The organism is Duganella alba, from assembly GCF_009674495.1.
GTDB classification, from domain to species: Bacteria; Pseudomonadota; Gammaproteobacteria; order Burkholderiales; family Burkholderiaceae_D; genus Rugamonas; species Rugamonas alba.
In genome coordinates, this window is sequence record NZ_WKJN01000031.1 from 1 (window position 1) to 57,671 (window position 57,671).

General features: G+C 65.1%; 47 protein-coding genes and 1 tRNA gene (1 of these 48 running past the window's edge). 15 read left to right on the forward strand and 33 right to left on the reverse strand.

All coding sequences use genetic code 11. The features are described from left to right. From GJ695_RS23680 to GJ695_RS23695, 4 genes are all read right to left on the reverse strand, one after another. On the reverse strand, positions 1-872 hold an 872-nt coding region (locus GJ695_RS23680), incomplete at its 3' end, for an EpsD family peptidyl-prolyl cis-trans isomerase (protein WP_154369158.1). A gap of 228 nt (positions 873-1,100) precedes the next feature. Then, positions 1,101-2,483, reverse strand: coding sequence for an undecaprenyl-phosphate glucose phosphotransferase (locus GJ695_RS23685; RefSeq protein ID WP_154369160.1), 1,383 nt, complete (start codon positions 2,481-2,483; stop codon positions 1,101-1,103). A 6-nt stretch (positions 2,484-2,489) separates the two neighbouring features. Then, positions 2,490-3,713: an XrtB/PEP-CTERM-associated polysaccharide biosynthesis outer membrane protein EpsL gene (gene epsL / locus GJ695_RS23690; RefSeq protein WP_154369162.1), complete on the reverse strand. Its 1,224-nt coding sequence runs from the start codon at positions 3,711-3,713 to the stop codon at positions 2,490-2,492. 195 nt (positions 3,714-3,908) lie between these two features. After that, positions 3,909-5,819, reverse strand: coding sequence for an ATP-binding cassette domain-containing protein (locus tag GJ695_RS23695; RefSeq protein ID WP_154369164.1), 1,911 nt, complete (start codon positions 5,817-5,819; stop codon positions 3,909-3,911). Positions 5,820-6,018: 199 nt separating this feature from the next. Here GJ695_RS23695 and GJ695_RS23700 point away from each other — a divergent pair, with 199 nt between their 5' ends. The 3 genes from GJ695_RS23700 (at position 6,019) to GJ695_RS23710 (ending at position 9,283) form a co-directional block, all read left to right on the forward strand. Further along, positions 6,019-7,080: an acyltransferase family protein gene (locus GJ695_RS23700; RefSeq protein WP_154369166.1), complete on the forward strand. Its 1,062-nt coding sequence runs from the start codon at positions 6,019-6,021 to the stop codon at positions 7,078-7,080. 50 nt (positions 7,081-7,130) lie between these two features. Further along, positions 7,131-7,205, forward strand: a tRNA-Arg gene (locus GJ695_RS23705). A gap of 140 nt (positions 7,206-7,345) precedes the next feature. Continuing rightward, the gene (locus GJ695_RS23710) at positions 7,346-9,283 is read left to right on the forward strand and encodes an acyltransferase family protein (protein WP_154369168.1); all 1,938 of its coding nucleotides are present in this window, start codon (positions 7,346-7,348) and stop codon (positions 9,281-9,283) included. Between the two features lie 22 nt (positions 9,284-9,305). Here the strand turns inward: GJ695_RS23710 and GJ695_RS23715 are convergent, their stop codons facing one another. Next, positions 9,306-11,384: an acyltransferase family protein gene (locus GJ695_RS23715; protein WP_166455314.1), complete on the reverse strand. Its 2,079-nt coding sequence runs from the start codon at positions 11,382-11,384 to the stop codon at positions 9,306-9,308. A gap of 292 nt (positions 11,385-11,676) precedes the next feature. On the opposite strand from GJ695_RS23715, the gene GJ695_RS23720 reads away from it, so the two are divergent. Next, complete coding sequence (locus tag GJ695_RS23720; RefSeq protein ID WP_154369172.1) at positions 11,677-13,593, forward strand: acyltransferase family protein; 1,917 nt, start codon at positions 11,677-11,679, stop codon at positions 13,591-13,593. Between the two features lie 44 nt (positions 13,594-13,637). Next, positions 13,638-15,713, forward strand: a complete 2,076-nt coding sequence (locus GJ695_RS23725) for an acyltransferase family protein (RefSeq protein WP_166455315.1) — start codon at positions 13,638-13,640, stop codon at positions 15,711-15,713. On the opposite strand, the gene GJ695_RS23730 is transcribed toward GJ695_RS23725, so the two are convergent. From GJ695_RS23730 to GJ695_RS23810, 17 genes are all read right to left on the reverse strand, one after another. Beyond that, positions 15,714-16,421: a PEP-CTERM sorting domain-containing protein gene (locus tag GJ695_RS23730; RefSeq protein ID WP_166455316.1), complete on the reverse strand. Its 708-nt coding sequence runs from the start codon at positions 16,419-16,421 to the stop codon at positions 15,714-15,716. A 75-nt stretch (positions 16,422-16,496) separates the two neighbouring features. Next, entirely contained in the window at positions 16,497-16,886 is a 390-nt protein-coding gene (locus GJ695_RS23735; RefSeq protein ID WP_154369255.1) for a RidA family protein, read from the reverse strand. Further along, complete coding sequence (locus GJ695_RS23740) at positions 16,886-18,046, reverse strand: acyl-CoA dehydrogenase family protein (protein ID WP_154369175.1); 1,161 nt, start codon at positions 18,044-18,046, stop codon at positions 16,886-16,888. Before GJ695_RS23740 ends, GJ695_RS23735 begins: the two co-directional genes overlap by 1 nt. Further along, positions 18,046-18,900 (reverse strand): enoyl-CoA hydratase family protein, encoded by an 855-nt coding sequence (locus tag GJ695_RS23745; protein ID WP_154369176.1) that lies wholly within the window; start codon positions 18,898-18,900, stop codon positions 18,046-18,048. The genes GJ695_RS23740 and GJ695_RS23745 overlap by 1 nt, the downstream gene beginning before the upstream one ends. Further along, positions 18,897-19,379 carry a MarR family winged helix-turn-helix transcriptional regulator gene (locus GJ695_RS23750; protein WP_154369177.1) on the reverse strand — a complete coding sequence of 161 codons (483 nt, stop codon included), beginning with the start codon at positions 19,377-19,379 and terminating at the stop codon, positions 18,897-18,899. The genes GJ695_RS23745 and GJ695_RS23750 overlap by 4 nt, the downstream gene beginning before the upstream one ends. Next, positions 19,369-21,705, reverse strand: coding sequence for a bifunctional salicylyl-CoA 5-hydroxylase/oxidoreductase (locus tag GJ695_RS23755; RefSeq protein WP_154369179.1), 2,337 nt, complete (start codon positions 21,703-21,705; stop codon positions 19,369-19,371). The genes GJ695_RS23750 and GJ695_RS23755 overlap by 11 nt, the downstream gene beginning before the upstream one ends. A gap of 1 nt (position 21,706) precedes the next feature. After that, positions 21,707-23,311: an AMP-binding protein gene (locus tag GJ695_RS23760; RefSeq protein WP_154369181.1), complete on the reverse strand. Its 1,605-nt coding sequence runs from the start codon at positions 23,309-23,311 to the stop codon at positions 21,707-21,709. 91 nt (positions 23,312-23,402) lie between these two features. Then, complete coding sequence (locus GJ695_RS23765) at positions 23,403-24,116, reverse strand: response regulator (RefSeq protein ID WP_154369183.1); 714 nt, start codon at positions 24,114-24,116, stop codon at positions 23,403-23,405. A gap of 79 nt (positions 24,117-24,195) precedes the next feature. Further along, complete coding sequence (locus GJ695_RS23770) at positions 24,196-29,136, reverse strand: two-component regulator propeller domain-containing protein (RefSeq protein ID WP_154369185.1); 4,941 nt, start codon at positions 29,134-29,136, stop codon at positions 24,196-24,198. Positions 29,137-29,139: 3 nt separating this feature from the next. Further along, entirely contained in the window at positions 29,140-30,315 is a 1,176-nt protein-coding gene (locus tag GJ695_RS23775) for a patatin-like phospholipase family protein (protein ID WP_154369187.1), read from the reverse strand. Positions 30,316-30,345: 30 nt separating this feature from the next. Next, complete coding sequence (locus GJ695_RS23780; RefSeq protein WP_154369189.1) at positions 30,346-31,011, reverse strand: HAD family hydrolase; 666 nt, start codon at positions 31,009-31,011, stop codon at positions 30,346-30,348. 1 nt (position 31,012) lies between these two features. Continuing rightward, on the reverse strand, positions 31,013-31,996 hold the full coding sequence (locus GJ695_RS23785) for a UbiA family prenyltransferase (protein ID WP_154369191.1): 984 nt from the start codon (positions 31,994-31,996) through the stop codon (positions 31,013-31,015). Positions 31,997-32,008: 12 nt separating this feature from the next. Beyond that, a complete protein-coding gene (locus GJ695_RS23790) occupies positions 32,009-33,595 on the reverse strand; it encodes an ArnT family glycosyltransferase (protein ID WP_154369193.1) in 1,587 nt (528 codons plus the stop codon). 93 nt (positions 33,596-33,688) lie between these two features. Beyond that, positions 33,689-35,479 carry a gamma-glutamyltransferase gene (gene ggt, locus GJ695_RS23795; protein ID WP_154369195.1) on the reverse strand — a complete coding sequence of 597 codons (1,791 nt, stop codon included), beginning with the start codon at positions 35,477-35,479 and terminating at the stop codon, positions 33,689-33,691. Between the two features lie 91 nt (positions 35,480-35,570). Next, on the reverse strand, positions 35,571-36,329 hold the full coding sequence (locus GJ695_RS23800) for an SDR family NAD(P)-dependent oxidoreductase (protein WP_154369197.1): 759 nt from the start codon (positions 36,327-36,329) through the stop codon (positions 35,571-35,573). 14 nt (positions 36,330-36,343) lie between these two features. Beyond that, a complete protein-coding gene (locus GJ695_RS23805; RefSeq protein ID WP_154369199.1) occupies positions 36,344-37,312 on the reverse strand; it encodes a sterol desaturase family protein in 969 nt (322 codons plus the stop codon). A gap of 46 nt (positions 37,313-37,358) precedes the next feature. After that, on the reverse strand, positions 37,359-38,129 hold the full coding sequence (locus GJ695_RS23810) for a PEPxxWA-CTERM sorting domain-containing protein (RefSeq protein WP_154369201.1): 771 nt from the start codon (positions 38,127-38,129) through the stop codon (positions 37,359-37,361). Between the two features lie 221 nt (positions 38,130-38,350). Between GJ695_RS23810 and GJ695_RS23815 the strand changes: the two genes are divergently transcribed. Next, entirely contained in the window at positions 38,351-38,815 is a 465-nt protein-coding gene (locus tag GJ695_RS23815; RefSeq protein WP_154369203.1) for an OsmC family protein, read from the forward strand. Here GJ695_RS23815 and GJ695_RS23820 read toward each other — a convergent pair. The 8 genes from GJ695_RS23820 to GJ695_RS23855 all read right to left on the reverse strand — a co-directional run bounded on the left by GJ695_RS23820 (position 38,799) and on the right by GJ695_RS23855 (position 45,357). Beyond that, the gene (locus GJ695_RS23820; protein WP_154369205.1) at positions 38,799-39,224 is read right to left on the reverse strand and encodes a hypothetical protein; all 426 of its coding nucleotides are present in this window, start codon (positions 39,222-39,224) and stop codon (positions 38,799-38,801) included. The two genes, GJ695_RS23815 and GJ695_RS23820, sit on opposite strands and share 17 nt — an antisense overlap. A 71-nt stretch (positions 39,225-39,295) precedes the next feature. After that, positions 39,296-41,350, reverse strand: a complete 2,055-nt coding sequence (locus tag GJ695_RS23825) for a sodium-translocating pyrophosphatase (protein ID WP_154369207.1) — start codon at positions 41,348-41,350, stop codon at positions 39,296-39,298. A 129-nt stretch (positions 41,351-41,479) separates the two neighbouring features. Continuing rightward, positions 41,480-42,136, reverse strand: coding sequence for an adenylate kinase (adk, locus tag GJ695_RS23830; protein ID WP_154369209.1), 657 nt, complete (start codon positions 42,134-42,136; stop codon positions 41,480-41,482). Positions 42,137-42,313: 177 nt separating this feature from the next. Continuing rightward, positions 42,314-43,060 (reverse strand): 3-deoxy-manno-octulosonate cytidylyltransferase, encoded by a 747-nt coding sequence (kdsB, locus tag GJ695_RS23835; protein WP_166455317.1) that lies wholly within the window; start codon positions 43,058-43,060, stop codon positions 42,314-42,316. A gap of 3 nt (positions 43,061-43,063) precedes the next feature. Continuing rightward, positions 43,064-43,240, reverse strand: a complete 177-nt coding sequence (locus tag GJ695_RS23840; protein WP_008446346.1) for a Trm112 family protein — start codon at positions 43,238-43,240, stop codon at positions 43,064-43,066. Then, positions 43,221-44,321, reverse strand: coding sequence for a tetraacyldisaccharide 4'-kinase (gene lpxK, locus GJ695_RS23845; RefSeq protein WP_166455318.1), 1,101 nt, complete (start codon positions 44,319-44,321; stop codon positions 43,221-43,223). The genes GJ695_RS23840 and lpxK overlap by 20 nt, the downstream gene beginning before the upstream one ends. After that, on the reverse strand, positions 44,308-44,742 hold the full coding sequence (locus tag GJ695_RS23850) for an ExbD/TolR family protein (protein ID WP_154359555.1): 435 nt from the start codon (positions 44,740-44,742) through the stop codon (positions 44,308-44,310). Before GJ695_RS23850 ends, lpxK begins: the two co-directional genes overlap by 14 nt. Positions 44,743-44,751: 9 nt before the next feature. Further along, a complete protein-coding gene (locus GJ695_RS23855) occupies positions 44,752-45,357 on the reverse strand; it encodes a MotA/TolQ/ExbB proton channel family protein (RefSeq protein WP_154369211.1) in 606 nt (201 codons plus the stop codon). Positions 45,358-46,446: 1,089 nt separating this feature from the next. Between GJ695_RS23855 and xseA the strand changes: the two genes are divergently transcribed. Then, positions 46,447-47,838 (forward strand): exodeoxyribonuclease VII large subunit, encoded by a 1,392-nt coding sequence (gene xseA / locus GJ695_RS23860; protein WP_154369213.1) that lies wholly within the window; start codon positions 46,447-46,449, stop codon positions 47,836-47,838. Positions 47,839-47,870: 32 nt separating this feature from the next. On the opposite strand, the gene glk is transcribed toward xseA, so the two are convergent. Further along, on the reverse strand, positions 47,871-48,863 hold the full coding sequence (gene glk / locus GJ695_RS23865) for a glucokinase (RefSeq protein ID WP_154369215.1): 993 nt from the start codon (positions 48,861-48,863) through the stop codon (positions 47,871-47,873). Positions 48,864-49,111: 248 nt separating this feature from the next. On the opposite strand from glk, the gene GJ695_RS23870 reads away from it, so the two are divergent. The 3 genes from GJ695_RS23870 to mgrA all read left to right on the forward strand — a co-directional run bounded on the left by GJ695_RS23870 (position 49,112) and on the right by mgrA (position 51,908). After that, the gene (locus GJ695_RS23870) at positions 49,112-50,092 is read left to right on the forward strand and encodes a LacI family DNA-binding transcriptional regulator (RefSeq protein ID WP_154369217.1); all 981 of its coding nucleotides are present in this window, start codon (positions 49,112-49,114) and stop codon (positions 50,090-50,092) included. A gap of 123 nt (positions 50,093-50,215) precedes the next feature. Further along, positions 50,216-50,794 (forward strand): superoxide dismutase [Fe], encoded by a 579-nt coding sequence (gene sodB / locus GJ695_RS23875; RefSeq protein ID WP_154369219.1) that lies wholly within the window; start codon positions 50,216-50,218, stop codon positions 50,792-50,794. Positions 50,795-50,867: 73 nt separating this feature from the next. Continuing rightward, positions 50,868-51,908, forward strand: coding sequence for an L-glyceraldehyde 3-phosphate reductase (gene mgrA, locus GJ695_RS23880; RefSeq protein ID WP_154369221.1), 1,041 nt, complete (start codon positions 50,868-50,870; stop codon positions 51,906-51,908). Between the two features lies 1 nt (position 51,909). On the opposite strand, the gene GJ695_RS23885 is transcribed toward mgrA, so the two are convergent. Next, positions 51,910-52,392, reverse strand: coding sequence for a hypothetical protein (locus GJ695_RS23885; RefSeq protein ID WP_154369222.1), 483 nt, complete (start codon positions 52,390-52,392; stop codon positions 51,910-51,912). Between the two features lie 100 nt (positions 52,393-52,492). On the opposite strand from GJ695_RS23885, the gene GJ695_RS23890 reads away from it, so the two are divergent. Then, a complete protein-coding gene (locus tag GJ695_RS23890) occupies positions 52,493-53,395 on the forward strand; it encodes a LysR family transcriptional regulator (protein ID WP_154369224.1) in 903 nt (300 codons plus the stop codon). 6 nt (positions 53,396-53,401) lie between these two features. Here the strand turns inward: GJ695_RS23890 and GJ695_RS30270 are convergent, their stop codons facing one another. Then, a complete protein-coding gene (locus GJ695_RS30270) occupies positions 53,402-53,755 on the reverse strand; it encodes a hypothetical protein (RefSeq protein WP_229260623.1) in 354 nt (117 codons plus the stop codon). Positions 53,756-53,910: 155 nt separating this feature from the next. On the opposite strand from GJ695_RS30270, the gene GJ695_RS23900 reads away from it, so the two are divergent. The 4 genes in view from GJ695_RS23900 to GJ695_RS23915 are tightly spaced (at most 51 nt apart) and all read left to right on the forward strand, a layout consistent with a single transcriptional unit that may run on beyond the window. Beyond that, positions 53,911-54,168: a DUF4148 domain-containing protein gene (locus GJ695_RS23900; RefSeq protein WP_154369226.1), complete on the forward strand. Its 258-nt coding sequence runs from the start codon at positions 53,911-53,913 to the stop codon at positions 54,166-54,168. Between the two features lie 9 nt (positions 54,169-54,177). After that, positions 54,178-55,614 (forward strand): efflux transporter outer membrane subunit, encoded by a 1,437-nt coding sequence (locus tag GJ695_RS23905; RefSeq protein ID WP_371866595.1) that lies wholly within the window; start codon positions 54,178-54,180, stop codon positions 55,612-55,614. Positions 55,615-55,665: 51 nt separating this feature from the next. Beyond that, entirely contained in the window at positions 55,666-56,163 is a 498-nt protein-coding gene (locus tag GJ695_RS23910) for a MarR family winged helix-turn-helix transcriptional regulator (protein WP_154369228.1), read from the forward strand. Between the two features lie 9 nt (positions 56,164-56,172). Continuing rightward, on the forward strand, positions 56,173-57,671 hold the 5' portion of the coding sequence (locus GJ695_RS23915; RefSeq protein ID WP_154369230.1) for an FUSC family protein. Its footprint extends 640 nt past the window's final position; the window shows 1,499 of its 2,139 coding nt (coding positions 1-1,499); its start codon is at positions 56,173-56,175; its stop codon lies beyond the right edge, outside the window.

Genomic DNA, 57,671 nt, shown 5'->3' on the forward strand with positions numbered 1-57,671 from the left:
GGCGCCGCGGCCGGGGCGGACGCCGGAGCGGCCGCCTTGTTCAGGTACTCGATCTTGGCGGCCGCGCGCAGGCGCTGCACCTCGGCGGCGGCCGCTTCCTTGTTCTTGGTGCCGAACAGGTACTGCTCGATTTGCGGCGTGGCCACCTCCAGCGTCACCGGCGCCTCCTTGGTCTCGACCACGGTGGCCAGCACGCTGCGGCTGCCCTCCTTCACCAGGAACAGTTGGCCCGGCTTCATCGCCAGCAGCCGCGACGACAGCTCCGGCGGCAGGTCCGAGGAGCTGCGCTGGATCTGGTTGCGGCTGAACTTGACCTTGTGCGCGTCCAGGTAGGCCGCCACCTCTTCCAGCGACTTGGCGTTGTCGATCACGCCCTTGACCGCGTCGTCGATATCGCTGCCGTTGATGATCAGCTGGCGCATGTCGAAAATCTTACGCTGCGCAAAGAACACCGGGTGCTCGCTGTAATAGGCGGCCACCTCGGCCGGGGTCGGCTTGGTCACGGCGCCGACCTTCTTCTGCATATAGGCCTGGGCGATCAGCAGCGCCTTGGCGCGTTCGATGGCGCGCACCACCTGCGGGTCGCGGTCGACCTTTTCCTTGACCGCCTCGTTGATCACCAGCTGGCGATCCACCAGGTTTTCCAGCAACTGCTTGGTGACCGCCGGCTGCTGCGCCTGTTCGGCGCTGACGCCGGAGCGCTGCAATTCCTCGTTCAGCTGCAGCGCGGTGATTTCCTCGCCGTTCACGCTGGCCAGCGCCTGGCCGCTCTTGGCGCCCTTGTCGCCGCCGCAGGCGGCCAGGGTGGACGCCAGCGCCACGGCGGCGCACAGCAGGCGCAGGGGACGGGCCGATGATTCCGAATGATTCAAGATGTTTCCTCAAGTAGTGGTCGCCGAGGACGACTGATATCACGCAAACCATAGCAACCAGTGCAACGGTTAGTACATAAATGTTAAGAGTATGCTGTGCGCTCCGATGAAAGTCAATATCGCGCCGCACCCAGCCGACCCCGCATGCTGCACCTGCACATTTCTTTGATTGTAAATTAACTTCCCGCACCCGGGCTGCACGATACGCCGCCCCGCGCGGCGGCCGCGTCAGTGGGCGTTCTCGCGCTTGGCCACCACCTGCGCGGTGCGCACGATGATCCACAAATCGAGCCAGATCGACCAATTGCGAAGATAATCCAGATCGTACTGAATGCGCGCTTCCATTTTGTCGAGCGTCTCGGTTTCGCCACGCAGGCCGTTGACCTGGGCCCAGCCGGTGATGCCCGGCTTGACCTTGTGGCGCAGCATATAGCCCTTGATCAGCTTGCGGTACTGCTCGTTGTGCGCCACCGCGTGCGGCCGCGGGCCGACGATGCTCATGCGTCCCTGCAGCACATTGATGAATTGCGGCAACTCGTCGAGCGAGCTGCGGCGCAGGAAGCCGCCGATGCGGGTCACGCGCTGGTCGTTCTTCTTGGCCTGCACCACCTTGGCGCCGTCCTCGGCCACCGTCATCGAGCGGAATTTGTAGACGATGATTTCCTCGCCGTACAGGCCGTAGCGGCGCTGGCGGAAGATCACCGGTCCCGGCGAGGTCAGCTTGACGGCCAGCGCGATGCACAGCATCAGCGGCGTCAGCATCAGCTGGATCAGCGCCGCCAGCACGATGTCGCTGGCGCGCTTGAGCAGGCTGTTAAAGCCGGTGAACGGCGATTCGCAGATGGCGATCACCGGCATGCCGCCGACGTTGTCGAAGCGCGCCTGCACCAGGTCGAACACATAGATATCGGGCAGGAAGTAGACCGAGGCGGTGGTGTCCTGCAGCTCGTCGAGCAGCTTGCGGATGCGCGGCTGCGCCGAGATCGGCTGGCTGATGAAGATCATCTTGATGCGGTGCTCGCGCACATAGGCGGCGATGTCGTCCATGCGCCCCAGCGGCGGTGCGCGCATGCCTTCCGGCTGGCGGTCGGCGCCGCGGTCGTCGAAATAGCCGTGCACCTGCATGAACATATTCGGGTTGCGCTCGATGGTGCGGGCGAAGCGCAGGCTGACGTCGTTGGCGCCGACGATCACCACCGAGCGCACCTCGGCCTCGCCGTGGTCGAACAGCGCGGCCTTGCGCGCCAGCACGTGGCTGCCGATCAGCACGAACGGCGTGGCGACAAACCAGGTGATGATCACGGCCGGATCGAAGCTGCCGACCAGGCCGCTGGCGCGGCCCAGGCAGGCCAGGATCGCCACCGTCACCGCCCAGCCGACAAACACGTCGCGGCCATAGGCCAGCATGCGGCCGCTGCGCCAGGCATTGTAGGGATCGATCCGTTCATAGACCAGGGTCGAGATCAGGAACACCAGCGTCATCAGGATCAGCGAATGGCCGGCGAACGGCACGCCGTAGGCGGCGGTGCACAGATACAGCATGCCCATGATGATGAGCGGGTCCAGCACGCGCTGGAAGAAGGAGATCAGGGGTATATCGTTGACGGTCATCTGGTATTAGAACTGCGCGGTGACGTTGAATGAAACGCCGTTGGCCTTGTAGCTGTTGGTGCCGGCCGCACGGCTGCCGGTGCGGCGGTCGTGGCTCGCACTCAGCGCCAGCAGGATGCTCGGGTAGATCGCATAGTTGACGCCGGCCTGCAGGCTGCGCGTGGAATCGTCCAGGCCGCCCTCGGACAGCACCCCCGGCAGCGCGGTGAACTTGCGCTTCTCGGTCTTGGCCAGCGCGGTGGCGCTGATCTTGGCGGTGGCCTGGTAGCTGGCCTCGACGCTGGCGCCGCGGTTCAGCGCACTGTTGATCAGGCTGCCCTCGACCGCCGCGAACTCGCGCCACACCTTGGTGGTGGTCTTGATCTTGCCGGTCGGGATCCAGTACAGCACGGCGCGGCCGTTGGCGCCCTCCTCGTCGCGGATGGTAAACACCGCGTGCGTGCGGCGCACCTTGCCGCCGAGGAACTGCAGCTGGGTGCTGCCGCTGACATACCAGTAGATATTGGCCTTCAGTTCGTCCTGGTCGTAGCCGTTGTCGAGCAGGATCGAGGCAAAGCCCTGGCGGTCGGTGTAGGTGCCCTTCAGCTTGCGCGCCACCAGGCCGATGCGGCTGCTGGTGCCGGCGATGTAGTCGACGCCGACCTCGCCCGCGTCCTCGATGCGGTTGTTATATTTCTGCGAATCGAGCTCGTAGGTGTACTTGTCGCGCGACCAGGCGCCGTGCACCTGCCAGGTCGGATGGAAGTTCCAGGCGCCGTCGACGAACTCGCGGCGCGCCACGCGCAGGTTGCGCTCTTCCGAGTGGAAGTCGGCGAACGGCGCCAGCGTCTGCGCATAGGTGCCGCCGAGATGGCCCTGCAAATGGTTGCCCAGGTGCCATTCCAGCGTGGCCTCGGCGTTCTTGCCCGTGTAGTCGAGCTGGTTGAAGCGGTCGAACGCGACCTTGCTGGCGCTGACGCGCCCGGTCAGGATCTGGCGCCCGAACGGCCGTTCGAGGCTCAGGCCGACTTCGGTGCTCTTGTAGGTGTCGCCCTGCTCGCCGCCGACGTCGGCGCTCTGGCGCAGCAGGTTGTCGTCGTGGTTGATCGACGCCAGGATATACGGATGGATGGTGTCGCTGATCTGGGCTTGCGCCGGCAGCGCTGCGGCGGCCGCCAGCGCCAGCGCCACGGCGCGGCACAGCGGGGAAAGGCGGGTCGGTGGTGGGGTCTTGTCGGTAGTGTTTAGCATGTGTTCACGTGAATACGGGCTGATCCGTCCAGTGGGTGGCTTGTCGCTGGATGTTTCCTGTTGACAATCCATCAATGGCAATAATTAACAATATTACCAGCAACTCTACGCGCGCGTCGCAATTATCGACGTCCCGTGACGGCGGTGCCTCACCGCCGTCACGGAATTTACCGGCTTTTACCTATTGCAATGCAACTAGGCCTTGGCGCGGGCCTCGATGGCTTCCCATTTTTCGAGCGCCGCCAGCAATTCCTCCTCGATCGCCGCCACCCGCGCATGCAGGCGCTTGGCCTCGGCCGGGGTATTCTTGTAGAAATCGGGGTGCGACAAGGTCACGCTCAAGGCCGCCTGCTCGTCCTCCAGCGCCGCGATCAGCTTCGGCAATTCCTCCAGTTCCCGTTGCTCTTTATAACTGAGTTTTTTTGCTTTCGCAATATTTTGCTGCGACGCAGCAGGCGCCGCCGCGGCGGCCGCGGCCGGCTTGGCGGCGCTTTTGGCGGCCGCCGCGCTGGCGTCGCGCACGCGCTCCCAGTCGCTGTAGCCGCCGACGAATTCGCGCCAGTGGCCGGCGCCTTCGGCCACGATCACCTGGGTCACCACATTGTCCAGGAAGGTACGGTCGTGACTGACCAGAAACACGGTGCCGGTGTAGTCTTCCAACAACTCCTCGAGCAGTTCCAGCGTGTCGATGTCGAGGTCGTTGGTCGGCTCATCGAGCACCAGGCAGTTGGCCGGCTTGGCGAACAGGCGCGCCAGCAGCAGGCGGTTGCGCTCGCCGCCGGACAGCGACTTGACCGGCGAGCGCGCGCGCTCGGGCGAGAACAGGAAATCGTTCAGGTAGCTCATCGAGTGCTTGCGCTGGCCGTTGACCTCGACCCAGTCGCTGCCCGGCGAAATCGTCTCGACCAGGCTGGCTTCCTCGTTGAGCTGGGTGCGCATCTGGTCGAAGTACGCCACCTGCAGCTTGGTGCCGAGCTTAGCCACGCCGCTGTCCGGCGCCAGTTCGCCCAGGATCATTTTTAGCATGGTGGTCTTGCCGGCGCCGTTGGCGCCGATCAGGCCGACCTTGTCGCCGCGCAGGATGGTGCCGGTGAAATTGCTGACGATGGCGCGCCCGCCGTAGCTCTTGCTAATGTTCTCCAGCTCGGCGACGATCTTGCCGGAACGCTCGCCGGTCGATACCTCGAGCTTGACCTGGCCCTGCTGGTCGCGGCGCGCGGCGCGCTGCAGGCGCAGCGCCTCCAGCCGGCGCACGCGGCCCTCGTCGCGCACGCGGCGCGCCTTGACGCCCTTGCGGATCCAGATTTCCTCCTGCGCCAGCACCTTGTCGAACTTGGCGTTTTCCACTTCCTCGTTTTCCAGCAGCTCGGCCTTGCGCCCCTGGTAGGTGGTGAAGTTGCCCGGGAACGACAGCAGGCGGCCACGGTCGAGCTCGATGATGCGGGTGGCGACGTTGTCGAGGAAGGAGCGGTCGTGGGTAATGAACAACACGCTGCCCTTGAAATCGCGCAGCAAGCCCTCCAGCCACATGATCGAGGTGAAGTCCAGGTGGTTGGTCGGCTCGTCGAGCAGCAGCACGTCCGGCGCCGACACCAGCGCGCGCGCCAGCGCCACCCGCTTCTGCATGCCGCCCGAGAGTTCCTTCATCAGCAGCGTGCCCGGCAGGTTCAGCTTGTCGAGCACGGTTTCCACCTTGTTGGCCAGGTTCCAGCCGTCGGCCGCGTCGAGCTGCACCTGGATATCGTGCATGCGCGCCATCACGGCGTCGTCGTCGCCCTGGCCGAACTGGCCGGTCAGCGCCTCGTACTCCTTGGCCAGCGCCGGCAGTTCGCCGAGGCCGGAGGCCACCGCGTCGTGCACCGACATCTCCGGCTCGAACACCGGCTCCTGCTCGACGTAGACGATGTGCAGGTTTTGCTGCATCACCAGCAGGCCGTCGTCCAGCTTGAAGCGGCCGGAAATGATTTTCAGCAGCGACGACTTGCCGGTGCCGTTGCGGCCGATCAGGCCGACGCGCTCGCCCATCTCCAGCGAGAATTCAGCGTGATCGAGAAGGGCAACGTGGCCGAAGGCCAGTTGCGCGGAAGAGAGAGAAATGACGGCCATGTGTTTTGGAAAGATGTGCGATCACGCCCCGGCGTTGCAGGCACGCGATATCGGTAAAGGGAAAGCAGGCATTGTACCGGCAGTCGACGCTTCCCGGCGAAATTCCGGCGGCGGCGCGCTGCCGCAGCGCATATTGTGCGCCGAAGCATTATGCTAACATCATCACTTTAACAGGATCACAACCGGGGCCCGGCCGACCATGCAGAGAAATAACACCATCGATATCGCCAAGGGCATCGGTATCCTCCTCGTCGCGCTGGGCCATAACTGGGTCATCAGCCGCGCCAATGGCCTGGCGTACCGCATGATTTACTCCTTCCACATGCCGTTGTTCTTTCTGCTGGCCGGGGTCTTCCTGAATCCGGCGCAGCGCCTGCCCGGTTTCATCAGCAGCAAGGCGGATGCCCTGTTAAAACCCTATGCGCTGGTATTGATCACCCTCGGCTGCCTGCGCGCCGCCACCCACAGCGCCGCCCCCCTGCCCTATTTTGCCGGTATTGCCTACGGCGTCGGCTCGACATTGGAATGGGTGCAGATGTGGTTCCTGCCCAACCTGTTCGTGACGCTGCTGTTCGCCTGGGGCGTCTTGCGCCTGCTCGGCGACGGCCACCAGTCACGCGCCACGCTGGCAGTCCTGGCCGGCGCACTGCTGCTGCTCGGCGCCGTCAGCATCCACGCCTTTGACGCCATTGTGCCGGCCGACCATCCATCGCTGGCACCGGTGTTCGGCGAGCGGCCGCCGATCCAGGGTCTGCCGTTCAGCCTTGACCTGCTGCCGCTCGGCGCCGGTTTTCTGTTGATCGGCTACCTGCTGCGCCAGCATGTGCGGCAACTGCGCTTCCAGCCGCTGTGGGCGCTGGCGGCCTTGCTGGTATTTATCGCCAGCCACCTGACGTTCAGCGGTGTGACCGACCTCAATCTGCGCCAATACGGCCACTGGCTGATCACCCCGATTCAGGCGTTGAGCGGGATTTACCTGGTGCTGTCGCTGGCGGCGCTGTGCGACCGCGCCGCAGCGCCGGCGCGGGTGCTGGCCTACCTGGGCCAGGCCAGCCTGTTCATCCTGATCTTCCACGCCTTTATTCAATGGGTCGCGTTCGACAAGCTGAGCAAGCGCCTGCACGTGGATAACTATCTGGCGGCGGCGCTGTCGTTCGTCATTTGCCTGGCCTGTTCGCTGGCCGCCTATGAAGCCTGCCGCCGGATTGCGCTGCTGTCGCTGCTGATGCTGCGCCTGCCCAAACGCGGCGCCGCCAGCTAATCTTGTCACACCGGCCGGGAGGTCGGCTATAATTGCCCGCGCCGTGCGTCCTCCCCGTAGCACAATGGATAGTGCACATGCCTCCTAAGCGTGGGATACTGGTTCGATTCCAGTCGGGGGGACCATCCGCCACGCCGCGCCACCCGCCCCTTTGCCGCCCCACCTGCCTGATGCTGTCAGTTTGCAACTGCACAGCTGCTTTATTGCGCCGCAATAAAGTAGAATTGGTTATAATTAATGTTATGTTTTTATCACGCCCAAGGCCATGATGACCGCCCCACACCTCCATTCCGCCACAAAATACCGCGCTGACATCGATGGCCTGCGCGCCCTGGCCGTGCTGCCGGTGGTGCTGTTCCACATCGGCGTGCCCGGCTTCTTCGGCGGCTTCGTGGGCGTCGACGTGTTCTTCGTCATTTCCGGCTACCTGATCACCGGCATCATCGCGCGCGAGCTGGCGGCCGGCCAGTTCTCCATCGTCGAGTTCTATCGCCGCCGCGTGGTGCGGATCTTTCCGGCGCTGTTTGCCATGCTGGCGGTGGTCTCGCTGCTGGCCGTCGCCACCATGCTGCCGTCGGAGCTGGTGCGCTACGGCAAGGCGCTGGCGGCCACGTCCGGCTTCGCCTCGAATTTCGTGTTTTACCAGGAAAGCGGCTATTTCGCGCCGGACGGCCACACCAAGGCCTTGCTGCACACCTGGTCGCTGGCGGTCGAGGAACAGTTTTACCTGTTCTGGCCGCTGATCCTGGCCGGCCTGCACGCGCGCGGCGCCAACAGCATCCGCTGGATCGCCGCCGCCCTGACCGCCGCCTCGTTCGCGCTGGCCATCTGGCTGCTGGGGGTCGATCCGTCGGCGGCGTTTTTCCTGATCCCGACCCGCGCCTGGGAACTGATGGTCGGCGCCCTGATCGCCGTCATGCCCCTGCTGCCGGCGCGCCACCGGCTGCTGCGCGAGGTGCTGGCCGCCGGCGGCATCCTCGGGATCCTGGCCGCCGTCAAGTTCTACAACGCCGGCGTGCCCTTCCCCGGCCCGGCGGCGCTGCTGCCGATCCTCAGCGCGGCCGCCATCATCGTGGCCGGCGGCAGCGGCAGCTCGCTGGGCGGGCGCCTGCTGTCCTGGCGCCCGGTGGTCTTCATCGGCAAGATTTCATTCTCGCTCTACCTGTGGCACTGGCCGGTGATCGTGTTCGCCCAGGTCGGCCTGCTGCTGGACCACAGCTGGCCGGTGCGCAGCGCCGAATTCCTGCTGTCGCTGCTGCTGGGCTACCTGTCGTGGCGTTATATCGAACAGCCGACCCGGCTGGGCGCGGTACGCTTCAGCTCGCCGCGCATCCTCGGCGGCGCCGTGGCGGCGATGGCGCTGTCGGTGCTGGTCGGCGCGGTGGCCATCGTCAGCCAGGGCCTGCCGCAGCGCTACGACGCGCAGCAGCTGGCGCTGGCGCGTTACGAAGACTACGACGGCGACAAGGAATACCGCGGCGGCAGCTGCTTCGTGGTCGGCGACCAGCCCTACGACGCGCGATGCCTGGCCCGGCCCGCCGGCCAGCCGACCCTGTTGCTGCTGGGCGACAGCCATGCGGCGCACCTGTGGCCGGGACTGGCCCGGCAGCACGGCGGCTACAGCGTGCTGCAGGCCACCCACACCGGCTGCCGCCCGCTGCTGCCGGCCGGCGGCGGCAAGCTGCCGGCCTGCGAGCAATTCGCCCGGCGCATGTTGACCGACTGGCTGCCGCAGCATCCGGTCGACGTGGTGGTGCTGGCGGGACGCTGGGAAGCGCGCGACCTGGCCCAGCTGCCGGCCACCATCGCCGCCGCGCGCCGCCATGCCAGACAGGTGATCGTGGTCGGCCCGATCCCGCAATACGCCGCCGCGCTGCCGCGCTTCCTGGTCAAGGAAGCCGGCCACGACGCCGGCGCCGCCGAACGCGGCCTGGTGCGCGCGCCGTTCGCGCTCGATCCGCAGATGCGCGCGCTGGCCAGCGCCGCCGGCGCCAGCTACGTGTCGCTGATCGACGGCCTGTGCCAGGGCGGCCATTGCCGCACGCTGGCCGCGCCCGGCGTGCCGCTGCAGTTCGACTACGGCCATTTGACCCGCGACGGTTCGGCGGTGGTGGCCACCCTGCTGATGCAGGCGGTGCAGCCGGCCGCCGCGCCGCAGGCCCAGCGCAGCGCGCAGGCGGGCCCGGCCGAAGCAGGCAATTAAGCGCGGCGGATCGCGCCAGCGGTCACGGCTTGACGCCGGTGATGCTCTCCACCAGCAGGTGCTTGGCCACGTAGTCGGAGCCGGCCGGCGTCAGGTGGTGCTGATCGTAGCCGATCAGGCCATCGCGCAGATTGTCGCCGACGTAGGTGGTGCAACCGTCCTGCTTGCACAGCAGGTCAATCATGCTGACGAAGGTCACGCCCGGTCCGTAGCGGAAGTTCTGGCGCAGCCGGGCGTCGTCCTGCAGCACCTGCTGATCGACGCCGACCAGGGTGCGGCGCGGCACATCCGGCCACAGCTTGCGGGCCACCAGGCCCGGCAGGTTGGCGGTCCACTGCGGGCTGCTGCCCACGAAGATCACCTTGCCCACGCCGAGCGCCTTGAGTTTGTCGGCGATCAGGTTCATGTTCGGCACCGTGTGCTGCGCCAGGAACGACACCACCACCACGTCCGGCTTGGTTTCGGCCAGCGTCTTGAGCGCGAACCAGTTGGAACGCAGGCAATAATTTTCATGGGTCGGCGCCAGCACGTTGACGCGCGGCTCGCAGCCGGAGGTGCCCACCTGCAGGATCTGCCACTCCGGCGGCAGGTTCACCTGCAGGCCGTGATACAGCTGCTGCGCCAGCGAATCGCCCCAGACAAACACCGCTTTCGGCTTGGCCGGATCGCGCGTGTAGCAGGCCGGCGCGATCGCCTCCAGCGGCGCCCGGGTCTCGATGCCCTTGCGCAGGCTGAGCAGATCGTAGAAGTTGCACTCGTCGCGGTATTTCTCGTGCAGGCCGACCAGGTCGTAGTAATGGAAACCCGGCACGGTGTTCTCGAAATACGCGGCAAATTCCTGCGCCCCGACGCCGGCCAGCCCCGGCCGGGCGCCGGCAAAGCCGTTGCTGAGGAAGGCGCCCAGGCCGAACGCGCCGGCCAGCGCCACGCCGCCCAGCAGCGCGGCGGTCTTGTGGCGCCGCTCGCGGCCGAAGCGCAGCGGCGACTCGATCAGCTTATAGGTCAGCCAGGCCAGCAGCACCGACAGCAGCAGCAGGCCGGCGCGGGTCAGGCGGCCCGGCGTCTGCCCTTCCAAGATGCGGGCGAAGGCCAGCAGCGGCCAGTGCCACAGGTACAGCGGGAAGCTGATGACGCCGAACCAGCGCAGCACCGGATTGCCGAGAATCCAGCGGTTGAACAGCGCCTGCGGGCCGGCCGCGATCAGCGCGGCGGCGCCGCCCACCGGCAGCCAGGCCCACCAGCCGGGGAAGGCGCGGTACTTATTCAGCAGCAGCAGGCCGGCCGCCAGCATGACCACGCCGGCCAGCGCGCACGCGTTGGCCACGGCGCGGTGGGCGCGGCTCCGGGGATCCGGATACAGCACCGCCGCGTAGCTCTGCCGGCCCAGCATGGCGTAGGCCAGCAGCGAGCCGACCAGCAGTTCCCAGAAACGCGTTTGCGGCGCATAGAACGTCACCGTCGGGTCGCTGTGCACCCAGGCCAGGTTCCACACGAAGGACAGCGCGATCACGCCCAGCGTCACCAGCGGCAGGTTCCAGCGGCGGCGCGCGGCCACCCACAGCGCCAGCGGCCAGAAGAAATAGAATTGCTCTTCGATGCCCAGCGACCACAGGTGCAGCAGCGGCTTGCTGTCGGCCATCACGTCGAAATAATTGCTCTCGGCCAGCAGCACCAGGTTGGCGACAAAGCCGGCGCCGCCCAGCACATGCTTGCCGAGCTGCTGGTATTCGCCGTCATACAGCGTGAACCAGCCCGCCACCAGGCAGGACAGCAGCACCACCAGCAACGCCGGGAAGATGCGCTTGACGCGGCGCGCGTAAAACTCGACAAAGCTGAACACGTTCTGGCGCAGGCCGTTGATGATGATGGTCGAGATCAGGAAGCCGGAGATGACAAAAAAGATGTCGACCCCGATGAAGCCGCCCTTGAGGATGTTGGGAAAGCCGTGGAACACCAGCACCGACAACACCGCCACCGCGCGCAGGCCGTCGATGTCGGGCCGGTATTTCGGATGGGTCGAGACCTGGGCCTGCCGGGCCGCTTCGGCCTGGGTTTTCTCCTGCGGCAAGACATCGGTTTCCTCGGGAGAGAACGCAGGCATGGAAGTAGTCATAGTAGCGGGTCGGGTGAGTGGATATTGCCTTGGATCAATTAGGCGCGGCGCCGTGCCGGACGGGGCGGCGGCGCGCGCAAGATAGCAAATTTTACACCAAAGATTGTGCCGTACAGTATAAACTTCCGCATTGCAGCAAAAACTGTCGCACGGACCGCCGGGCTGGCCGGATCGTCAACTCAATTGACTGACAAACAACCTTTTCATTTGCCAAAAACAGACCGCGACAGGCATAATCGGTGTTGTTTCCAATGCAAATTTTCACAGACAGGACCACGGCATGAACTTCAGGCAGGACATCAATGGGTTGAGGGCAATCGCGGTCCTGGCAGTGATCCTGTTCCATTTCAACCCGGCCTGGCTGCCGGGCGGTTTCGCCGGCGTCGACGTGTTCTTCGTCATCTCGGGCTACCTGATGACGTCGATCATCTACCGCGGCCTGAGCAACGACAATCTCAGCGTCCTGCAGTTTTACCTGGCGCGCGGCCGCCGCATCATTCCGGCGCTGCTGGCGCCGTGCCTGCTGCTGCTGGTGCTCGGCTGGTTCGTGTTCCTGCCGCTGGACTACGCGGCGCTCGGCAAGCACGTCGCCGCCAGCGTCAGCTTCGTCTCCAACATGGTGTACTGGAAGGAGTCGAGCTACTTTGCCGCCGGCGCCCACGAAAAATGGCTGCTGCACACCTGGTCGCTGTCGGTCGAATGGCAGTTCTACCTGCTCTACCCGCTGTGCCTGCTGGTGCTGAAGCGCTGGTTCGGCTTGAAGTCGCTGCGCTGGCTGCTGCTGGCCGGCAGCGTGCTGGGCTATGGCCTGGCCTGCTACGCGTCGAGCCGCTCGCCCGACGCCGCCTTCTTCCTGCTGCCGACCCGCGCCTGGGAAATGATGGCCGGCGGCCTGGCGCTGCTGTTCCCACTGCCGCTGACGGCGCTGCGCGCGCGCGCCCTCGAAGCGCTGGGCGCGCTGCTGATCGTCGGCGGCTATGTGCTGCTGTCGGAAAACAATCTGTGGCCCGGCTACCTCGGCCTGGTGCCGGTGGCCGGCGCCACGCTGCTCATCGCCGCCAACCGCCAGGACTCGTGGCTGACCAATAACCCGCTGTGCCAGTGGCTCGGCGATATCTCGTATTCGCTGTACATCTGGCACTGGCCGGTGGTGGTGATGCTGGCCTACCGCGGCGTGCTGACCGAGTTGCGCTACCAGTTGCTGGGCATCGCGCTGTCGCTGGTGTGCGCGCAACTGTCGTACCGCCTGATCGAGCAGCGCGTGCGCCGGAAAACCCGGCCGGCCTGGTCGCGCGCCTGGTTCGGCGGCGCCGCCACCTTGTGCGGCCTCGGGCTGGCGGTGATCGCCACCCACGGCGTGGTCTCGCCGCTGCGCTCGATCAGCATGTCCGACCGCGCCCGCTTCCTGGCCGAGTATGCCGAGAAAAAAGACCAGTTGCGCATCACCCACTGGATCGACCAGTGCAACGTGACCGACGCCCTGACCTACCACGGCAACACCAATATTGAGCCGCACTGCATCACCCGCGCCGGCGACGGCGGCGTGTTCCTGTGGGGCGACTCGCACGCCGAAGCGCTGTCCTACGGCCTGCGCCACGCGCTGCCGGCCGGCACGCCGTTCTACCAGGTGACCGCGTCCGGCTGCCGCCCCAGCATCCTCGACGATACCAAGCTCAAGGGGTATGCCAAGGTGGCCTGCGAACGCGCCAACCAGCTGGCGCTGCAAAGCGTGGCGGCGATCCGGCCCGCCGTGGTGGTGGTGGCGCAACAGAAGGACCACGAGAAAAAAGACTGGGACGCGCTGGCGCTCAAGCTGCGCCAGGCCGGCGCGCGCCAGGTGGTGCTGGTCGGGCCGGTGCCGCAATGGCAGCCGTCGCTGCCGACGGTGGTGGCCAACCGCCACTGGGATGACCATGCGGCCGCCATCGTCGACAGCGCGCTGGACCAGCAAATCATGCGCACCAACAGCCTGATGCGGCAGAACCCTCCCGGCGCCAACCTGACGTTCGTGTCGCTGATCGACACCCTGTGCAAGGGAGAGGCCTGCGAAGCGCGGGTGCCGCCGAGCGGCGACCTGCTGCTGGTCGACTACGGCCACCTGTCGGCCGCCGGTTCGCTGTACGTGGTCAAGACGCTGGTGCTGCCGCAACTGCACCTGCACCCGGCAGACGCCACGCTGGCTGGCAACCATCCATGAAGGCCGGCGCCATGCCACCCCAAGCAACCTCTTCTGAATTGAACATGTCCCAGTCCGCCACCGCAGCACCGACCGCGCCCGCCGCGCATATGGCTTACCGTCCCGACATCGACGGCCTGCGCACGCTGGCCGTGCTGCCGGTGGTCCTGTTCCACGCCGGCTTCACAGCGCTGTCCGGCGGCTTTGTCGGGGTCGACGTCTTCTTCGTCATTTCCGGCTTTTTGATCACCTCCATCATCGCCGCCGACATCGACAAGCAGCGCTTCTCGATTGTCGATTTCTACGAGCGCCGCATCCGCCGCATCTTCCCGGCGCTGTTTGCGATGCTGACGGTGGCGCTGGTGTTTGCCGGCCTGATGTTCATCCCGGCCGACTTCCGCCAGTTCGGCAAGAGCTTTATCTCGTCCTCGCTGTTCTTCTCCAACCTGATGTTCTGGAGCGAAGGCGGCTATTTCGACTTCGACGCCGAGCTCAAGCCGCTGCTGCACACCTGGTCGCTGTCGGTCGAGGAACAGTTCTACATCTTCTTCCCGCCGCTGCTGTACCTGCTGAAGACCCGCGTGCGGCGCTGGCGCGCATGCATCGTCGGCCTGTTCCTGGCCTCGCTGGCGGCTGCCGCCTGGATGGCCTACCGCGACCACGACACCGCCTTCTACGTGCCGCTGTACCGCGTGTGGGAACTGCTGACCGGTTCCATCATCGCGCTGGCGATCCTGCCGCCGGCCGCCGCCACCCCGCGCCGCGGCCGCGAACTGCTGGCCGCCGCCGGCATCGTCATGATCCTCGGCGCCAGCCTGTTCTACACCAGCAGCGTGGTGTTCCCCGGCCTGTCGGCGCTGCTGCCGTGCCTGGGCGCCGGCCTGCTGATCTACTATGGCCGCGACACCGCCGCCGGCCGCCTGCTGGGCAGCGCGCCGCTGGTCGGCATCGGCAAGATCTCGTATTCGCTGTACCTGTGGCACTGGCCGGTGATCGTGTTCTACCGCTACTGGCTGGGGCGCGCCTTCACGCTGCCCGAGCAGGTGCTGGTGATCGGCCTGTCCTTCTTGCTGGCCTGGCTGTCCTACCGCTACATCGAAACGCCGTTTCGCCTGCGCCGCGCCGGCGGCCCGCGCAAGGTGCTGTTCGCGCAGGGCGCGGTGGCGACCATGCTGACGGTCGGCATCGGCGGCCTGATCTACCTGGCCAACGGCGTGCCGCAGCGCATGCCGGACAATGTGCTGCGCCTGGCCAGCTCGGCCAATGACATCAACCCGATGCGCCAGCAATGCGACCGCCGCAGCGTGCCGCAGGTGCAGCAGGGCGACGTCTGCAGTATCGGCCCGGACAACGTGGCGCCAAGCTTCGCCGTGATGGGCGACAGCTTCGGCGACGCCTTCATGCCGGGCGTGGCCGCGCTGGCCGAGGAACGCGGCCAGCGCGGCCTGGTGCTGACCGCCTCCGGCTGCCTGGCGATGCTGGACGTGGTGGACGCCAGCAGCAAGCGCGTCAGCAACTGCAAGGCCTTCATCCAGGCCAGCATCGACCTGATCAAGCACACCCCGTCGATCCAGCGCGTGCTGCTGATTGGCCGCTGGCCGAGCGCGGCCGAGGGGCGCCGCTTCGGCGCCTTCATGGCCGACGGCATGTTCATCACCGATGACCAGTCCACCAGCGTCGGCTACGAGGAAAACAAGCGCGTCTTCACCCGCCGCTGGGAAGCGACGATCGCGGCGCTGAATCCGCGCCAGGTGTACATCGCCGCCTACATTCCCGAGCAGCGCATCCATGTGCCGCGCGAACTGGCGCTGTGCACCTACTTCGGCCATCCGTGCCCGGCCGGTGTGTCGCGCAGCGACTTCGAACAGCGCCAGGCCTACGTGCGGCAAGTGTTTGAGAGCCTGGAGCGCGCCCATAAGGCGCAAATCCTGGATGTGGGAAGCAAGCTGTGTGGCAAGGAATTCTGCCCGCTGTATGCGCAGCACACGTCCTTGTACGTGGATGACAATCACATCAGCCGCTCGGCGGCGCTGATGCTGCGGGAAGTGTTGGCGCCGGCGGTGGCGCCGGCCGCCCCCGGCGCGCAGGCGGCGCCGGTCCATCTGGCCGAGGGTCAGGCGGCGCCGGCGGCCCGCCGGTAATCAGCGCGGCCGCGAACGGCGCCGCACCAGCGCCAGGCTGGCCATGCCCAGCAACATCAGGGTGTAGCTGGCCGGCTCCGGCACAGCGGCAGCGTAGTTCTCGGCGCGCAGGAAACCGTTGAAGGTGACCGTCAACGGCGTCGCGCGGTTATTGGTGACGTCAATATCCAGCACGCTGGACAAGGTGCCGTTGTGCGAGGGATTCATCCAGCTGGACGTGGAGTAAGTCTGCGCCAGGCTGCCATCGGTGTCGAGCGTCTCGAAACGGAAGGCCACGCCGAGATCGATGCGCTGCGCCGCGGACTGCTGGGTAATCGACAGCGTGTACGGCACCGAATACACGAAGTGCTGGCCCGGCGCCAGTTCAAAGGTCGTGGTGACCTGCTGGAAGGCGCTGCTGACCACGCCATTGTAAGCCTCGGCGCCTATCAGGCCGGCCTGGGTGTAGCCCTTGGCTGCGGCGCTGGCGGCGGCCGTCAGATCGGGGCCGTTGTTGCTCAGCGTCTGACCGGCGCCGCCGGCCTGGGCCGAGGCCTGGCTCAGGTAAGTCCAACCGCTGAAATTGCTGGTGTCGCTGATCAGCCGATTGGTCAGGGCCGCCAGGTCGAACGAGGCCGTTCCCGTGCTGCCCGTCGCGGCAACTGCCGCGCCGCTGACGAGGAACAGCGCGGCACTGCCACCGGCAATCAAACAATTCCTGAAATACATTCCAATCTCCTGATAGTTTCTATGCAATTGCATAAACATAACATATATGACAATGTGCGAGGTACACATTTTGTATCAGGATATGACGGCCGTGACCTCGATCTCCACCTTGGCGCGCGGCTCCACCAGCGCCGCCACCTGCACCGCCGTCATGGCCGGATAGTGGGCGCCGATGATCGCGCGGTAGGCCACGCCGATGTCCTTGTAGGCGGCCTGGTATTCGTCCTTGTCCACCACGTACCAGGTCATGCGCGCGATGTGTTCCGGCCCGGCTCCGGCCTCCTTCAGCACGGCGACGATGTTGAGCAGCGCCTGCCGCACCTGGCCGGCGAAATCGTCGGTGTGGAACACGCCGTCGCCGTCCCAGCCGATCATGCCGCTGACAAACACCAGGCGGCCGCTGGCGGCCACGCCGTTCGAATAGCCGCGCGGGCGCGCCCAGCCTGGCGGTTGCAAGATCTCCATCATGTCTCCTTCAGCAGTTCGCGTGCGATGATCAGTTGCTGCACTTCGGTCGCGCCTTCGTAGATGCGCAGCGCGCGGATTTCGCGGTACAGCGTCTCGACCACCTGGCCGCTGACCACGCCCAGGCCGCCGAACATCTGCAGCGCGGCGTCGATTACCTGCTGCGCCGTTTCGGTGGCGTGCAGCTTGGCCATCGCCGCCTCCTTGGTGACCTTGCGCCCTTGGTCGCGTTGCCAGGCGGCGCGATAAGTCAGCAGCGCCGAAGTGTCGATGCCGGTCGCCATGTCGGCCAGCCTGGCCTGCGTCAGCTGGAAGTCGGCCAGCACCTGGCCGAACATCTGGCGCTGCGTGGCGCGCTGCATCGCCTCCTCCAGCGCGCGCCGCGCGAAGCCCAGCGCCGCCGCCGCCACCGAGGTACGGAACACATCCAGCGTCGCCATCGCCACCTTGAAGCCCTGCCCCGCCTCGCCCAGCCGCTTGCCGGCCGGGACGCGGCAATCGGTGAATTGCAGGCGCGCCAGCGGATGCGGCGCGATGACCTGGATACGCTCGGTGATCACCAGGCCCGGCGCATCGGCATCGACGATGAAGGCGCTGATGCCGCGCGCGCCGGGCTGCTCGCCGGTGCGCGCAAACACCACGTAGAAGTCGGCGATGCCGCCGTTGGAAATCCAGGTCTTCTCGCCATTGAGCACGTAATCGTCGCCGTCGCGCACCGCCGCGCACTGCATGGCGGCGACGTCGGAACCGGCCTGCGGCTCGGACAGCGCGAACGCCGCTATCGCCTCGCCGCGCGCCACGCGCGGCAGGTACGCGGCGCGGTTGTCATCGCTGCCGAACAGGCTGATGGCGCCGGAACCCAGTCCCTGCATGGCGAACGCAAAGTCGGCCAGGCCGTTGTGGCGCGCCAGCGTTTCGCGGATCAGGCAGATGGCGCGCGTGTCGATGCTGTCGCCGGCGCCGCCGTATGCGGTGCCGCCGATGGCGTGGCGCAGCCAGCCGCCCTCGCCGAGCTGGCGCACCAGCTGGCGGCAGGCCGCGTCCACATCCTGTGCATGGCCATGCGCGATGTGCTGCGCGACCCATGCGTCCAGCGCCTGTTCCAGCGCGGCGTGTCGCGGTTCAAAGAATGGCCAGGCCAGATAATCCTTGTCGCTCATCAGTCGCCCTCGAATTGTGGTTTTTGCTTGGCCACGAAGGCGTGATACGCGCGATGGAAATCGTTGGTGGCCATGCAGATGGCCTGCGCCTGCGCTTCCGCCTCGATGGCTTGGTCCACGCCCATATTCCATTCCTGTTGCAGCATTTTCTTGGTCATGCCGTGCGCGAAGGTCGGGCCGTCGGCCAGTCCCTGCGCGAAGCCGCGCGCGGCGGCCAGCAAGGCCTCCGGTTCCTGCACGCTGTTGAAGAAGCCCCAGCGCTCGGCCTCCGCGCCGGACATCGAACGTCCGGTGTACAGCAGCTCCGCCGCGCGTCCCTGTCCGATCACGCGCGGCAGCAGCGCGCAGGCGCCCATGTCGGCGCCGGCCAGGCCAACGCGCGTGAACAGGAACGCGGTCTTGCTGCGCGCCGTGCCGAGGCGGATGTCGGACGCCAGCGCGAGAATGGCGCCGGCGCCGGCGCACACGCCGTCCACCGCCGCGATGATCGGTTGCGGACAGTGGCGCATGGCTTTCACCAGGTCGCCCGTCATGCGCGTGAAGGCCAGCATGCCGGGCATATCCAGCCTGGTCAGCGGGCCGATGATGTCGTGCACGTCGCCGCCGGAGCAGAAGTTTTCGCCCGCGCCGGTGAGCACCACGGCTTTCACATCGTCCGCATACGCCAGCGCGCGAAACAGGTCGCGCAGCTCGGCGTAGGATTCGAACGTCAGCGGATTTTTGCGCTCGGGACGGTCCAGCGTCAGCGTGGCGACGCCATCGCTCACTTCGAACAGGAAGTGGCTGGCCTGGTAGCCCGCCAGCGACGTGCGGTTGCCGGGCAGCTGTTGCGGTTCGCCGGGTAGGTATCTCATGGAGCGGTCCTCAGTTTCTGCTTCATGTCGGACAGCAGTTCCAGCAGCTGCGCCTTGTCGGCGCCGGGAATATCCTGCAGCATTTCGGTCAGCCAGCCTTCGTGCACCGCCGCCATGGTGGCGAAGGCCTTGCGGCCCGCCGGCGTGAGCTTGACGCTGTAGGCGCGGCCGTCCTTGGGATCCGGCACGCGCACCACCAGCTTTTCCAGCTCCAGCTGGTCGGTGATGCCGGTGACGTTGCCGCCCGTGACCATCATGCGCTTGGACAGCTCGCCCATGCGCAAGCCTTGCGGGTAGCGCTCCAACTGCGCCATCAGATCGAAGCGCGGCAGCGTGATGCCGAAGGTGGCGCGCAGGCGGCTGCGGATTTCGTTCTCGATCTTGACGGTGCACGACAGCATCCGCAGCCACAGCTTGAGCGACTGGTGGTGGTCGTTCGTCAGCCGGCTGGCGAGATCCAGTTGTTCTTCATCTTCCATAATTTCTTTCCATTTGTTGTTTGCCCGCCAGGTACTGCTTTGGCCACGCGATGGTTTTGTAGCCGATACGCGCCGCTTCCGTCAGCGTCCACGCCGGATTGGCCAGGTGTGGACGCCCCACCGCGCACAGGTCCGCGCGGCCGGCGGCGATGATGCTGTTGGCGTGGTCCGCTTCGTAGATCGATCCCACGGCGATGGCGCCGATGCCGGCTTCGTTGCGGACGCGGTCCGCAAACGGTGTCTGGAACATGCGGCCATACACCGGTTTTTCCTTTTTGCTGACCTGCCCCGACGAGCAGTCGATCATGTCCGCGCCGGCGGCCTTGAACAGGCGCGCGATCCGCACCGCGTCATCCGGCGTGATGCCGCCTTCCACCCAGTCGTGCGCGGAGATGCGCACGCTCATCGGCTTGTGCGCCGGCCATGCCGCGCGCATTGCCGCGAACACGCGCAGCGGATAGCGGCAACGGTTTTCAAGACTGCCGCCATAGTCGTCGTCGCGCTGGTTGGTCAGCGGCGAGATGAAGGACGACAGCAGGTAGCCGTGCGCGCAATGCAGTTCCAGCCAGTCGAAGCCTGCTGCGTCGGCGGCCAGCGTGGCGCGCACAAAGTCGGCCTGGATGCGGTCCATGTCGTCCGCCGTCGCTTCGCGCGCGGTTTGCGAGACGCCATGCAGGTACTGCTGCGGCGATGCGGAGACCAGCGGCCAGTTGTCCTTCTCCAGCGGCCGGTCGATGCCGTCCCACATGGCGCGCGTGGAGCCTTTGGCGCCGGCATGGCCCAGTTGCACGGCAATCGCCGCATCCGTGTTCTGATGGACGAAGTCGACGATGCGCTTCCAGGCCTGCGTGTGCTCCGGAGCGTACATGCCGGGACAGAACGGCGTGATGCGCGCATCGGCGGAGACGCAGGTCATTTCGGCGAACACCAGCGCGGCGCCGCCCAGCGCGCGCGCGCCGAGATGCGCAAGGTGGTAGTCGCCGACCACGCCGTCCACCGCACTGTACTGCGCCATCGGCGACACCAGGATGCGGTTTTTCAGCGTCAGGCCGCGCACCTGGTATGGCGTGAACATGGGCGGCACCGTCGGCGGCGAGGCGCCGGCGGCAGCGGCTGGTTTGGCGCCCGCTGCGACGGCCGCGGGCGACGGCTGTCCGGTCTGTGCGGCGGCGCGCTGCGCGAACCAGCTCTCGTAGTCAGACACATAGGCCGGGTCGCGCAGGCGCAGGTTTTCGTGCGACAGGCGCTGGCTGCGCGTCAGCATCGAGTAGGCAAACTGCGGCACTTCCATCGCCGTGTAGCGTTCGACGTTTTCGAACCACTCCATCGAATTGCGGGCGGCGTTTTGCAGCTTGAGTACTTCCACCGCGCGCGCCGACTTGTAGGCTTCCAGCGCGGCGACCAGCTCCGGCTGCGCGGCAAAGCAGCGCGCCAGTTCGATGGCGTCTTCCAGCGCCAGCTTGGTGCCGGAACCGATGGAGTAATGCGCGGTGTGCGCGGCATCGCCCATCAGCACCACCGGCACCGCGCCGTTCCAGTGCACCCAGCGTCCACAGACGATGCGCGGAAACTTGATCCACATGGCCGAGCCGCGCAAGTGCGAGGCGTTCGACATCAGCTTGTGGCCGTCCAGCTGGTCGGCAAACAGGCGCTCGCAGAAGGCGATGGACTCTTCCTGGCTCATCTCCTCCAGCCCCGCCGCGCGCCACACCTCCTCGGGCGTTTCGACGATGAAGGTGGAGGTGTCGGCATCATACTGGTAGATGTGCGCCTGGAACCAGCCGAACTCCGTCTGCTTGAACGCGAAGGTGAAGGCGTCAAACTTCTTGCGTGTGCCCAGCCACACAAAGCGGCAATGACGCTGCTCGATCTGCGGCTGATAGCTGTCCGCATAACGTGTGCGAATCCGGCTGTTCAAGCCATCGGAGGCGATGACCAGGTCGGCCTCGTACTGCCGTTCGTCCGTCACGTCGGTTTCGAACACCAGCGACACGCCCAACTCCTCGCAACGATGCTGCAGGATGTTCAGCAGGTGCTTGCGGCCGATGCCGCAGAAGCCATGACCGCCGGACGTCACCTTCTCGCCCTTGAAGAAGACATCGATATCGTTCCAGTGGTTGAACGACGCCTCGATGGCTTGCGCGGTCTGCGGGTCGGCTTCGGCCAGGTTGCCCAGCGTCTGGTCGGAAAACACCACGCCCCAGCCGAAGGTGTCGTAGGGACGGTTGCGCTCCACCACCGTGATCTGGTGCGCGGGATTCTGCTTCTTCATCAGCAGTGCGAAGTACAAGCCTGCGGGACCGCCGCCTATGCATACAATCTTCATGTCATTCATCGCGCAGTTTGAAGCGTTGCAGCTTGCCGGTTTCGGTGCGCGGCAAGGCCTTGAGGAATTTGATCGAACGCGGATATTTGTACGGCGCGATCTGCTCCTTCACAAACTCCTGCAACTGCGCCGTCAGCGCCGGCGACTCGGCAAAGCCGGCGCGCAGCACCACGTGCGCTTCGACGATCTGCCCGCGCTCCTCGTCCGCCCTGCCGATCACGCCGCATTCGGCCACGGCGGGATGGCGCAGCAGCACGTCCTCCACTTCCGGCCCGGCGATGTTGTAGCCGGCCGAGATGATCATGTCGTCGGTGCGCGAGCGGTAGTAGAAGTAGCCGTCCGCATCCATCTCGTAGGCGTCGCCGGTCAGGTTCCAGCCGTTGAGCACATAGTCCTGCTGTCGCTCGTCGGCCAGGTAGCGGCAACCGGTCGGGCCTTTCACGGCCAGCCGCCCGATCACGCCCGCGCCGACCGGATTGCCCTGATGATCGAGGATGCAGGCCTGGTAGCCCGGCACCGGCTTGCCGGTCGCGCCGGGCCGCACCTTGTCGCCGGCGGCGGAGATGAAGATGTGCAGCAGCTCCGTTGCACCGATGCCGTCGATCATGGTCAGGCCGGTCGCCTGGCGCCAGCTTTCGCGCGTGGCCAGCGGCAGCGCTTCGCCGGCCGACACGCTTTTCGTCAGGCTGGAGAGGTCGAACCGGTCCGCCAGCACCGCCATCTGGCGATAAAACGTGGGTGCGGTAAAACACACCGTGGCGCGCTGCGTCTCTATCGCTTTCAGCAGAGTTTCCGGCGTCAGCTTTTCCAGCAGCACGGCCGTGGCGCCCACGCGCAGGGGAAACAGCAGCAGTCCGCCCAGGCCGAAGGTGAACGCCAGCGGCGGCGTGCCGATGAAGATGTCGCTGCGCTGCGATTGCAGCACCGAGCGCGGGAAGCAATCGCAGATCACCATCACGTCGCGATGGAAATGCATGGTGCCCTTGGGGACGCCGGTGGTGCCGGAGGTGAAGCTGATCAGGCACACGTCGTCGGCCGATGTGTCGACCGCGTCGAAGTGCGCGGATTGATCCGCCATCTGCGCCTGCAGCGCATCGAACGTCAGGCTGTTGGCGCGGGCGGCGGCGGGCAGTTCGGCCGCCGCCAGTTCGGCGCACAGGCTGTCCGCGCACAGCACCGCGTTCACCTGCGCCTTGTTGGCGATGGCGCCCAGTTCGCGCGCGCGCAGCAGCGGCATGGTCGGCACGGCGATCAGGCCGGCCTTGAACACCGCCAGGATGCAGGCCGCCATCAGCGGGCTGTTGGCGCCGCGCAGCAGCACGCGATTGCCGGTCTCCAGCCGCATGGGGCCGCGCAGCACGTTGGCGATGCGGTCGACCTGCTGCCGCAACTGGGCGTAGGTCCATTCTTCCTGCGCGCCGCGGATGGCGATGCGTTCGGGATGGGCGCGCGCGCCGTCATCCAGCAGCAGCGCCGCGCAGTTGAGGCGCGGCGGATACTGAAGTTCGGGGAGGTCGAAGCGCAATTCCGGCCACCATTCCGCCGGCGGCAGATGGTCGCGCGCGAAATGATCGGTGTAGGCGCTGGCTGCGAGGGCTTGGTTCATGATCGTCCTGAAGTCGGAAGTCGATAGGTATCCACTGCATCGCAGATACTTTAAGCCTAAACTATTCCGACATCAAGTGGTATACATGGTATCAGCCGCCGTCCTGGCGGACCAGGCCCGCCTGGTGGATCACGGCGCGCACCACATCCGCCAGCACGGCCTGCACTTCCTCGTTCGACAGGCGGTCCGCTGCGAAGCTCTTCAGCGCCGCCGCCGCGCCGTGCAGGCCCAGCGTGACGCAGCCGGCGTGCAGGCGCTCGATGCGCACCCGCGCATCCTGCTGATCGCCCTTGGCCAGCACCGCTTCCAGATCGGTGGCGGCGGCCGTCAGCTGGTTCTGGAAACCGCTGAGGTAGACCAGCAGCCGCTCGGCGTTGATGCCCAGGCGGCGCAAGGTATCGGCCGGCGCTTCGGCCAGATGTTCGTAGCCGCTGGCCGCCTGGTCGAGGAAACCCACCAGGTGCACGCGCACCTGCTCCGCCTGGAACGGCTTGACGATATAGCCGGCGGCGCCGGCCTTGGTGGCTTCCTGCACGGTGTCCTTGTCGTTGGCCGAGGTGACCAGCACGAACGGCATGCTGTTCAACTCCGCATGCGCTTTCACCCGCTGCAGCAGTTCGATGCCCGACAGGCGCGGCATGCGCAGGTCGCAGAAGCAGATGGCCGGCCGCAGACCATCCTCCAACTGCTGCCAGGCGTCGGCGCCGTCCTCCGCTTCGACGATGTCGAAACTGCCGCAACTGTCGATCAGGTGCATCAACACCATTCGTGAGACGACATCATCGTCCACTACCAGAACTTTCATGTGGCTCCCTATGTCGTGTAGTAACGATATTACATCAAACACCGATTCTTGCAACGTCCAGGACAGAGAAAGATACACCTTACAGCGTGCTAGTTGCGCGTGCCCTTTCCAGCAGGCGGCGCAGCAGCGGCATGGCCGATTCCACCTGCGCCCAGTTGCCGTGATCCGCCTCCAGTTCGAGGTCGCCGCACAGCGCCTGCAGCTCCTGTTCCTCCAGGTAGCCGGCGCTGCCCTTCATGCCGTGCAGCAGGCGACTGGCGGTCTCGCTGTCGCGCTCCACCAGGGCCTGTTCCAGGTCCGCCAGCCGCAGCGGCGCGTCCTGATGGAAGGCGCTGCGCAGCCGCGCTTTCAGGTCGCTGGCGCCGCCGCTGTGCTGCGTCAGGCGCGAGGTCTCCAGCGCGGCCGGCGCCACGCCGAACATCGAATCGAGTTCCGGCGTGCCGGCGGCCGGATTGCGGCGCGGCTGCATGCGCGGCAACTGGAAGCCGCGCTGCAACTGACGCTCAATCGCGCGGCTTAACTGAAAGTGCAATTTATCCTCGTCGATCGGCTTGGTGAGGAAATCGTCCATGCCGGAGGCCAGGTAGCGGCTGCGGTCTTCCTCGCTGGCGTTGGCGGTCAGCGCGATGATCATCAGTTCCTGGTCGCGCACCGGCGCGAATTCCGGGCCGCCGGAACGGATCAGCCGCGTGGCGCTGGCGCCGTCCATTTCCGGCATGCGGCCGTCCATCAGTATCAGGTCGTAGCGCGTCAGCGAGCAGGCCTTGACCGCCAGCGCGCCGTTGGCCGCGATGTCCACCTTGTGGCCCAGGTCTTCCAGCATCATGCGGATGATGATCTGGTTGGTCGGGAAGTCTTCCGCGCACAGCACCTTCAACTGATGGCTGTGCGGCTCGCGCGGCACCTGCGGCACCAGCGGCGGCGCCACGCCGTTCGGCAGCGGCAGTTCGAACAGGAAGGTGCTGCCCTCGCCCGGCGTGCTGACGGCGTTGATGCTGCCACCCATCAGCTCCACCAGCTGGCGGCAGATCGCCAGTCCCAGACCGGTGCCGCCGTAGCGCCGCGTGGTCGAGGCGTCGGCCTGTTCGAACTGCTGGAACAGGCGCGGGATCGCATCGGCTTCGATGCCGATGCCGGTGTCGGAAACGCTGAAGCGGATGCGATTGTCGCCGCCATCATCGTTCGCGTCATCCGGCACGCGTTCGACGCGCATCGTCACCATCCCCTCGCGGGTGAACTTGAAGGCGTTGCCGACCAGGTTGACCAGCACCTGCCGCAAGCGGGTCGGATCGCCCACCACGAACTGCGGCAGGCCGTCGTCGAACTCCATGCGGAAGCCGACGCTGTGCGCGGCCGCCTGTTCTTCAAAGAGGCTGACCACATTCTCCACCGCCGACGACAGCGAGAAATCGATGTTCTCGATGGTCAGCTTGCCCGCTTCGATCTTGGAGAAGTCCAGCAGGTCGTTGATGATGGACAGCAGCGACTGCGCATTGGCCTGGCCACGCAGGATCTGCTCGCGCGTGCCCTCCGCCAGGCTGGCGTCGCGCAGCGCGAAGCCCAGCATGCCGATCACGCCGGCCAGCGGCGTGCGCATCTCGTGGCTCATATTGGCCAGGAATTCGGACTTCTGGCGCGTGGCGTCTTCCGCCTTCTTCTTGGCGTAGCGCAGGCGCTCCTCGTTGTCCTGCAAGGCGCGGTTGGCCAGCGCCAGCTCCTCGGTATGCAGCCGCACCTGGCGTTCCTGCGCCATCAGCTGGTCGCGCGTGTGGCGCAGTGTTTGCAGCGTTTCTTCCAGCTGCTGGTAGGCGCGCGCGTTTTCCAGGCCGGCGGCGGCGTGGGACGCCAGCGTTTGCAGCATGTCCATGTGGATGCGCTGGTAGCTGTTGCGCTCCGTGCTCTGCACGCTGAGCAGGCCGACCACCTTGTCGCCGACGATCAGCGGCGCGTACATCATCGAGTTCGCCGCCTCCGAACTCACGCCATCCTCGCGCACGCACGGCGCCAGCGACGCCAGGCCGGATTCGTCCATGTAGTCGCGGTACTCTTTCTGGAAGTCGTTGATGAAGATCGGCTTGCGCTGGGTCAGGCACCACACGGCCAGCTGGTTCGGCTGGTCGAGCCGGCGCTGATACGGCAAGGTGCGCACGCCGCCCTCGATGGCGAACGGGAAGTCGATCACGCCCAGTTCCTCGCGCACGAAACCGATGCCGAAGATCTGCGCGTTCATCAGGTGATTGACGTGGCGGTACAGCGTCTGCATGGTGGTTTCCATGTCCAGCGAGGCGCTCATCTCGCGTCCCAGCTCGCTCAGCACGGAGATATTGCGGTGCGCCTGCTCCACTTCCTCCTTCTGCCGCTCGGTGTCGATGCGGCGCTGCTCGGCCTCGGCGCGCTGCGCCTCCGCTTCCAGCCGCCGGCGTTCCAGTTCGTGCTTCTGATGTTGCAGCTGCTGGTTCTTGTGCTCCACTTCGGCCGTGCGCGATCCCACCAGGTGTTCCAGCCGCAGTTGCTGATGGCGCAGGCTGCGCACGCGCGCGTGATAGACGGCGTAGGCCGCGCCCAGCGCCGCCAGCAACACCAGCGTGCGGAACCACCAGGTCTTCCAGAACGGCGGCCGGATGGTGATCTCCAGCGTGGCGGCGTTGTCGTTCCAGATGCCGTCCTTGTTGGCCGCCTTCACGCGGAACAGGTACTTGCCCGGGTCCAGATTGGTGTAGGTGGCGAAGCGCTTGGTGGCGTCGGTGACCACCCAGTCCTCGTCAAAGCCTTGCAGCTGGTAGGCGAAGCGGTTGCGCTGCGGCGCCGCGTAGTGCAGCGCGGCGAACTCCAGCGAGAACACGGAATCCTCCTCCAGCAGCGTCAGTGCGCTGGTGTGCTCGATGGCGGTCTTCAGCACGTCCGGATGCTCGCCCTGCCCCGGTTTGAGCGACTTGTTAAAGATCTGGAAATCGGTGATGGCCACCGTCGGCGCCACGCTGTTTTCGCGCACCTCGCCCGGCGCGAACGCGGTGATGCCGTTGAAACCGCCGAAGTACAGCGTGCCGTCCGGCGTGCGCAGCGCCGCGCCGTCGAAGTAGGCGCCTTCGATGGTGCCATCGGCGCCGCTGTAGTTGCGCACCAGGCCCGTTTCGACATTCAGGCGCGACAGCCCGCTGTTGGTGCTCAACCAGAGATTACCCGCGTCGTCCGGCAGGATCGAGGCGATGGCGTCGTCGGCGATGCCGTCCTTGCGCACGTAGCGGCGGAACCTGACGCCGCCGTCCGCCGCCACCTCCATCCGGTTCAGGCCCGCCGCGGTGCCGACCCAGATGGTGCCGCGCGCGTCCTGGTACAGGTAGTGCACTTCGTCGTGACTGAGGCTGTACGGATCGGCGGGGTCGCGGCGGAAGTGGCGGAACTTGCCGGTCTTGCGGTCCAGCAGATCGAGGCCGTTGAAGGTGCCGACCCACAGCTGGCCGCTGCGGTCCTCCAGGATCGGCCGCACCACGTTGTCGGACAGGCTGGCGATGTCGGACGGGTCGTGGCGGAAGGTGCGCACTTCCATGGTCTGCGGGTCGAGCCGGTGCAGGCCGCCGCGCGAGGCGATCCACAGGATGCCGCTGTGATCCTGCACGATGTTGCGGATGGTGTCGCTGGCCGGATCGCCGCGCACGAAGGACAGCGCGCGGATCGCGCCGGTGGCCAGGTTCAGGTGATTGACCCCGGCCGGGCCGCCCAGCCACAGGTTGCCGTTCTTCTCGCGCCACAGCGAGGTGACCTGGTCGTCGCTGATGCTGTTGGCGTGTTTCGGATCGTGGCGCCACACCTTGCTTTCGCCGGTCACAGGATCGTACAGATTCAGGCCGCCGCTGCTGCCCAGCCACAGCTTGCCGTGGCCGTCGGGCAGGATGGCGCGTATCTTGTTGTCCGACAGCGGGTTGGGCTGCTCCGACTGGCGCACGATGCGGGCGAAGCCGCCGCTGCCCATGTCGACCCGGCTGACGCCATCGTTCCAGGTGCCGACCCAGAAGGTGCCGACGCGGTCGCGGAACAGCGCCGAGATCTGGTTGTCCGCCACGCTGTGCGTGTCGCCGACCTGGTGGCGGTACTGCACCAGCCGCTCTTCCGACGGCAGCCAGCGGAACAGGCCATCGGCCAGCGAGCCGGCCCACAGATTGCCCTCGCCGTCCTCATACAGCGCGGTGATGCTGACGCCCGGCTGCAATCCCTCGCGCGCACCGAGGCGGCGGCGCTGCGGCTCCTTGCCCAGCAGGCGCCATTGCTCCAGGCCTCCCTGGGTGCCGACCCACAGCGTCTGCGCGCTGTCCACCTGCAGCGCGACCACCGAATTGAATTTGCTGTCGCCGCCGGCGTCGATGGCGTAGTGCTCGAACTTGGCGCCGCCCGGCGGCAGCATGTCCAGGCCCGACGCGGTGCCGACCCACAGGCGGCCGGCCGCGTCGCGCGCCAGCGCCGCCACGTGGTCGTTGGACAGGCTGCCGGCATCGGCCGGATCGTGGTGCCAGGTGGTGAAGCGCTTGCTGGCCGGGTCGAAGTGATGCAGGCCGTCGGCGCTGGCGATCCACAGGCCGCCCAGGCCATCGTCGGCGATCGCGCGCACGTGGCGGTTGCCGTTGCCGCGCTGCGCCGATTCGCGCGGCAGGAAGTGGGTGAAGGTCTTGCTGGCCGAGTCGTAGCGATCCAGGCCGCCGTCGGTGCCGATCCACAGCTGGCCGGAGCGGTCCAGGTGCAGCACCCGCACCCAGTTGTCCACCAGGCTATTCGGGTCGGACACCGCGCTCTTGTAGGTGATGGTGCGGTAGCCGTCGAAGCGCGTCAGGCCGGCCTGGGTGCCGAGCCAGATGAAGCCCTGGCGGTCCTGGGCGATGGCCAGCACGGTTTCCTGCGCCAGGCCATGCTCCACGCTGAGCTGTTCAAAACGCAGGGTGCGCGGCGGCGCGCCGGCCCATGCCGTGGTTTCCCACAGCAGCAGGGCCGGCAACAGCAGCCAATGGCAGAAGCGTTTAAAACAGCGCATGCGTCACGATTCAAAGAAGGCCAGCACGTCGCTCTTGCGCGCGAAGGTGTCGCGCTGGCCGAGGCGTATCAACTCGCAGGTGTAGGTCGATTCAAACAGCAGGTAGGAAGCCAGCGCCGCGCCGCGCGCCTCGGTGGCGCCGATGCCGGACAACATGGTGCGGATCGGCGCCGGCAGGCTGCCGATGTGGCGCGTGGCGATATCGTCCAGCCGTTCGGACGGCGCGATCACCAGCAGCTTGACCGGCTTGAGCGGCGTCTGCTCCAGGTATTCCGGCGGCAGCATCGACAGCGTCTTGTTGATGCGCTCCAGCCGCTCGATGTCGACCGCCAGGCCGTCGAGGAAGATCGACGACAAGGCATGGCCGGCGATCTGCGCCAGGCTCGGATAGCGGGCGGCGTTCTTTTCGGCGGCGCTGCGCGACGGTTCGGTCAGCCGTCCGGCGCCCACCACCAGCACCTTGCTGGCGCCGAGATGGATGGCCGGCGAGATCGGCGCCAGCTGGCGCATCGAGCCGTCGCCGCAGTATTCGCGGTGGCCGCCCATGTACAGCGGCGTGGCCGGGAAGATGAACGGGATCGCCGACGACGCCAGCAGGTGCTCGACGCCGATCTGGTCCTGCAACGCCACGCGCTGCATGCGTATCCACGGCGCGATGTCGGCGGCGGTCTGGTAGAACGTCAGGTGATTGCCGGCGGTGTAGGACGAGGCGGTGACGGCCAGCGCGTGCAGCAGCCCTTCCTGCAGCACGGCGTCCAGGCGCGGCAGGTCCAGCATGCGGTGCAGCAGGCCGACCAGCGGTGTATTGTCCAGCAGCGAGGCTGGCGGCGCGGCGCGCCATTTGCGCAGCAGCCAGCCGAAAGACAGCAACGACAGCCAGCGCGCGCCGGAACGGATCACGCCCAGGGAGTCGGCGCGGTAGACCTGTTCGACCTCGATGTTCTGCCAGACGTCGAGCAGCTTTTGCACGCCCTCGCCGAAATTGTCGGCCCGGCAGGCCAACGCCGTGGCGTTGATGGCGCCGGCCGAGGTGCCGCAGATGATGTCAAACGGATTCCGGGCCGGGGGCCAGCCCTCCTCCCATAAAATCTCGGAAATCGCCTGCAGCACGCCAACCTGGTAAGCCGCCCGCGCGCCGCCGCCGGTCAGGATCAAGCCTGTTTTCTTTTGTAGTCCCATCTTGCAAGATTAGCAGGGTCTACGCGGTTTTCATAGCTGCACGGTGAACCGGACGTCGCGGTAGCTGGCAAAGGTTTGCCAGCCTGGCAACCGGCGGCGCGACTTGATCAGCGCATGGGCGCCGCAACGGCGGGCGGCGGCGCCGTCGCGCTCCGGACGGTCGCCTATCATCAGGGTGGCGGCGGGCCTGGCGCCGGCCAGGTCCATCACGTGCTGCAAGCCGCGCGGATGGGGTTTGAGGACGCCGACATCGGCGGCGCAGACAATGATGTCGGCGTCCAGCCCCACGGTGCGCAGCTTGGCCTGCGCCGGATAGTCGGACAGGATGGCGATGCGCTTGCCGCGTGCGCGCAGGCGCTGGAACAGTTCCGCCACGCCCGGATAGCGGCAGGCGGGCAGATAGGACAGGGGCCGCCGCTCCAGCCACTCGGCGGCGATTGCCGCCACCGACGCCGGCGGCAGCCCGGCGCGCCGCGCCGCCTGTGCCAGCAGCACGCCTTCGAAATCGTGCACTTCCCGCTGCGCCAGTTGCTCGCGCAGCGTGCGGTATGCGGCCAGGACGCGCAGTTCGTCCAGGCGGCGGTTGCGCAAGGCGTGCAGCAGCAGGTCGCGCGTCATCCGGAGACGCAGGCGCCGCTGGTCGTACAAGGTGCCGTCGACGTCGAAGACAACCAGTTCGATGGCGCTCCAGTCCATGCTAGGGCAAGCCGATGAAGCGTTGTTCGGAAAGCCAGACAAACGCCGGGATGTCGACAAAGGTGGCGACACCGAAGGTGATGGCGACGCAGGCGACGATCAGCAGCAGGCCGCGTTCCCGGAACAGCTTTTCCGGCGCCTGCGCCGACGACCCGGACTGCATCGCCAGCGCCAGGTATTGCGCGAACAGCGCGGTGATGAAAGGCATCAGCAGCAGGTATTCGATGCGGTATTTGATCAGGAACACGGCCAGGAAGAAGTTGGACAACAGCCCGTAGGTAAAGCACGAGACGTTGAGCGAGGTTTCGCCGTAGCCGGCAAAGCTGGCGCGGTAGCGTACCAGTAGTTCGCGGCCGTGCGTGGCGACGATTTCGCGGTATTCGGAATAGCGTTTCGCGGCCATCAGGAAGGCGCCACCGAACCAGTAGGCCAGGATCACCGACGACGGCGGCAGCGAGCCGGGATCGATGATGACCCAGCCGATCAGCAACCGCAGCGGATTGTTGACCGACTCCGACAGCACGTCGAGGTAGGCCTTGTCCTTGGTGCGCAGCGGCTGGACGTTGTAGACCACGCCCTGTAGCGCGAACAGCGTGGCCACCAGCAGCAGCGTCGCACTGGCCTGCCATGCGCACAACAGCCCGGCGCCGAGGAACAGCAGCCATTCGGTGAACACCCATTTTCCTTTGAGGTCGCGCTGCACCGATGCGCGCTGGGACTTGGTGGGATGGTGGCGGTCGAAGGCGCTGTCCAGCCACTCGTTGATGCAGTAGTTGGCGCAGGCGATGGCGACAGCGGCCATCAGGCCAAGCAACAGGTCCAGGCCAAGCTGCGCGGTGTGGACGCCGCGCAGCAGGTACGCCAGCATCATGCCGGGCAGGATGAAGATGTGCTTTGTACTGTGGTCGAAGCGCGCGATGGCCAGGTAGTCGCGGAAGCGGCCAGGCTGGCGCGGGAGACTGCGAGACAGGGTATCGGCTTGCATGGCGCGTCCCTTTCAATTGCGTTGCATGAGCCGGCCGACGTAGGCCAGGTTGACTGCTTGCGCGCCATGGTCGCGGCGCAGGTAGACCTCCACGGCGCGCGCTTGCAGGCGGCCGTAGCGGGTGATGTCGTAGCTGGCGAACAGCCGCCAGTCTTCGGGATGAGACTTGATCAGTTGTTCGATCTGCTGGTGGTAGGCGCGCGCCTGCGCCGGTTCGATGGCGTGATCGATCATGACGGCGTTGACGGGGATGGCGTCCAGCATGGCGCGCATTGCCGGCGCATCGGCGAAACGGGGATGGCTGGCGCGACCCAGCCAGTCCTCGCTGACCAGCAGTTTGCTGCCGCGTAGCGCCAGCGTGTGCGGGCGATGATCGCGCAGCGCGACAGCGGCGATCATGCTGCCTTCACCGCGCGCGTCGGAAATCAGCAGCAGCGTCGGCGTGGCCTGCCCTGCCAGGTCGCCGGCGACGCGGTCGTAGCCGCTGTTGCGCATCGCGTCCGGCAGGTGAAAGACCGTCAGCAGAATGACGACGCTGGCGACGGCCCACAGTACATGGCGCGCGCCGAATGTTGACAGCCACTCCAGGCCGGCGGCGGCAAACAGCAGCACCGCCGGCAGCAGTTGCAGCATGTAGCGGCTTTCTATGCCGGCCGGCACCAGGCACTGGATCAGCAACACGCCGATGCACATCGCGGCCAGCGCCGGCCACTCGGCCGGTCGCCTCCCCGCGTCCGGCTGGCGTTTCAGCAGCGCGCGCCAGACGCCCAGCGCGGCGAGTAGCGCTAGCGACAGGCCGATGGCGTGGAATGCCGCCAGCGGGAAGAACGCCGCCGCCTGCCGGAAGAACGCGGCGGGTGCGCCGGGATCGATGCCGACCATGGCGTTCGGCGCCATGCCGCGCGTGGCGACGTACCACGGCACGCACAGCACGCCGACCACCAGCGCCGCCAGCCAAAGCCGCCAATTGCGCAGCAACCGCCAGTCGCCCGTCAGTACGATGACGATGGGTGGCACCAGCGCCAGCGCCCAGGCGCTGCCGCGCGTGAGGATGGCCGCCGACGCCAGCACGCCAAACAGCAGTGCGTCGGCGCTGCGGCGGCTGCGCGCGAAACGGGCAAAGGCCAGGGTGCCGGCCAATATCAGCAGCGTGACCAGATGCTCGGTCATGACGACGGTTGCGGACTCCTGCACCAGCGGCAGCGCCAGATACACGCCGCCGGCAAACCAGCCCGCGGACGGCGACAGCAAGCGCCGGCCCGCATACGCCATCAGCGTGGCCGTCAGCGCCGCGAACACCGCCATCAGCACCAGCGCCGACGCGCGCGACACGCCGAACACCAGATACCACAAGGCCAGCAGACCATGCAGCAGCGGCGGCCAGTTACCGATGGCGACCTTGGGATAATGGAGATAGAACTGCTGCGCAAAGGCCATGGGATGGCCGGCGCCGGGATGGATCAGGAAGTCATGCACCATCACCGACGAGACGAAATGCGCCGCCTCGTCGGGATGCCCGCCAAAGCCGCTGGCGTAGGCGCCGCCCAGCCACTGCAACAGCAGCGCATCCGCCAGAAACAGCAGGGGCAGGAACTTCATCTTGGCACCGTCGGAGCAGGATTGCAGACGGTTCCAAGTTTAGCTTAATTAAAAATTAAACTTATCAATTAATTACCAATTATTTGCGCCAGATCAGTCGCCCAGCACCACGCCTTCGCGGCGCGGATCGGCGCCGCCAAACCATTCCTCCTTGCCGTTGACGGTGCGGCGCTGGATGCCTTGCAGGCCGGAGTTCTGGTCATATTCGCGGATGTCGTGGCCGCGCGCCTTCAGCTGCGCGACGACGTCTCGGCTGACGCGCCCTGCTTCGAGCTCGGTCGGACCATTGCGGCTGCCGATATTGGGCAGGCTGATGGCCTGCTGCACATTCAGGTTCCAGTCCAGCGTGCCGACCAGCACCTTGGCCACGTAGTTGATGATGGCCGAACCGCCCGGCGAACCGGTGGCCAGCACCAGCTTGTGCGTGCCCTTGTCGAACACCAGCGTCGGCGACATCGCGCTGCGCGGACGTTTGCCGGCCTGCACGCGGTTGGCGATCGGGCCGTCCGCATCCTGCGAATCGAAGGAGAAATCGGTCAGCTGATTATTCAGCATGAAGCCGTCAACCATCTGGCGCGCGCCGAAGGCGTCTTCCACCGACGTGGTCATCGACATGCCGGCGCCAAATTTGTCCACCGCCACGAAGTGCGAGGTGGATGGCGTCTGGATCGCGTTGTCGGTGCCCCATGCAACCTGCATCGTGGCCGGCGGGCCATACGGCGCGGTGCCCATCGACTGCTCGCCGATCAGCGACGCGCGCTGCTTCAGGTAGCCTTTGTCCAGCATGGCGCTCACGCCCTTGCCGGGCAGCGGAATGAAGTCGGTGTCGGCGACGTAGCGGTTACGGTCGGCGAACGCCAGGCGCCCTGCTTCGGTGAACAGGTGAATGCCTTCCGCCGTCAGCTGGCCATTCACCGGCTTGTAAGGACTGATGTCCTTGTACTCCAGGATGCCCAGCATCTGCGCGATGGCGATGCCGCCGGACGATGGCGGCGGCGCGCCGCAGACGGTCCATTTTTTATAATCGCTGCAGATCGGCGCACGTTCCCTGGCCTGGTAGCCGGCGATGTCGGCGGCGGTCAGCTTGCCCGGATTGGTCGGGTGCGCGGCCACCTTGGCGGCGATGTCGTTGGCGATGCGGCCTCTGTAGAAGGCGTCGGCGCCGCCGTCAGCGATTTCGCGCAGCGTGCGCGCCAGTTCGGGATTCTTCAGGATGTAACCGACCGCGCGTGGCTGGCCGTCCGCATCGAAGAAGTAGGCGCGCGCCACCGGATCGCGCGCCAGGAATTTGTCATGCGAGATCAGCGCATTCAGGCGCGGGCTGACGGCAAAGCCGTTTTCGGCCAGCTCGATCGCCGGCTGGAACAGCACCTTCCACGGCAGCTTGCCGTGCTGCTTGTGCGCCAGCTCCAGCATGCGCAGCACGCCCGGCGCGCCGACCGAACGGCCGCCGACGATGCCCGCTTCGCGCGACAGCGGCTTGCCGTCCTTGTCCTGGAACAGATGTTCGTCCGCGGCGGCGGGCGCGGTTTCGCGGCCGTCGTAGGATTGCACGCGCTTGCCGTCCGAGTACACCAGGAAGGAACCGCCGCCGATGCCGGACGATTGCGGCTCCACCAGCGTCAGCACCATCTGCACGGCGATGGCGGCGTCGATCGCGGCGCCGCCCTGCTTCAGCACTTGATAGCCGGCCTGCGTGGCCAGCGGATTGGCGGCGGCCACCATGAATTTTTGCGAGGACTTGCCGACCTTGTCGGCGTAACCGGTGGCGATTTCCGGCGCGGCATCGGGCGTGGCGCCGGTCTTGGCGCGCTGGGCGTAGGCTGGCGCGTGGAGTGCGCCGATCAAAGCGACGCTGAGCGCCAGGGTCTTCATACGATTCATGGACTCTCCAAAATGAAAGCGCGCGGCCGGCGCCGCGCGCGTGATCATTTTCTATCCTACACGAAATCGTTTAGATCGTTTTATTTATGTACTACTTCGGCTGCATGCGGATCGCGCCGTCGAGGCGGATGGTTTCACCGTTCAGCATCGGGTTCTCGATGATGGCTTTCGCCAGCAACGCATACTCGGCCGGCTTGCCCAGGCGCGGCGGGAACGGCACCATGGCGCCCAGCGCGTCCTGCACTTCCTGCGGCATGCCCATCAACATCGGCGTTTCGAAGATGCCTGGGGCGATGGTCATCACGCGGATACCGTTGCGCGACAGGTCGCGCGCCATCGGCAGCGTCAGGCCGGCGACCGCGGCTTTCGACGAAGCGTAGGCGGCCTGGCCGATCTGGCCGTCGAACGCGGCCACCGAGGCGGTGTTGATGATGATGCCGCGTTCGCCGGTGTCCAGCGCTGCGTTCTTGCTCATGGCGTCCGCCGCCAGGCGCGCCATGTTGAAGGTGCCGACCAGGTTGATCATCACCACGCGCTGAAACAGGTCCAGCGCGTGCGGGCCTTCCTTGCCGACGGTCTTGGCGGCCGGGGCGATGCCGGCGCAGTTGACGATGCCGCGCAGCGTGCCTTGCGCCAGTGCGGCGGCAACGACGGCCTGGCCGTCCGCTTCGGAAGTGACGTCGCATTTGACGAACACCCCGTTCAACTCGGCCGCCAGCGCTGCGCCGGCCTCGGCTTGCACGTCGGCCAGCACGACCTTGCCGCCTTGCCCGGCCACCATCCGCGCCGTGGCAGCGCCAAGACCCGAGGCGCCGCCGGTGATGATGAATACGCTGTCTTGAATCTGCATGCTTGTCTCCAATGTTATTGACGTTTACGTAAACGTAAGCATTGTAGCGCATCTGTAGGGGTCAGCAGTTGCTTTTGACTTGGCGGCGGATGGCACCCGCACAACCCGCACCGCGCTGCGGCCAGGGTCTGACCCCGTACGGGGTCAGACCCTTTCGTCAGGGGTGCTTGCAGGCGTTTATTTTTTTGCGGAAGCAGCGGATCAAGCAGTTGCCCCGTCAAGCCGTCGGCTTGCGGAGTATCGGTGCCATATTCGGCCGGCCAGTGCGGCGGCAGATAGTGGCTGCCGAACACACGATCAAGGAACGCCAGCGTGGACGCATAGTTGCGGTTGATGTGGTCGTAACGGCTGTGATGCCAGTGATGGAAGGCCGGCGTCACCACCAGCCATTCCAGCGGCCCCAAACGCCAACGCAGATTGGCATGAATGAAGAACCCCCACAACGTCCCCAGCACCAGCAGCAGCGCCGGCGCTCCGCTGCCCACCACGCTCGGACTGGCCAGCCCCAGCAGATACAAGGGAATCAGGCCGAACAGCCGCGTGACCACCATGTCCACCGGATGGGTACGGGTATTGGCGAGAAAATTCATGTGCTCGGTGCTGTGATGCAGCGCGTGGAAGCGCCACAGCCACGGCAGCTCATGACTGAGCCGGTGTCCCCAGTAGAAACCGATTTCGGCGATCACGAAGGCCAGCGCCAGCCGCGCCCATCCCGGCAGCATTTGCAACGCCGAGATCAGCGCATCCGGCACCAGATGCCGGGCCGCCACCGCCAGCACCGCCGTCACCGTGCTGAGCACGAGGATCGGCGTCAGGCTGCTGATGACGTAGTAGATCAGATCGTGGAATAGTTGGCGGCGCAGACGCGGCGCGTGTCGCGCGCCGAACCAGCGTTCCAGCGGCACGAAGATGACCGTCAGCACCACCAGCCACAGGCTCAGGCGCAGGACGGCGATCGCGAATTCGTGCAGGGAGAAATGCATGAGGGGGATGCGGCGCACCCGTCAGGATGCGCCGGTGGCGACTGGATCAGGCGCGCTTGGCGGCGCGGCGGCGCGCCATGAAACCAACCAGGCCGATGCCGCCCAGCAGCATGCCCCAGGTCGAAGGTTCAGGCACGGCAGCGGTCAGCGAGACGTTGTCCAGCAGCAGGAACGGTGGCGCGCCAGCCGAACCTTGCGCGAAGAACGACAGCACCTGGCTGGCTTGCGCCGCGGTGAAGGTCATGGTGGAGGTCTGCCAGCCGCTGAAGCCGCCGGTGGCGATGCTCAGTGAGGCGCTGTTTTGCGTTACCGTATTGGCCGGCAGCACGCCAACTTCGAGATCATGCGCCTTCGGCGTCTGGCCGAACAGGACTTGCCAGTAATCGGTGTTCGCGCCGGTGTTGCCGCTTTGCTGGCCCAGCGCATAATCGAAGGTCAGGGTGTACTTGTCACCCACGGTCAGGCCGCTGATGGTCTGCGACAGCACGCCGGCGTGATACAGCGGGTCGGAGGCGAAGAAATTGCCGCCGTTGGTCTGCGGGGTGAAGCTTTGCAGCCAAATCCGCGAGTCGGTGGTGGTAACCTGGGTGCCGTTCAGCACGAAGTTGTAGCCGCCGTTGTTGCCGTCGTAGCTGGTCCAGTTGGCCAACATGGTTTCACCGGTAACGCCCGCGACGTGGCCGACCTGATTGTTGTTGCCGTTGCTGACTTGGCTGAAATCGCCATTCTTGACCAGATTGGCCGAAGCGGCGTTGGCATTGCCTGCGCTCATGGCGGCAACAGCAAGCAGGGACAGCAGAATAGAAGTGATGCGCATAGATGCGAGCTCCAGTGAATGACAGGTAGTGTGGGTAACTGTCGGCGAATTCTGGGCCGACGACAGCTCGACAAGACAGCCTATCGAACTGGGAGAGGCGTTTTCGTTGCAGAACGTCATAATTAATTGCATTGCAGCTATTCTAACAGAAGTAAAACAAAAAATATCAAAATATCTCGACAACAATTTAAATTTCTTTTTGGAAATATTCAAGGAAGATCATGGCATCAGGCGTACATCATTACCAGGTCGGCGTGGAATGGACCGGCAATCGCGGCAGCGGCACCTCCGGCTACAGGGACTACGACCGCAACCACACCATCAGCGCCGACGGCAAGCCGGCCATTCCCGGTTCTTCCGACCCGGCCTTTCGTGGCGATGCGGCGCGCTGGAATCCGGAGGATTTGCTGGTGGCGTCGGCCTCGGCCTGCCACAAACTGTGGTATTTACACCTCTGCGCCGAGGCGGGCATCGTGGTGACGGCGTATGTGGACGAGGCGGAAGGCACGATGAAGGAAGACGCCAGCGGCGGCCGCTTCGAACGCATCGTGCTGCGCCCGCGCGTGACGATTGCGGCCGGCGACGCCGAACTTGCGGCCAGCCTGCACCATGCGGCGCATGAGAAATGCTACATCGCCAACTCGGTCAACTTTCCGATCCTGTGCGAACCTAGCATTGAATCGTAGCGCCGGCGCGGGTGCAGGCCTTGCCTGACGGCCCGACCACGCCGCCGCCGGCGTTGTTATAACGCACGCCGTTGGTTCCATAACAGCCGGCCGCATCGCAGTTGGTGACGGGGACCGGGGCACGCGGCGGACTCGACAGGGTTGGCGTCATGGCCGGCATCTTCACCGAGGCCACGCGCTTTTGCTGCGGCATGCGGTCGATGATCTGCGGCACCGGACGACGCGGCATCGGCCGTTGCGCCGGCGCGGTGCGGCATGGCTCGACGGCCAGCCTGGTGCCGTCGGCGCTGAGCGTGCAGACCGGCAATTTGGCGTAGTCGTCCGTGGCCTGGTCGGCCCATGCGTATTCACACACCAGCATGCCGAACAGGAACACAACGGTGAAAGCAGCTGGCTTGGCGATATTCATGGTCTTCCCTCCTTGTCTACATTATTAGCAGACGCACGATTGGAAGGAAGACACGGAAACAATTCGTAACCTTAGTGTACCGACACCGCCAGCCAGCCGGACGCCGGCAACAGCGGCACCAGCAGCAGCGCCACGATGTTGATGATCTTGATCAGCGGATTGACCGCCGGCCCAGCCGTGTCCTTGTACGGGTCGCCGACCGTGTCGCCGGTGACGGCCGCCTTGTGCGCATCCGACCCCTTGCCGCCGAAATGGCCATCCTCGATGTATTTCTTGGCGTTGTCCCAGGCGCCGCCGCCGGTGGTCATCGAGATCGCCACGAACAGGCCGGTGACGATGGTGCCCATCAGCATGCCGCCGAGCGCCGCCGAACCCAGCAGCATGCCGACCAGAATCGGCACCACCACCGGCAGCAGCGACGGCACGATCATTTCCTTGATGGCCGACGCGGTCAGCATGTCGACCGCCTTGTCGTATTCCGGCTTGGCCGTGCCTTCCATGATGCCCTTGATGTCGCGGAACTGGCGCCGCACCTCCACCACCACGGCGCCGGCCGCGCGCCCCACCGCCTCCATCGCCATGGCGCCGAACAGGTAGGGAATCAGGCCGCCGATGATCAGGCCGACGATCACCATCGGGTCCGACAGGTCGAAGGTGATGCTGCGCCCGGCCGAGGCCAGCGCGTGCGTGTAGTCGGCAAACAGCACCAGCGCCGCCAGGCCGGCCGAGCCGATGGCATAGCCCTTGGTGACGGCCTTGGTGGTGTTGCCCACCGCGTCGAGCGGATCGGTGATCGCGCGCACCGAGTCCGGCATGCCGGACATTTCAGCGATGCCGCCGGCGTTGTCGGTGATCGGGCCGTAGGCGTCCAGCGCCACCACGATGCCGGCCATCGACAGCATCGAGGTCGCGGCGATCGCCACGCCGTATAGCTGCCCCAGCTGGTACGAGACAAGGATGGCCGCGCACACCGCCAGCACCGGATAGGCGGTCGACTTCATCGACACACCCAGGCCGGCAATGATGTTGGTGCCGTGGCCAGTGGTTGACGCTTCGGCGATATGCTTGACCGGGTGGAAGTCGGTGCCGGTGTAGTACTCGGTGATGTAGACCATCAGCCCGGTCAGCACGATGCCGACCACGGTGCAGCCGATCATCCGGCCGCGCATGGCGTCGTCCGGCCACAGCTGCCAGGTCACCACGACGAAGCCGATCAGCGACAAACCGGCCGCCCACCACAAGCCGGTGTACAGCGCCGACATGATCTTCTTGCCTGGCTTGGCCTTGACCATCGAGCAGCCGATGATCGAGGCGATGATGGACACCGCGCCCAGCAGCAGCGGATACACCACCGCCGTCGTGCCGGCGGCTCCCATCAGCAGCGCGCCAAGCAGCATGGTGGCGATCAGCGTCACCACATAGGTCTCGAACAGGTCGGCCGCCATGCCGGCGCAATCGCCGACGTTGTCGCCGACGTTATCGGCGATCACCGCCGGATTGCGTGGATCGTCTTCCGGAATGCCCGCCTCCACCTTGCCGACCAGGTCCGCGCCGACGTCCGCGCCCTTGGTGAAGATGCCGCCGCCGAGCCGCGCGAAGATCGAAATCAGCGAGGCGCCGAAGGCCAGCCCGATCATCGGCTCTATCGTCTTGTGCAAGTCGATGTCCGGCCCCACGCCGGCCACCAGGAACATATAGAACAGCACCACGCCGAGCAGGCCCAGTCCCACCACCAGCATGCCGGTGATGGCGCCGCCCTTGAAGGCGACGTTGAGCGCCTCGTTCATGCCGCGTGTGGCCGCCTGCGCCGTGCGCACGTTGGCGCGCACCGAGACGTTCATGCCGATGAAGCCGCACGCGCCCGACAGCACCGCGCCGATCAGGAAGCCGATGGCGGTACTCAGGTCCAGCAGAACACCAATGAGGATGAGGAGCACCACGCCGACGATCGCGATGGTGCGGTACTGGCGCGCCAGATAGGCGGCGGCGCCCTGTTGAATCGCGAGTGCGATTTCCTGCATGCGGGGGTTGCCCGCGTCCTGTCGCAAGATCCAGCTGCGCGACCAGAGTCCATACACCACGGCGATGACGCCGCACGCCACTGCTATCCATAAGCTGGCTGCCATATTGTCCCCTTTTATTTTTGTTGATTAAGCCGTACAAACCACACTTCACGTGCGAACTGCAAAACTTCAAAAACGGGATGGCATCCAGCGAAAAAAAAAGCGGACCATCGGTCCGCTCTACTTTAACGCTTATTTCGACAGCGCGGCAAACGCGGCGTCGCGAATTTCTTCCACGGGGCCGACGCCCTCGATGCGGCGATATTTCGGCGCGCCGGCCTGGCCCGATTGCGCCCAGTCATTGTAGTAACCCAGCAGCACTTCGGTCTGGCTGTGATACACGTCCAGACGCTTCTTGACCACTTCAGCCTTGTCGTCGTCGCGCTGCACCAGGTCTTCGCCGGTGACGTCGTCCTTGCCTTCAACCTTCGGCGGGTTGAACTTGACGTGGTAGACGCGGCCCGAGCCTGGATGGCAACGGCGGCCGTCGATACGCTCGATGATCGATTCGTCCGGCACCGCGATTTCCAGCACGTAGTCCACTGCCACGCCGCTGTCCTTCATGGCGTCGGCCTGGGCGATGGTGCGCGGGAAGCCGTCGAACAGGTAGCCCTGGGCGCAGTCAGGCTGGGTCAGGCGGTCCTTGACCAGGCCGATGATGATGTCATCCGATACCAAACCACCCGCATCCATGACCTTCTTGGCGGCCAGGCCCAATTCCGAACCCGCCTTGATGGCAGCGCGCAGCATGTCGCCAGTCGAGATTTGCGGGATGTTATATTTTTCTTTGATGAAGTTAGCCTGAGTGCCTTTGCCGGCACCTGGTGCTCCTAAAAGAATAAGACGCATGAAAAATTCCTAAAAATCAGATATGGGTATGGGTTAGTAAGTAACGGATTGTACGAAACTTACCACAAAACATAGTTTGAACGCCAATTTAAGCCTGATATACCGTGTGAATATCGCACAGTTACAGTCGTTATATCAGTGGTAGCTGACGGGCGACTGACGTCCTTTTGATATAAATCAATAGAACTGACGCACGCGCTCCAGGTCTTCAGGCGTGTCCACACCGGCGGCCGGGGCCGAATCGGTGACGTGGACGGCGATCGGATGGCCGTGCCACAGCACGCGCAACTGCTCCAGCGCCTCGATCGATTCCAACGGCGACACGTCCAGCGCCGGGTAGGCTTGCAGGAAGTCGTTGCGGTAGGCGTACAGTCCGATGTGACGGAGCGGTACATAACCAGTGGGCAGCGCATCTTTGGTCTGCGCGAAGGCGTCGCGGTGCCACGGGATGGTGGCGCGCGAGAAGTACAAGGCGCGGCCGGACTTGTCCAGCACCACCTTGACCACGTTCGGGTTGAAGGCGTCGGCGGCGTCGTGCAGCGGGTGGGCGCAGGTGGCCATGGTGACGTCGGCGTCGATCAGCGCGGCGGCGGCCTGCAGCAGCGCCGGGTCGATCAGCGGCTCGTCGCCTTGCAGGTTGACGATGACGGCGTCGGCCGCCAGGTTCAGCGTGCGCGCCACTTCGGCGATGCGGTCGGTGCCGGATGGGTGGTCGGCGCGCGTCATGCACACTTCCACGCCGTGCTGTTCGCAGGCGGCGCGGATGGCTTCATGGTCGGTGGCGACGATGATGCGGGACGCCCCGGACTGCTGTGCGCGTTCGGCCACGCGCACCACCATCGGCTTGCCACCGAGGTCGGCCAGCGGCTTGTTCGGCAGCCGGGTCGAGGCCAGGCGTGCCGGGATGATGACGATGAAGGACACTGCTTATTCCGCCTTGTCCTGCAGGGTGCGCGCCTCGTCGGCCCACATGATGGGGATGCCGTCGCGGATAGGATAGGCCAGGCGGTCGCCTTTGCAAATCATCTCCTGCGCCTTTTTATCGTACTCCAGGGGGCCTTTGCAGACCGGGCATACCAGGATATCAAGCAATCGAGCGTCCACGACATTTCTCCACAATTTGGTCGGCCAGCGCGCGGTCGATGCGCGCTGTTACCGGGACGACCCATAGTCGCGGGTCGTCTCTGAGTTCTTCAATTTGCGCACATTTTACTGCATCCTTCTCCGTCATCAAGATTAGGTCGGCGTCCAGGGCGGCGAATGGGCGGTCCTGGAAGTCGTGATGGTCGGGCAGAGGCAGTTCTGTGATGCGCAGGCCGGCGCTTTTCAGCATGCCGAAAAAGCGCGCGGGGTTGCCGATGCCGGCTGCGGCGGCAACCCGCAATGCGGGGTGGGCGGCGAGTTCCGTCAGCGGCTTTTTTTGGGTGCGGTCCCGGAGTTGCTCGGCGTATTCCCCCACGAGCGTCATCTGGATCGCCGCCGTCCGCGTATAGGGGGTCTGACCCCGCATGGGGTCAGACCCCGCCGTGCCGGGGTTGACCGCGCGCACCAAGGCCTCGCTCATTTCCGGCGTGTTGATAACGGTGAAGTCGCGGCGGCGGCTGACCGGCTCGCGCAGCGGGCCGGCCGGCAGCAGCCAGCCGTTGCCGGCGCCACGGCCGTCGAACAGGATGATTTCGACGTCGCGCTGCAGCTTGTAGTGCTGCAGGCCGTCGTCGGTCAGCAGGATATTCACGTCGGGGTGCGCGGCCAGCAGCGCGCGGCCGGTGGCGGCGCGGTCGCGCCCCACCATCACCGGGCAGCCGGTACGCTGCTTGATCAGCAGGGGCTCGTCGCCCACCTGCGCCGGCGTCGAGGCGGCGGTGACTTCGCGCGCGCCATCGGCATCGCTGCCGAAGCCGCGCGAAATCACGCCCGGCCGCATGCCGGCCGCTTGCAGCGCCTGCACCAGCCAGATCGTCAGCGGCGTCTTGCCGGTGCCGCCGATGTAGATATTCCCCACCACCACCACCGGCACCGGCAGCCGCGACGACGTCAGCACGCCGGCGCGGAACAGGGCCACGCGCACGCCGCTCAGAAGGCGAAACACCAGCGACACCGGCCACAACGCGCAAGCCAGCGGCCCGCGCCGCAGCCAGTTTCGCGTCAGCGTGGACTCCAGCGCCGACGCTTTATTTGTCGCCACCGGTTTGCGCCGCGAAAGTCAGTTTTTCGTAGCCAGCGATGCGCGCGGCTTCCATCACGTTGATCACCATCTGGTGCATGGCGAACTGGTCGGCATTGACGATCACCACCGGCGACTTGCCGGCGTCGCCGCCCTTGCCCGCCGCCTCGCGCATCGCCTGTGCGAAGCCGTTGACGTCGCGGAACGAGACCGGCTCGCCGTTGATGGTGTAGTTGCCCTTGGCATCCACCGTCACGTTCAGCTCGAACGGCTTGTCGGTGGCTTTCTGTGCGTCGGCCGTCGGCAGCGTGATCTGCAGTTCGGTGAACTTGCTGTAGGTGGTGCTCACCATCAGGAAAATCAGGATCACCAGCAGCACGTCGATAAACGGGATCAGGTTGATCTCCGGGTCTTCGCGGCGCTGGCCTTTGCGGAAATTCATGACGCGTCCTTACTTGCGCTTGCTGTGCACAACGTCGACAAACTTCACCGCCTGCTGTTCCATGTCGATGATGAAGCTGTCGACCAAGGCGCGGAAGTGGCGGTAGAACACCAGCGTCGGCATCGCGATCGCCAGGCCGAAGCCGGTGTTGTACAGGGCCACCGAGATGCCGTGCGCCAGCGCCGCCGGATTGGAACCGGCCGTATTCTGCGAACCGAAGATCTCGATCATGCCGACCACCGTGCCGAACAGGCCCATCAGCGGCGCCAGCGTGGCGATGGTGCCCAGCGTGGTCAGGAAGCGTTCCAGCGTGTGGGCCACGCCGCTGCCCGCCTCTTCGATGGATTCCTTCATCACGTCGCGCGGCGCGTCCACATTGCGCAGCGCGGCCGACAGCACGATGCCCAGCGGCGAACTTTTTTCCAGCTTGTCGATGACGTCGGGCGTGATCTGCTTGTTGCGGTAGACCTGCACCACCTCGTCCAGCAGGCGTTTCGGCAGGATTTTGCTGCGCCGCAAATACAGCAAGCGTTCGATGATCAGGGCGGTTGCGACGATGGAAGCAATCAACAACAACCAGATAGGCCAACCTGCAGCTTGGAATATGGCGAGCAAAACGAACTCCTGTATAGATAATCACCCGAATGGCGCAATGTATCTTGTTGGACGCTGATCGGCAAGTGGATGGTGGAGTTCTCAACATTTTCTGTGGACAATAATGTGTGCAAAGCCACGCCTTCCTTCCCAAGTCATTGATCTGTAAGGAAATAGTCACACCGCTTAAATTTCGCGCAGCCGGTACACGCTTTATCCCAGTTATGCCCATATTCTGTGGACAACGTTGTTAGCAATGCGTAGCGCTTGCCAACAAACCGTTGATTTATAAGGATATTTTTCTCCTGCGCAAAAAGAACGCACCAATTACAGGCCAAAATCCAGCATTGGTATTCATGTGGACTTCCCCACACTTACTGTGGACAAGATTGTTAGCAAGCCCTTCCACAATATGATATCCCATTGATTTATAATGGATTTTTTGTCTTGAGTAAAAAATTAGCACGATGGTGTTTTTGGCCGTTTTTCGGTGCAAAAACCGGCTTATCCACCGCTGGGCGCGCGAAAGCGACTGATCGCTTTCAACTATCGGCGACGCTGTGCACTTCTGCACATTTTGTGTGGATAAGATTGTTAGCAAGGCGCAAGTTACAAACCCAAGTCTTTGATTCGCAAACACTTTATTGCCATGCGCAAAATTAAAGCACCCGGTTTCCCGACCTTTGCCGGAGGCCGGACTGGCCATCCGGGATATTCACTTCCATACGCCCTGCGTGGACAAGTTCGGAGTTTTGCACAAATTCTGTGGATAAAAGTGTGCGAAACAGGGGATGGCCCAACTTAAGTCATTGATTCGTCACAATATAATTTCCGTGCGTAAATTTTAAGCATGACCAAATCAACAACAAGAAAAAGGCTATCACTCACCAAAGTTTCACACACGTTTTGTGGATAACTTTGTGTGTAACCATGGGTGGCTAGGGCAAAGTGCTTGATCCGTAAGGGTTTTTCCTCTTTGCACGCAAATACGGCACAAATGTTTACCCTTTAAAATCATAGACCTACCTATAATACCTACCGCTTTTACTACTCTGTGACCGCTGTGTGACCAAACACACATAGTGTGGATAGTTTCCTTTATTGAAATCTATGACCTTCGACGACCGTAACGATTCCACCCCTGCCGGCGCCCCGGTAATCACCGTCAGCGCGCTGAACCAGGCCGTGGCGCGGCTGCTGGAGCGCTCCTTTCCGCTGACGTGGATTTCGGGCGAAATCTCCAACTTCACGCGCGCGGCGTCGGGCCACTGGTATTTCACGCTGAAAGACAGCGGCGCCCAGGTGCGCGCGGTGATGTTCCGTGGCCGCGCGCAGTATGCGGACTTCATTCCGCGCGAAGGCGACAAGGTCGAAGTGCGGGCGCTGGTCACGCTGTACGGCGCGCGCGGCGATTACCAGATCAATGTGGAAGCGATCCGCCGCGCCGGCGTGGGCTCGTTGTTTGAAGCGTTCCAGCGGCTGAAGGAAAAGCTCGATGCGGCCGGCCTGTTCCACCCGGACCGCAAGCGCGCGCTGCCGATCTTCCCGCGCGCGGTGGGCATCGTCACCAGCCCGCAAGCGGCGGCGCTGCGCGACGTGCTGACCGCGCTCAAGCGCCGCGCGCCGCATGTGCAGGTGATACTGTATCCAACGCCGGTGCAGGGCCAGATGGCGGGACAGAAGATCGCCGAGGCGATCGACACGGCGTCGCTGCGCGGCGAGTGCGATGTGCTGATCGTGTGCCGGGGCGGCGGCAGCATCGAGGATCTGTGGTCGTTCAATGACGAGGAAGTGGCGTATGCGGTGGCCAACTGCCGCATGCCGGTGATTTCCGGCGTCGGCCATGAAACCGACTTTACGATCTGCGACTTTGCGGCGGATTTGCGCGCCGCCACGCCGACTGCGGCGGCGGAACTGGCGGTGACGCCGCGCATGGACTGGATAGGCTCCCTGCGCGCGGACGTGGTGGATATTCGCCGCGCCATGCGGCGGGCGTTGAATGATGCGGAGCAGACGCTGGATGGGTACACGCGGCGTCTGCTGAACCCGACGGCGCAGATCGATCAGCAGCGCCACAAACTGCGTGCGCTGGCGACGGCGATGACGCATGCGAACCGGGCGCCGCTGTCGCAGGCGCGGCATCAGCTGGATCGGCTGGGTGGACGGCTGGGCGCGCGCAAGCCGGATGTGACGGCGGCGCGGTCGGTGCTGGCGGGGTTGCAGCATCGGGCGGCGATCAGCATCGGCACGCGGCTGGGGCAGCAGCGCGATGCGCTGGGGGCGCTGGCGGCGCAGCTGGAGATGCTGAATCCGCAGCGGACGCTGGAGCGGGGGTATGCCATCGTCACCAACCACCAAGGCGAAATTGTGCGTACCCCTGATCAACTGCACGCTGATACGACGCTGGATTTAAAACTGGCCGAGGGTAGCGCGCAAGTTGGCATCAACAAGGTGCAACCCGGCAAGGCGGGGTCTGACCCCGCTGGGGTCAGACCCCTATGACGCGGCGACCGCTGGTCGAAACGGCCGCGGGGTCAAGCGGCCGACAACATCGCCGACATCCCAATCAACACCGGATATTTTTCGGTAATGACGTAAGTGGGAATATGCGCCAGATAATCGGAAAACCGCCCCTTCTGCTCAAACCGCGCCCGAAAACCTGAACGCTCAAAGAACTCACTCATCTTCAGCACCGTGCGGCCGCCGATGTAGATACCGCCCTTTGCGCCCAACGTCAGCGCCACATTCCCCGCCACCGTCCCCAGCATTTCACAGAACGCCAGCAACGTCTCCTCGCACACCGGATCGAGCCGATGCACGCCGCGCTCCATGATCTCCGCCGAATTCAGATTCTGCGGCTCGACCCGCGCCCGTTCGCACAGCGCCCGGTACACCAGCGCCAGCCCGATCCCGGACACCAGCCGCTCGCTCGACACATGCTCGTGATAGCGCCGCGCATAGCGCAGAATATCGATCTCGCGCTCATTCATCGGCGCGAAAGTGGCATGCCCGCCTTCGCTGTCGATGGCGATCCAGCGATCCCCGGCCGGCACCAGTCCCGACACGCCCAGCCCCGCATCCGCGCCCACCAGCCCAATCGTGGCGCCGCTGCGCACCATCCCGCCGCCCACCTGATGCTTATGCTCCGCCGCCAGATACGGCAAGGCGCTGGCCAGCGCGGTGAAGTCATTCACCACCACCAGCGATTTCAGACTGAATTGCGAACACACCGCCTCGATCGAAAACGACCAGTGATGATTGGTCATGGTGACCCAGTCGCCGTCGATGGGATTGGCAATCGCGATGCCGGCAAACCGCGCCTGGTAGCCGCCGGCCGCCACCGTCGCCGCCTGCGACAGGTAGGCCACCATGGCGGCGCCCAGCGTCGGGTAGGCTTCGCACTCGGTCAGCCAGATCGCTTCGATCTGGTTCGGCGCCGTCTCCAGGCCGAAGCTGGCACTGCTGCCGCCGACGTCGGCCAGGATGCGCGGGCCGTGCGCGAGGTGCGAAAAGGAATCGCGTTTCATGTCTCTGTCCGTTCTGTCTCTTATTGGTTTACTGCGACTTGATTATATGTCATGCGTTGTTATGAAAACGATTTCAAGCGCGTTTTTCATTAAATACCGCCACCGGCGGAAAGTCAATGTGCCGTCACTCTTCAAAATGGCGGACAGGCCCGGAATTTATGGTAATCTTCGGCGAAAAGGTTTTCATAACTACATGACAAGGACGCGCTTTGGCTGAGATTCCCCACTCCACCGGCCCATCGACTCTGATGGATGTTGCACGCCAGGCGGGAGTGTCGCCCAGTACCGTTTCCCGCATCCTCAACGGCACCGCCAAGGTGTCGGACGACAAGCGCCAGGCCGTGCTGGCCGCCATCACCAAGATGAATTTCGCGCCCAACCAGATGGCGCAGGGCCTGAAAAAAGGCCGCTCGATGACCATCGGCATCGTGGTGCAGGATATCTCCTCCCCGTTCTTCGACGAAACGCTGCGCGGCGTCGACGATGGCCTGAAAGGCACCGGCTATGCGTCGGTGATCGTCAGCGGCCACTGGAACGCGGAAGAGGAGGCCGAGCGTATCCGATTGCTGCTGGCGCGCAAGGTGGACGGCATCATCCTGCTGTCGGGCCGCATCGGCGACGAGGCGGTGCTGGGCTTTTCCAGCCAGCGGCCGATCGTCTCCACCGGCCGTGCGCTGCACACCCGCACCGCGCTGGGCTTCAAGATGGACAATGAATACGGCGCCTACCTGGCCGTACACCATCTGATCGAACTGGGCCACCGCCGCATCGCCTTCATTTCCGGTCCGCCCAACAACATCGACGCCAACGAGCGCCTGGCCGGCTACACGCGCGCACTGGAGGAAGCCGGCATTGCGCTGGACCAGAACCTGATCGTCGAGGGCAATTACCACGAGGCCAGCGGCATGCTGGCGATGAACCGTCTGTTCGACAGCCACCAGCAGTTCAGCGCAGTGTTTGCCGCCAACGACCTGAGCGCGTATGGCGCGCGGCTGGCCCTGTACCGCAAGGGCATCCGCGTGCCGGACGACATCTCGCTGGTCGGCTTCGATGACCTGCCCGGCTCGTCGTACACGACGCCGCCGCTGACCACCATCCGCCAGCCGCTGTACGACATCGGCCGCATCGCCACGCAGGCCTTGCTGCGCATCATCAACGGCGAGGAAGCACGCGGCGAAGTGCCGCCGCTGGAGCTGATCGTGCGCGAGACCACGCGCCGGGTGCGCTAGGTTCGCTAACCCACACGAATCCCGGGTGATTTCTGCGAGGACGGCCCATCCGCTTTACAATGATGGACGTTTCGCTAAAAATGACCCGGTTTCAAGAAACCAACTCAAACCAAAGGAAGAACAATGGAACATACTCTGCCACCTCTGCCATATGCCATCGACGCCCTGGCGCCGTCCATCTCGCAAGAAACGCTGGAATACCACTACGGTAAGCATCACCAAACGTATGTCACCAACCTGAACAACCTGATCAAAGGTACCGAGTTCGAGAACCTGTCGCTGGAAGAAATCATCAAGAAGTCGTCGGGCGGCATCTTCAACAACTCGGCACAAGTATGGAACCACACCTTCTACTGGAACAGCCTGACGCCAAACGGCAAAGGCGCACCAGACGGCGCGCTGGCGGACGCCATCAACGCCAAGTGGGGTTCGTTCGACAAGTTCAAGGAAGAGTTCACCAAGTCGGCCGTCGGCAACTTCGGTTCGAGCTGGACCTGGCTGGTGAAAAAAGCCGACGGTTCGCTGGACATCGTCAACACCTCGAACGCCGCCACCCCGCTGACCACCGACGCCAAAGCGCTGATCACCTGCGACCTGTGGGAACACGCCTACTACATCGACTACCGCAACGTGCGTCCTAAGTATCTGGAGACCTTCTTCAAGCTCGCCAACTGGGACTTCGCTGCCGCCAACTTCGCGTAAGCGACACCGGCAGCCTCAAAAAGCCCGCAGCGCCCCGCGCCTTGCGGGCTTTTTTTCATCATGGAGACAAGCAATGACCTACCAGGCTTCACCACACCGTTACGATGAAATGCAGTACCGTACCTGCGGCCGCAGCGGCTTGAAATTGCCGGCGATGTCGCTCGGCTTGTGGCATAACTTCGGCGACACCAATACCCTCGCCTCGCAGCGCGAGATGCTGCGCACCGCGTTTGACCTCGGCATCACCCACTTCGACCTGGCCAACAACTACGGGCCGCCTTACGGTTCGGCGGAAACCAATTTTGGCCACCTGTTCAAGGAAGATTTCAAGCCCTACCGCGATGAGCTGATCATCTCCACCAAGGCCGGCTGGGACATGTGGCCCGGTCCCTACGGCCAGGGCGGCGGCTCGCGCAAGTATGTGCTGGCCAGCCTGGATCAGTCGCTGCAACGCATGGGCCTCGACTACGTCGATATCTTCTACTCGCACCGCTTCGATCCGGACACGCCGCTGGAAGAAACCATGGGCGCGCTGGCGCACGCGGTCCAGCAGGGCAAGGCGCTGTATGTGGGCGTGTCGTCCTACTCCGCCGAGAAGACCGCCGAAGCGGCGCGCCTGCTAAAGGAGTGGAAGGTGCCGTGCCTGATCCATCAGCCTTCCTACAATATGCTGAACCGCTGGATCGAAACCGAAGGCCTGCTCGATACGCTGGGCCAGGAAGGCATCGGCTGCATCACCTTCACCGCGCTGGCGCAGGGCATCCTGAGCGACAAGTACCTGAACGGCACGCCGGCCGATGCGCGCATCAACCGTCCGGGCGGCGGCTCGCTGCAGCAGTCGCACCTGAGCGAAGCCAATCTGGAACGCGTGCGCGGCCTGAACGAAATCGCCAAACGCCGTGGCCAGACGCTGGCGCAGATGGCGCTGGCCTGGGTGCTGCGCGATCCGCGCATCACCTCCACGCTGATCGGCGCCAGCAACGCCGCGCAGATCAGCGAGAACGTCGCCGCGCTGAAGAACCTGTCCTTCACCGCCGAAGAACTGGCGCAGATCGACGCGCAGGCACAGGAAGGCGCCATCAATCTGTGGGCCGGCTCCTCGTCGCACCGCTGATTCAGTGCGCGCCGTAGAAGGCTTCGCCCTGCGCCAGATGCTGGGTGAAGTCGAAGCGGCGCGCCAGCATCGCCTCGAAGTCCGCGCGCGCGATGCGCATCACATAGCTGTGCTGATTGGCGATCAGCCGGCTGTCCGGCGGCAGCAGCGCCACATGCTCGCCGCCATACCACTTGGCGGCATCCGCATGGCCGGCCTTCAGCACCTGCCCGCCCTGCTCGATCTGCCAGCCGCCATCCAGCAGGATCCAGATATGGTCGTTGGCGTCCAGGCGGTTGCTGACCTCCATGCCGGCCTGCGCTTCCCACTCCGTTGAATGATCGATCACCCATTGCAGCTGGCGCTTGTCCAGCCGGGTGAAGAACGGCGTCTTTTTCAGCAGATGCAGATACGTGACGGACTGTTTCATGTGCGGCTCCTGTGTCGTGCAGCCACCCACGGCGATCGCAAAGGCAGCGGCAAGCAGGTATCGGGCGATGTTCATGGAAGGCTCCTGGTGAGTTGATGAAACCAGTATGACTTCTCGCCATTAATGAATAAAGACAGTAATATTGCAATCACTATGCAATAACCGCGAATAAAAAATGGACCGTTTCAATGCCATGCGCATTTTCACCCGCATCGTCGAGCTGGAGAGTTTCAGTAAGGCGGCGGAGGATTTGCAGATTCCCGCCGCCACGGCCACCTACACCATCAAGCAGCTGGAGGCACGGCTCGGCGTGCGCCTGCTTCAGCGCACCACGCGCCATGTCAGCACCACGCTGGACGGCCAGGCGTATTACCAGCGCTGCGTGCGCATTCTGGCGGATGTGGAGGAAACCGAGGCGGGCTTCGGCAACAGCGGCGTGGCGCCGCGCGGCAAGCTGCGCGTGGATTTGCAGGGCACATTGGCGCAGCATTACGTGCTGCCGCGCCTGAAGGAATTCTTCGCGCGCTATCCGGATATTGAACTGGAAATCGGCATGGGCGACCGCCTGGTCGACCTGGTGCGCGACGGCATCGACTGCGTGCTGCGCGTGGGCGAATTACGCGACTCCAGCATGGTGGGCCGCCGCGTCGCCAGCCTGCAGCAGGTCACCTGCGCCAGCGCCGCCTACTTTGAGCAATACGGCACGCCCACGACGCTGGATGACCTGCTGACGCAGGGCCACCGCGCGGTGAACTTCTTCTCGTCCAGCACCGGCAAGATGTTCCCATTCGACTTCATGGTCGATGGCGTGGAACGCAGCATCGCCCTCCCCGGCAGTGTGTCGGTCGCCAGCGCCGAGGCGTATGCCGCCTGCTGCACCCACGACCTGGGACTGGTGCAGGCGCCGCGCTATCACATGGAACAGCAACTGCGCAGCGGTGCGCTGCGCGAAGTGCTGGCGGAATGGCGCCCACGGCCGATGCCCGTCTCGGTGCTGTACCCGCACCAGCGGCAGCTGTCGCCGCGCGTGCGGGTGTTCGTCGACTGGCTCAGCGACGTGATGACCGTCGCCAGCTAGCCGGTTTTAGTCGCGGCGCGACCAGTCGCGCCGTTCCTCGCGCCGCGCCTGCGGCGGCACATCGCGCGATGCGGTGTCGTTCGGCAGCACGTCGTGGAATTCACCATCCACCAGCGGGATCGATTCGACGTGGTCGAAACCAAGGTCGCCCGCCTCCACATTGGCTTCGTCCGCGCCGGCGCGCTCGCCGGTGCCGTGGGCGTCGGTGTCGCTGTCCAGGCCCAGGTCCGGCTCGCCCACCACATCGCTGCCGCTGTCGGAATTGTCGCTCGGGCCCAGCGCGCGCGTGCCGTGGCCACGCCCCAGGGTACGGTCGGCGCCTGCCGGAATGTTGTCCGGGTCCAAAGTGCTGTCAGCCATGATCGCCTCCTTGCCATAAAAATCACATTACACCATCGCTATCGCACCAGGTCGGTGCGCCGGTTCGCATAAGACTATCGTTCCTATAGGAATTTTTTACTTTACAAATGTATTATTCATCCCTATAGTTATACTCATTAATTACGGAGAACATCATGAGCACGACTACCAAACACCTGCTGGGCGCCATCGCCACCGCCGCTTTTGCCATCGCCGCCACCGCCACCACGGTGACCAACGCCTTCGCCGAAGATACGCCAGCCGCCAAAACCGCCAAGGCTGAAGCGCCTGCCGGCAAAACCCGCGCTGAAGTCCAGGCCGAATTCCTGGAAGCCCGCAAAAACGGCACCCTGCTGGAAACCGAGGCGGACTTCGACGTCGCCCAGACCCGCAAGCACGTAGTCAAGCACTAAGCGACGCCAGTGAACCAGCGCTCGTCCAAACTTGCCCTGCTCGCGTGCGCACTGGCCGTGCTGGCCGGTTGCGCCGACATGGGCAACGTCAAGCCGCAAGCCACGCAGCTGAAGCCCGCTGAACTGAATCCGGGCAAAGCCATCGCCGCCGCCAGCGAAAACATCGCCTGGCCCGACGAACGCTGGTGGGAAGCGCTGCACGACGAGCAGCTGAACAAGCTGGTGACCGCGGCACTGAGCGACAACCCGAACCTGCGCGCCACGCTGGCCCGCGTGCGCCAGGCGGAAGCGCTGACCGGCGTCGCCAAGGCCGCCACGCAGCCGCGCGTGGACGCCTCGGCCAGCGCCGACCGCGAGTTGTACTCGGCGCACAGTACGATCCCCGCACCACTCGCCGGGAACTACGCGTGGAAGAATACCGCCACGCTATCCGGTTCCTACGACCTGGATCTGTGGGGTCGCAATCGCGATGCGCTGGCCGCCGCGCTGGACGATGTCCACATGGCCGCCGCCGAATCGCAAATGGCGCGCCTGACGCTGGAGACGTCCATCGTCCGCACCTACATCCAGCTGTCGCTGGAGTACGCGCTGCAGGACAGCGTGGCCGACAACCTGGCGCAGCGCCAGCGCATCCTGGACATCACGCGCCGCCGCAAGGCGGCCGGCCTGGCCAGCGACCTGGATGTGGCCAGCATCGAAACCACACTGCCGGCCGGACGGCGCGAGCAGGAACAATATGGCGAATCCATCGCCCTGCTGCGCAACCAGCTGGCGACACTGATCGGCAAAGGACCGGGCGACGGCGATACGATCGCCCGGCCGCTGCTGACCCTCGGCGCGACGCGCAGCGACGGCGTACCGGCCACGCTGCCGGCCGAACTGGTGGGCCGCCGCCCGGACATCGTGGCGCAGCGCTGGCGCGTGGAAGCCGCCGGCTCGCGCATCGCGGTAGCGAAAAAAGACTTTTATCCCAACATCAACCTGGCGGCCTTCGCCGGCATGCAGTCGCTGGGCTTCGGCCACTTCCTGGACGCCAGCTCGCGCATGCGCGGCATCACGCCGGCCATCAGCCTGCCGGTGTTCGACGGCGGCCGCCTGCGCAGCCAGTTGGGCAACCAGACCGCTGTCTACGACGGCGCGGTGGAGCAGTACAACGCCACGGTGATCCAGGCCATGTCCGACGTCGCCAACGCGGTGGTGAAGATCGAATCGGTGCGGCAGCAGGATGAACTGGCGCAGCGCGCGCTCGATTCGGCGCGCCGCCAGCAGCAGTTGTCGGAGAAAGCCTACCGCGCCGGCTTGACCGATACCCTGAACGTGATCAACGCCCAATTGACTTTGTTGAACGAGCAGCAGCAGATGGCGCAGGTGGCCAGCAAACAGCTCGATAATTACGCTTTATTGATGTCGGCGCTGGGCGGAGGCATAAAACTGGATTTTGATTGACACTTTAAATAGTACAATCAAGCCTTTCTAGAAAATATCAGAGGAGTGGCAATGAGTAGTTTTGATGCGACTAAAAGGCGCCTTAAAAATATCCATGGCCGAATACCGGAATTCCCTGAGGAGTTGATGCGCCTGTTGCGCATGACTTACCACATCCAGAAACGGATGAAAGATTTGAGCAACGCCGCACTGCGTAAATACGAGCTGGTTGACGCCAGCTACATGGTGCTGGCGGTGCTGTACGGTTCGGACAATGAGACCTCGACCGCGTCCACGCTGGGCGAGGCTTGCATGGAAAAACCGGCCAACCTGACGCGCGTGTGCAACGACCTGGAAGCCCAGGGCCTGATCACGCGCGGCAACCGGCCCGGCGACCGCCGCTGTGTGATGATCTCGCTGACGGACGCCGGCCGCACGCTGGCCGAAAAAGTGCTGCCGGAAGTCTGGCGCACCACCACGCGCGCCTACGACGGCTACAGCGAGGAAGAAGTAAAACTTTTGGAAGGGCTGCTGAAACGGCAGCTCGATAATTTAGAAGCAATCACCTAGAACCGACCAATGAACGCACCTCCCGCCGCCCCTTCCCCGGACCAACGCGCGGCGCGGAGGGCGTTCACCTGGTTCAGGGCGCAGACCGCCGACTGGGCCGGCACCGAAGGCCAGCGCTGGATCTTTGTCGCCAAGGCCATGCTGGCCGCGTTTGCCGCCCTGTGGCTGTCGTTCCGCCTCGGCCTCGAAGCGCCCTACACCGCCCTTGCCACCACCGTGGTCCTGGCCCTGCCCAGCAGCGGCATGGTGCTGGAAAAAGCCCTGCACCGTTTTCTCGGCACGCTGGTCGGCTGCTCCGCCGCGCTGACGCTGGTGGCGCTGTTCCCGCAGTCGCCGACGGTGCTGTTCCTCGGCCTGGCGCTGTGGGTGGCGCTGTGCACCGGCGGCGCCGCCATGCACCGCAACCAGCAGTCCTACAGCTTCGTATTGGCCGGCTACACCGCCGTGATGATCGCGGCGCCGGCGGTCGATGCGCCGGGCAATGTGTTCACCCTGGCCGTCACCCGCGTCACCGAAGTCAGTCTGGGCATCATCTGTTCGGCCGTGGTGCACGACGTGTTCTTCCCGCGCCGCCATTCGGGCGCCGTGATGCGCACCGTGCAGGCGCGCTACGCCGGCTTCATCGATTTCTGCCGCCAGGTGCTGGCGCACCGCATCACGCCGGCCGACGCCGAGCTAAACCACCTGAAGTTCGCCGCCGATATCGCCGCGCTGGAATCGGGCCGCGCCGCCGCCTTCTTCGAGGCCGGCCATTCGCGTTCGCAAACGCGCCAGCTGCACGCCTTCAACGCCGCCTTCATGACGGCGCTGACCACCTTCTACACGCTGCATCGCCTGAGCCACCGCCTGCGCGCGGCCGGCGACGGCCCGGTGCTGGCGCTGGTGGAGCCGATGTACGCCCACCTGGCGCAGGCCATGGGCGACGAGCTGACGCCGGCGCGCCTGGCGCAGATGCGCAGCAAGCTGGCCGACGACAGCGCCGCCGCGCAGGCGCAATTGGCCGCCGGCCCGGAGCTGGACCGCGCGCGCCACATCGATTTCGACACGGCGGTGGAGCTGCTGGAGCGTTTCGCCGGCAACCTGGCCGATTTCGCCGCGCTGTACCACGGGCTGGCGCAGCAGAAGCGCCAGCAGGTCAGCGATCCCGGCGCGTACTCGCCGAAGACGCCGCCCGCCATCATCGTCGCCAGCGGCGTGCGCGCCGGCGCCACGCTGCTGGTGACGGCCGCCATGTGGTACTGGCTGGCGTGGCCGGCCACCGTCAACGCGATCCTGATGGCGACCATTTTCTGCGCGCTGGCCTCGTCCTCGCCGCGTCCGACGGTGCTGGTCAGGCAGGTGCTGATCGGCTTCCTGATCTCGATGCCGTTCGCCTTCATCACCGAGTTCCTGCTGGTGACCAGGGCCGACAGCTTTTACCCGCTGGTGCTGGCGGCGCTGCCGCTGTTCGCCTTCGGCGCCTACCTGAGCAGCAGTCCGCGCTGGAGCGGCGTCGGCATCGGCGTCGG

Coding starts and splice junctions, on each gene's coding strand:
- GJ695_RS23770 (WP_154369185.1), bottom strand. CDS start 29,136: ATGCGCTGTTTTAAACGCTTCTGCCATTGGCTGCTGTTGCCGGCCCTG.
- GJ695_RS23710 (WP_154369168.1), top strand. CDS start 7,346: ATGATGACCGCCCCACACCTCCATTCCGCCACAAAATACCGCGCTGAC.
- xseA (WP_154369213.1), top strand. CDS start 46,447: ATGACCTTCGACGACCGTAACGATTCCACCCCTGCCGGCGCCCCGGTA.
- GJ695_RS23890 (WP_154369224.1), top strand. CDS start 52,493: ATGGACCGTTTCAATGCCATGCGCATTTTCACCCGCATCGTCGAGCTG.
- GJ695_RS23700 (WP_154369166.1), top strand. CDS start 6,019: ATGCAGAGAAATAACACCATCGATATCGCCAAGGGCATCGGTATCCTC.
- GJ695_RS23820 (WP_154369205.1), bottom strand. CDS start 39,224: ATGAATATCGCCAAGCCAGCTGCTTTCACCGTTGTGTTCCTGTTCGGC.
- GJ695_RS23725 (WP_166455315.1), top strand. CDS start 13,638: ATGTCCCAGTCCGCCACCGCAGCACCGACCGCGCCCGCCGCGCATATG.
- GJ695_RS23715 (WP_166455314.1), bottom strand. CDS start 11,384: ATGCCTGCGTTCTCTCCCGAGGAAACCGATGTCTTGCCGCAGGAGAAA.
- epsL (WP_154369162.1), bottom strand. CDS start 3,713: ATGCTAAACACTACCGACAAGACCCCACCACCGACCCGCCTTTCCCCG.
- GJ695_RS23785 (WP_154369191.1), bottom strand. CDS start 31,996: ATGCAAGCCGATACCCTGTCTCGCAGTCTCCCGCGCCAGCCTGGCCGC.
- GJ695_RS23885 (WP_154369222.1), bottom strand. CDS start 52,392: ATGAACATCGCCCGATACCTGCTTGCCGCTGCCTTTGCGATCGCCGTG.
- GJ695_RS23790 (WP_154369193.1), bottom strand. CDS start 33,595: ATGAAGTTCCTGCCCCTGCTGTTTCTGGCGGATGCGCTGCTGTTGCAG.
- GJ695_RS23780 (WP_154369189.1), bottom strand. CDS start 31,011: ATGGACTGGAGCGCCATCGAACTGGTTGTCTTCGACGTCGACGGCACC.
- GJ695_RS23745 (WP_154369176.1), bottom strand. CDS start 18,900: ATGAGATACCTACCCGGCGAACCGCAACAGCTGCCCGGCAACCGCACG.
- GJ695_RS23750 (WP_154369177.1), bottom strand. CDS start 19,379: ATGGAAGATGAAGAACAACTGGATCTCGCCAGCCGGCTGACGAACGAC.
- GJ695_RS23850 (WP_154359555.1), bottom strand. CDS start 44,742: ATGAATTTCCGCAAAGGCCAGCGCCGCGAAGACCCGGAGATCAACCTG.
- glk (WP_154369215.1), bottom strand. CDS start 48,863: ATGAAACGCGATTCCTTTTCGCACCTCGCGCACGGCCCGCGCATCCTG.
- GJ695_RS23735 (WP_154369255.1), bottom strand. CDS start 16,886: ATGGAGATCTTGCAACCGCCAGGCTGGGCGCGCCCGCGCGGCTATTCG.
- GJ695_RS23810 (WP_154369201.1), bottom strand. CDS start 38,129: ATGCGCATCACTTCTATTCTGCTGTCCCTGCTTGCTGTTGCCGCCATG.
- GJ695_RS23825 (WP_154369207.1), bottom strand. CDS start 41,350: ATGGCAGCCAGCTTATGGATAGCAGTGGCGTGCGGCGTCATCGCCGTG.
- GJ695_RS23740 (WP_154369175.1), bottom strand. CDS start 18,046: ATGAGCGACAAGGATTATCTGGCCTGGCCATTCTTTGAACCGCGACAC.
- GJ695_RS30270 (WP_229260623.1), bottom strand. CDS start 53,755: ATGGCTGACAGCACTTTGGACCCGGACAACATTCCGGCAGGCGCCGAC.
- mgrA (WP_154369221.1), top strand. CDS start 50,868: ATGACCTACCAGGCTTCACCACACCGTTACGATGAAATGCAGTACCGT.
- GJ695_RS23760 (WP_154369181.1), bottom strand. CDS start 23,311: ATGAACCAAGCCCTCGCAGCCAGCGCCTACACCGATCATTTCGCGCGC.
- GJ695_RS23800 (WP_154369197.1), bottom strand. CDS start 36,329: ATGCAGATTCAAGACAGCGTATTCATCATCACCGGCGGCGCCTCGGGT.
- GJ695_RS23805 (WP_154369199.1), bottom strand. CDS start 37,312: ATGCATTTCTCCCTGCACGAATTCGCGATCGCCGTCCTGCGCCTGAGC.
- GJ695_RS23730 (WP_166455316.1), bottom strand. CDS start 16,421: ATGTATTTCAGGAATTGTTTGATTGCCGGTGGCAGTGCCGCGCTGTTC.
- GJ695_RS23695 (WP_154369164.1), bottom strand. CDS start 5,819: ATGGCCGTCATTTCTCTCTCTTCCGCGCAACTGGCCTTCGGCCACGTT.
- GJ695_RS23775 (WP_154369187.1), bottom strand. CDS start 30,315: ATGGGACTACAAAAGAAAACAGGCTTGATCCTGACCGGCGGCGGCGCG.
- GJ695_RS23720 (WP_154369172.1), top strand. CDS start 11,677: ATGAACTTCAGGCAGGACATCAATGGGTTGAGGGCAATCGCGGTCCTG.
- GJ695_RS23765 (WP_154369183.1), bottom strand. CDS start 24,116: ATGAAAGTTCTGGTAGTGGACGATGATGTCGTCTCACGAATGGTGTTG.
- GJ695_RS23685 (WP_154369160.1), bottom strand. CDS start 2,483: ATGACCGTCAACGATATACCCCTGATCTCCTTCTTCCAGCGCGTGCTG.
- ggt (WP_154369195.1), bottom strand. CDS start 35,479: ATGAATCGTATGAAGACCCTGGCGCTCAGCGTCGCTTTGATCGGCGCA.
- GJ695_RS23815 (WP_154369203.1), top strand. CDS start 38,351: ATGGCATCAGGCGTACATCATTACCAGGTCGGCGTGGAATGGACCGGC.
- GJ695_RS23910 (WP_154369228.1), top strand. CDS start 55,666: ATGAGTAGTTTTGATGCGACTAAAAGGCGCCTTAAAAATATCCATGGC.
- adk (WP_154369209.1), bottom strand. CDS start 42,136: ATGCGTCTTATTCTTTTAGGAGCACCAGGTGCCGGCAAAGGCACTCAG.
- GJ695_RS23900 (WP_154369226.1), top strand. CDS start 53,911: ATGAGCACGACTACCAAACACCTGCTGGGCGCCATCGCCACCGCCGCT.
- GJ695_RS23755 (WP_154369179.1), bottom strand. CDS start 21,705: ATGAAGATTGTATGCATAGGCGGCGGTCCCGCAGGCTTGTACTTCGCA.
- GJ695_RS23870 (WP_154369217.1), top strand. CDS start 49,112: ATGGATGTTGCACGCCAGGCGGGAGTGTCGCCCAGTACCGTTTCCCGC.
- sodB (WP_154369219.1), top strand. CDS start 50,216: ATGGAACATACTCTGCCACCTCTGCCATATGCCATCGACGCCCTGGCG.